General features: G+C 71.4%; 56 protein-coding genes and 1 tRNA gene (1 of these 57 cut by a window edge). 26 read left to right on the plus strand and 31 right to left on the minus strand.

Annotated elements, in window-relative coordinates:
• Positions 1–88: 88 nt before the first annotated feature.
• Genes D6B71_RS20835 through D6B71_RS20875 form a run of 9 tightly spaced genes read right to left on the minus strand, consistent with a single transcriptional unit; the run spans position 89 to position 8,759 of the window.
• Positions 89–886 carry an SDR family oxidoreductase gene (locus tag D6B71_RS20835; RefSeq protein WP_121258720.1) on the minus strand — a complete coding sequence of 266 codons (798 nt, stop codon included), beginning with the start codon at positions 884–886 and terminating at the stop codon, positions 89–91.
• Between the two features lie 4 nt (positions 887–890).
• Positions 891–1,661: an SDR family oxidoreductase gene (locus tag D6B71_RS20840; RefSeq protein ID WP_206051893.1), complete on the minus strand. Its 771-nt coding sequence runs from the start codon at positions 1,659–1,661 to the stop codon at positions 891–893.
• Positions 1,661–3,235 (minus strand): class I adenylate-forming enzyme family protein, encoded by a 1,575-nt coding sequence (locus tag D6B71_RS20845; RefSeq protein ID WP_206051894.1) that lies wholly within the window; start codon positions 3,233–3,235, stop codon positions 1,661–1,663. Before D6B71_RS20845 ends, D6B71_RS20840 begins: the two co-directional genes overlap by 1 nt.
• Positions 3,232–3,744 (minus strand): MaoC family dehydratase, encoded by a 513-nt coding sequence (locus tag D6B71_RS20850; protein WP_240641614.1) that lies wholly within the window; start codon positions 3,742–3,744, stop codon positions 3,232–3,234. Before D6B71_RS20850 ends, D6B71_RS20845 begins: the two co-directional genes overlap by 4 nt.
• 1 nt (position 3,745) lies before the next feature.
• Positions 3,746–4,936 (minus strand): thiolase family protein, encoded by a 1,191-nt coding sequence (locus D6B71_RS20855; RefSeq protein ID WP_121258726.1) that lies wholly within the window; start codon positions 4,934–4,936, stop codon positions 3,746–3,748.
• Complete coding sequence (locus tag D6B71_RS20860) at positions 4,933–5,373, minus strand: Zn-ribbon domain-containing OB-fold protein (protein ID WP_121258728.1); 441 nt, start codon at positions 5,371–5,373, stop codon at positions 4,933–4,935. Before D6B71_RS20860 ends, D6B71_RS20855 begins: the two co-directional genes overlap by 4 nt.
• Before the next feature lies 1 nt (position 5,374).
• Positions 5,375–6,535 carry a thiolase C-terminal domain-containing protein gene (locus D6B71_RS20865; RefSeq protein WP_121258730.1) on the minus strand — a complete coding sequence of 387 codons (1,161 nt, stop codon included), beginning with the start codon at positions 6,533–6,535 and terminating at the stop codon, positions 5,375–5,377.
• Complete coding sequence (locus D6B71_RS20870; protein ID WP_121258731.1) at positions 6,532–7,737, minus strand: OB-fold domain-containing protein; 1,206 nt, start codon at positions 7,735–7,737, stop codon at positions 6,532–6,534. The genes D6B71_RS20865 and D6B71_RS20870 overlap by 4 nt, the downstream gene beginning before the upstream one ends.
• Positions 7,734–8,759 carry an SDR family NAD(P)-dependent oxidoreductase gene (locus tag D6B71_RS20875; RefSeq protein ID WP_206051895.1) on the minus strand — a complete coding sequence of 342 codons (1,026 nt, stop codon included), beginning with the start codon at positions 8,757–8,759 and terminating at the stop codon, positions 7,734–7,736. Before D6B71_RS20875 ends, D6B71_RS20870 begins: the two co-directional genes overlap by 4 nt.
• On the opposite strand from D6B71_RS20875, the gene D6B71_RS20880 reads away from it, so the two are divergent.
• From D6B71_RS20880 to D6B71_RS20905, 6 genes are read left to right on the plus strand one after another with little or no spacing between them, the layout of a single operon-like run.
• Entirely contained in the window at positions 8,758–9,555 is a 798-nt protein-coding gene (locus D6B71_RS20880) for an enoyl-CoA hydratase/isomerase family protein (RefSeq protein WP_121258735.1), read from the plus strand. The genes D6B71_RS20875 and D6B71_RS20880 overlap by 2 nt on opposite strands.
• 4 nt (positions 9,556–9,559) lie before the next feature.
• The gene (locus D6B71_RS20885) at positions 9,560–10,741 is read left to right on the plus strand and encodes an acyl-CoA dehydrogenase family protein (RefSeq protein ID WP_121258737.1); all 1,182 of its coding nucleotides are present in this window, start codon (positions 9,560–9,562) and stop codon (positions 10,739–10,741) included.
• Complete coding sequence (locus tag D6B71_RS20890; protein WP_121258739.1) at positions 10,738–11,676, plus strand: acyl-CoA dehydrogenase family protein; 939 nt, start codon at positions 10,738–10,740, stop codon at positions 11,674–11,676. The genes D6B71_RS20885 and D6B71_RS20890 overlap by 4 nt, the downstream gene beginning before the upstream one ends.
• Positions 11,673–12,893 (plus strand): acyl-CoA dehydrogenase family protein, encoded by a 1,221-nt coding sequence (locus D6B71_RS20895; protein ID WP_121258741.1) that lies wholly within the window; start codon positions 11,673–11,675, stop codon positions 12,891–12,893. Before D6B71_RS20890 ends, D6B71_RS20895 begins: the two co-directional genes overlap by 4 nt.
• Positions 12,890–14,041 carry an acyl-CoA dehydrogenase family protein gene (locus tag D6B71_RS20900; protein WP_121258743.1) on the plus strand — a complete coding sequence of 384 codons (1,152 nt, stop codon included), beginning with the start codon at positions 12,890–12,892 and terminating at the stop codon, positions 14,039–14,041. The genes D6B71_RS20895 and D6B71_RS20900 overlap by 4 nt, the downstream gene beginning before the upstream one ends.
• Positions 14,038–15,027: a Rieske 2Fe-2S domain-containing protein gene (locus tag D6B71_RS20905; protein WP_206051896.1), complete on the plus strand. Its 990-nt coding sequence runs from the start codon at positions 14,038–14,040 to the stop codon at positions 15,025–15,027. The genes D6B71_RS20900 and D6B71_RS20905 overlap by 4 nt, the downstream gene beginning before the upstream one ends.
• Positions 15,028–15,076: 49 nt before the next feature.
• Here D6B71_RS20905 and D6B71_RS20910 read toward each other — a convergent pair whose 3' ends face one another.
• From D6B71_RS20910 to D6B71_RS20945, 8 genes are read right to left on the minus strand one after another with little or no spacing between them, the layout of a single operon-like run.
• Positions 15,077–15,487, minus strand: a complete 411-nt coding sequence (locus D6B71_RS20910; protein WP_121258745.1) for a nitroreductase family deazaflavin-dependent oxidoreductase — start codon at positions 15,485–15,487, stop codon at positions 15,077–15,079.
• Positions 15,488–15,493: 6 nt separating this feature from the next.
• Positions 15,494–16,666, minus strand: a complete 1,173-nt coding sequence (locus tag D6B71_RS20915) for an acetyl-CoA hydrolase/transferase C-terminal domain-containing protein (RefSeq protein WP_206051897.1) — start codon at positions 16,664–16,666, stop codon at positions 15,494–15,496.
• Positions 16,644–17,792 (minus strand): acyl-CoA dehydrogenase family protein, encoded by a 1,149-nt coding sequence (locus D6B71_RS20920; RefSeq protein WP_121258747.1) that lies wholly within the window; start codon positions 17,790–17,792, stop codon positions 16,644–16,646. Before D6B71_RS20920 ends, D6B71_RS20915 begins: the two co-directional genes overlap by 23 nt.
• 8 nt (positions 17,793–17,800) lie before the next feature.
• Positions 17,801–18,952 carry a thiolase family protein gene (locus D6B71_RS20925; protein WP_121258749.1) on the minus strand — a complete coding sequence of 384 codons (1,152 nt, stop codon included), beginning with the start codon at positions 18,950–18,952 and terminating at the stop codon, positions 17,801–17,803.
• Positions 18,949–19,443 carry a Zn-ribbon domain-containing OB-fold protein gene (locus D6B71_RS20930; protein WP_206051898.1) on the minus strand — a complete coding sequence of 165 codons (495 nt, stop codon included), beginning with the start codon at positions 19,441–19,443 and terminating at the stop codon, positions 18,949–18,951. The genes D6B71_RS20925 and D6B71_RS20930 overlap by 4 nt, the downstream gene beginning before the upstream one ends.
• The gene (locus D6B71_RS20935) at positions 19,440–20,558 is read right to left on the minus strand and encodes an acyl-CoA dehydrogenase family protein (RefSeq protein WP_121258750.1); all 1,119 of its coding nucleotides are present in this window, start codon (positions 20,556–20,558) and stop codon (positions 19,440–19,442) included. The genes D6B71_RS20930 and D6B71_RS20935 overlap by 4 nt, the downstream gene beginning before the upstream one ends.
• Positions 20,558–21,472 carry a VOC family protein gene (locus tag D6B71_RS20940; protein ID WP_121258751.1) on the minus strand — a complete coding sequence of 305 codons (915 nt, stop codon included), beginning with the start codon at positions 21,470–21,472 and terminating at the stop codon, positions 20,558–20,560. Before D6B71_RS20940 ends, D6B71_RS20935 begins: the two co-directional genes overlap by 1 nt.
• Complete coding sequence (locus D6B71_RS20945) at positions 21,469–22,698, minus strand: CaiB/BaiF CoA transferase family protein (protein ID WP_121258752.1); 1,230 nt, start codon at positions 22,696–22,698, stop codon at positions 21,469–21,471. Before D6B71_RS20945 ends, D6B71_RS20940 begins: the two co-directional genes overlap by 4 nt.
• 122 nt (positions 22,699–22,820) lie before the next feature.
• Between D6B71_RS20945 and D6B71_RS20950 the strand changes: the two genes are divergently transcribed.
• Genes D6B71_RS20950 through npdG form a run of 3 tightly spaced genes read left to right on the plus strand, consistent with a single transcriptional unit; the run spans position 22,821 to position 25,266 of the window.
• Positions 22,821–23,543, plus strand: coding sequence for a cysteine hydrolase family protein (locus D6B71_RS20950; protein WP_121258753.1), 723 nt, complete (start codon positions 22,821–22,823; stop codon positions 23,541–23,543).
• Positions 23,540–24,592 carry an LLM class F420-dependent oxidoreductase gene (locus D6B71_RS20955; protein WP_206051899.1) on the plus strand — a complete coding sequence of 351 codons (1,053 nt, stop codon included), beginning with the start codon at positions 23,540–23,542 and terminating at the stop codon, positions 24,590–24,592. Before D6B71_RS20950 ends, D6B71_RS20955 begins: the two co-directional genes overlap by 4 nt.
• A complete protein-coding gene (npdG, locus tag D6B71_RS20960) occupies positions 24,589–25,266 on the plus strand; it encodes an NADPH-dependent F420 reductase (protein WP_121258754.1) in 678 nt (225 codons plus the stop codon). The genes D6B71_RS20955 and npdG overlap by 4 nt, the downstream gene beginning before the upstream one ends.
• 39 nt (positions 25,267–25,305) lie before the next feature.
• On the opposite strand, the gene D6B71_RS20965 is transcribed toward npdG, so the two are convergent.
• The 5 genes from D6B71_RS20965 to D6B71_RS20985 form a co-directional block, all read right to left on the minus strand.
• Positions 25,306–26,193: an acyl-CoA thioesterase gene (locus D6B71_RS20965; protein WP_121258755.1), complete on the minus strand. Its 888-nt coding sequence runs from the start codon at positions 26,191–26,193 to the stop codon at positions 25,306–25,308.
• A 3-nt stretch (positions 26,194–26,196) separates the two neighbouring features.
• Positions 26,197–27,000 (minus strand): acyl-CoA thioesterase, encoded by an 804-nt coding sequence (locus D6B71_RS20970; RefSeq protein ID WP_240641615.1) that lies wholly within the window; start codon positions 26,998–27,000, stop codon positions 26,197–26,199.
• A 71-nt stretch (positions 27,001–27,071) separates the two neighbouring features.
• Positions 27,072–28,280 (minus strand): amidohydrolase family protein, encoded by a 1,209-nt coding sequence (locus D6B71_RS20975; protein ID WP_121258757.1) that lies wholly within the window; start codon positions 28,278–28,280, stop codon positions 27,072–27,074.
• Positions 28,277–29,386 (minus strand): CoA transferase, encoded by a 1,110-nt coding sequence (locus tag D6B71_RS20980; RefSeq protein ID WP_121258758.1) that lies wholly within the window; start codon positions 29,384–29,386, stop codon positions 28,277–28,279. Before D6B71_RS20980 ends, D6B71_RS20975 begins: the two co-directional genes overlap by 4 nt.
• The gene (locus tag D6B71_RS20985) at positions 29,373–30,104 is read right to left on the minus strand and encodes an enoyl-CoA hydratase/isomerase family protein (RefSeq protein WP_240641616.1); all 732 of its coding nucleotides are present in this window, start codon (positions 30,102–30,104) and stop codon (positions 29,373–29,375) included. Before D6B71_RS20985 ends, D6B71_RS20980 begins: the two co-directional genes overlap by 14 nt.
• A 77-nt stretch (positions 30,105–30,181) precedes the next feature.
• Here D6B71_RS20985 and D6B71_RS20990 point away from each other — a divergent pair, with 77 nt between their 5' ends.
• The 4 genes from D6B71_RS20990 to D6B71_RS21005 all read left to right on the plus strand — a co-directional run bounded on the left by D6B71_RS20990 (position 30,182) and on the right by D6B71_RS21005 (position 34,320).
• Positions 30,182–30,985, plus strand: coding sequence for an enoyl-CoA hydratase/isomerase family protein (locus D6B71_RS20990; protein ID WP_121258760.1), 804 nt, complete (start codon positions 30,182–30,184; stop codon positions 30,983–30,985).
• Between the two features lie 138 nt (positions 30,986–31,123).
• The gene (locus D6B71_RS20995; protein ID WP_121258761.1) at positions 31,124–31,639 is read left to right on the plus strand and encodes a DoxX family protein; all 516 of its coding nucleotides are present in this window, start codon (positions 31,124–31,126) and stop codon (positions 31,637–31,639) included.
• On the plus strand, positions 31,639–32,808 hold the full coding sequence (locus D6B71_RS21000) for a thiolase family protein (protein WP_121258762.1): 1,170 nt from the start codon (positions 31,639–31,641) through the stop codon (positions 32,806–32,808). Before D6B71_RS20995 ends, D6B71_RS21000 begins: the two co-directional genes overlap by 1 nt.
• A gap of 123 nt (positions 32,809–32,931) precedes the next feature.
• Positions 32,932–34,320 carry an MFS transporter gene (locus D6B71_RS21005; protein WP_240641621.1) on the plus strand — a complete coding sequence of 463 codons (1,389 nt, stop codon included), beginning with the start codon at positions 32,932–32,934 and terminating at the stop codon, positions 34,318–34,320.
• A gap of 115 nt (positions 34,321–34,435) precedes the next feature.
• On the opposite strand, the gene D6B71_RS21010 is transcribed toward D6B71_RS21005, so the two are convergent.
• Positions 34,436–35,629: an amidohydrolase family protein gene (locus D6B71_RS21010; protein ID WP_121258764.1), complete on the minus strand. Its 1,194-nt coding sequence runs from the start codon at positions 35,627–35,629 to the stop codon at positions 34,436–34,438.
• A 132-nt stretch (positions 35,630–35,761) separates the two neighbouring features.
• Between D6B71_RS21010 and D6B71_RS21015 the strand changes: the two genes are divergently transcribed.
• Both D6B71_RS21015 and D6B71_RS21020 read left to right on the plus strand, forming a co-directional pair.
• Positions 35,762–36,037 carry an acyl-CoA synthase gene (locus tag D6B71_RS21015; protein ID WP_121258765.1) on the plus strand — a complete coding sequence of 92 codons (276 nt, stop codon included), beginning with the start codon at positions 35,762–35,764 and terminating at the stop codon, positions 36,035–36,037.
• A gap of 71 nt (positions 36,038–36,108) precedes the next feature.
• On the plus strand, positions 36,109–37,908 hold the full coding sequence (locus D6B71_RS21020) for an acyl-CoA dehydrogenase family protein (protein ID WP_164519765.1): 1,800 nt from the start codon (positions 36,109–36,111) through the stop codon (positions 37,906–37,908).
• Positions 37,909–38,028: 120 nt separating this feature from the next.
• On the opposite strand, the gene D6B71_RS21025 is transcribed toward D6B71_RS21020, so the two are convergent.
• Positions 38,029–38,112, minus strand: a tRNA-Leu gene (locus tag D6B71_RS21025).
• Positions 38,113–38,140: 28 nt separating this feature from the next.
• Here D6B71_RS21025 and D6B71_RS21030 point away from each other — a divergent pair.
• The 7 genes from D6B71_RS21030 to pknB are packed head-to-tail and all read left to right on the plus strand — an operon-like array spanning position 38,141 to position 47,213.
• Positions 38,141–39,061, plus strand: a complete 921-nt coding sequence (locus tag D6B71_RS21030; protein WP_338036812.1) for an FhaA domain-containing protein — start codon at positions 38,141–38,143, stop codon at positions 39,059–39,061.
• A complete protein-coding gene (locus D6B71_RS21035) occupies positions 39,054–39,539 on the plus strand; it encodes an FHA domain-containing protein FhaB/FipA (protein ID WP_121258768.1) in 486 nt (161 codons plus the stop codon). The genes D6B71_RS21030 and D6B71_RS21035 overlap by 8 nt, the downstream gene beginning before the upstream one ends.
• Positions 39,536–40,867: a PP2C family protein-serine/threonine phosphatase gene (locus D6B71_RS21040; RefSeq protein ID WP_121258769.1), complete on the plus strand. Its 1,332-nt coding sequence runs from the start codon at positions 39,536–39,538 to the stop codon at positions 40,865–40,867. The genes D6B71_RS21035 and D6B71_RS21040 overlap by 4 nt, the downstream gene beginning before the upstream one ends.
• A gap of 1 nt (position 40,868) precedes the next feature.
• A complete protein-coding gene (locus D6B71_RS21045; protein WP_476739135.1) occupies positions 40,869–42,335 on the plus strand; it encodes an FtsW/RodA/SpoVE family cell cycle protein in 1,467 nt (488 codons plus the stop codon).
• Complete coding sequence (locus D6B71_RS21050; RefSeq protein ID WP_121258770.1) at positions 42,332–43,813, plus strand: peptidoglycan D,D-transpeptidase FtsI family protein; 1,482 nt, start codon at positions 42,332–42,334, stop codon at positions 43,811–43,813. Before D6B71_RS21045 ends, D6B71_RS21050 begins: the two co-directional genes overlap by 4 nt.
• The gene (locus D6B71_RS21055; RefSeq protein WP_206051901.1) at positions 43,810–45,408 is read left to right on the plus strand and encodes a serine/threonine-protein kinase; all 1,599 of its coding nucleotides are present in this window, start codon (positions 43,810–43,812) and stop codon (positions 45,406–45,408) included. The genes D6B71_RS21050 and D6B71_RS21055 overlap by 4 nt, the downstream gene beginning before the upstream one ends.
• Positions 45,405–47,213: a Stk1 family PASTA domain-containing Ser/Thr kinase gene (pknB, locus tag D6B71_RS21060; protein ID WP_121258771.1), complete on the plus strand. Its 1,809-nt coding sequence runs from the start codon at positions 45,405–45,407 to the stop codon at positions 47,211–47,213. Before D6B71_RS21055 ends, pknB begins: the two co-directional genes overlap by 4 nt.
• On the opposite strand, the gene D6B71_RS21065 is transcribed toward pknB, so the two are convergent.
• A complete protein-coding gene (locus D6B71_RS21065; protein ID WP_121258772.1) occupies positions 47,210–48,061 on the minus strand; it encodes a DUF881 domain-containing protein in 852 nt (283 codons plus the stop codon). The genes pknB and D6B71_RS21065 overlap by 4 nt on opposite strands.
• Before the next feature lie 71 nt (positions 48,062–48,132).
• Between D6B71_RS21065 and D6B71_RS21070 the strand changes: the two genes are divergently transcribed.
• Positions 48,133–48,606 carry a cell division protein CrgA gene (locus D6B71_RS21070; protein WP_240641618.1) on the plus strand — a complete coding sequence of 158 codons (474 nt, stop codon included), beginning with the start codon at positions 48,133–48,135 and terminating at the stop codon, positions 48,604–48,606.
• A 384-nt stretch (positions 48,607–48,990) separates the two neighbouring features.
• On the opposite strand, the gene D6B71_RS21075 is transcribed toward D6B71_RS21070, so the two are convergent.
• The gene (locus tag D6B71_RS21075; protein ID WP_121258773.1) at positions 48,991–49,935 is read right to left on the minus strand and encodes a rhomboid family intramembrane serine protease; all 945 of its coding nucleotides are present in this window, start codon (positions 49,933–49,935) and stop codon (positions 48,991–48,993) included.
• 22 nt (positions 49,936–49,957) lie between these two features.
• On the minus strand, positions 49,958–50,470 hold the full coding sequence (locus D6B71_RS21080; RefSeq protein ID WP_121258774.1) for a peptidylprolyl isomerase: 513 nt from the start codon (positions 50,468–50,470) through the stop codon (positions 49,958–49,960).
• 222 nt (positions 50,471–50,692) lie between these two features.
• Here D6B71_RS21080 and D6B71_RS22975 point away from each other — a divergent pair, with 222 nt between their 5' ends.
• Positions 50,693–51,382 (plus strand): hypothetical protein, encoded by a 690-nt coding sequence (locus D6B71_RS22975; protein ID WP_164519766.1) that lies wholly within the window; start codon positions 50,693–50,695, stop codon positions 51,380–51,382.
• Between the two features lie 21 nt (positions 51,383–51,403).
• Here D6B71_RS22975 and D6B71_RS21095 read toward each other — a convergent pair whose 3' ends face one another.
• The 4 genes from D6B71_RS21095 to D6B71_RS23655 are packed head-to-tail and all read right to left on the minus strand — an operon-like array spanning position 51,404 to position 54,564.
• Positions 51,404–52,432 carry a 1-acyl-sn-glycerol-3-phosphate acyltransferase gene (locus tag D6B71_RS21095; RefSeq protein WP_121258777.1) on the minus strand — a complete coding sequence of 343 codons (1,029 nt, stop codon included), beginning with the start codon at positions 52,430–52,432 and terminating at the stop codon, positions 51,404–51,406.
• Positions 52,429–53,307 carry a patatin-like phospholipase family protein gene (locus tag D6B71_RS21100; protein ID WP_121258778.1) on the minus strand — a complete coding sequence of 293 codons (879 nt, stop codon included), beginning with the start codon at positions 53,305–53,307 and terminating at the stop codon, positions 52,429–52,431. Before D6B71_RS21100 ends, D6B71_RS21095 begins: the two co-directional genes overlap by 4 nt.
• A gap of 10 nt (positions 53,308–53,317) precedes the next feature.
• Positions 53,318–53,737 carry a DUF3817 domain-containing protein gene (locus tag D6B71_RS21105; RefSeq protein WP_240641619.1) on the minus strand — a complete coding sequence of 140 codons (420 nt, stop codon included), beginning with the start codon at positions 53,735–53,737 and terminating at the stop codon, positions 53,318–53,320.
• A complete protein-coding gene (locus D6B71_RS23655; RefSeq protein WP_164519767.1) occupies positions 53,734–54,564 on the minus strand; it encodes an SURF1 family protein in 831 nt (276 codons plus the stop codon). Before D6B71_RS23655 ends, D6B71_RS21105 begins: the two co-directional genes overlap by 4 nt.
• A 96-nt stretch (positions 54,565–54,660) precedes the next feature.
• Here D6B71_RS23655 and D6B71_RS21115 point away from each other — a divergent pair, with 96 nt between their 5' ends.
• Entirely contained in the window at positions 54,661–55,383 is a 723-nt protein-coding gene (locus D6B71_RS21115; RefSeq protein ID WP_121258781.1) for a FadR/GntR family transcriptional regulator, read from the plus strand.
• On the plus strand, positions 55,380–55,939 hold the 5' portion of the coding sequence (locus tag D6B71_RS21120; RefSeq protein WP_206051902.1) for a sterol desaturase family protein. The gene runs 166 nt beyond the window's last position; only the first 560 of its 726 coding nucleotides appear in the window; the start codon lies at positions 55,380–55,382; its stop codon lies beyond the right edge, outside the window. Before D6B71_RS21115 ends, D6B71_RS21120 begins: the two co-directional genes overlap by 4 nt.

A 55,939-nucleotide genomic window follows, 5' to 3' on the forward strand; every position in this document is an offset into this window, starting at 1 on the left:
CAGCGAGACCGACATCATCAACGCCGCTGCCACCAGCATCCTGCACAACCTCACCGGCACCGTCAGCTGAGCGACGGGCCGCAGGCCGTCAGAACGCTGAGCGGTGGTGCCCGCCGTCGACGGCGATGTAGTGCCCCGTCAGGTAACCGGCCTGGTCCGAGCAGAGATAGGCGATCGTGGACGCGATCTCCGTGGGCTCACCCAGCCGTGCGGCCGGCACGCCCGCTGTCTCGATCATCCACGTTCGGCGGTCGTCGGGGTCGGTGAGCCCCTCGTGCGTCTCCAGGTACCAGTTCGTGGTCTTCGTGGCGATCCAGCCGGGCGCGACCGTGTTGATCGCGATCCCGAACCGGGCGTACTCGTCGGCGACGCTCTTGAGTAGCCCGACCGTCGAGGGACGCGTCGCGTTCGCCACCGTGTGCGGCGGCTTGCTCTGCGGCTCCTTCGCCGTGGCCGATCCGATGTGGACGTACCGACCCCACCCCTGCTCCTGCATCGCGGGCAGGACGGCGCGCAGCAGGTGAACCTGGCTCAACGTGTAGGCGCGGTAGGAGTCGACGTAGTCCTCGGCGCGCTCGATCTCCGCGAAGAATCCCCGGACGTGGAAATCTGCCTGCGTCACCACGATCTCCGGTGCGGCCAGCCGCTGGGTCACCTCGGCGACGGCTGCGTTGATGCCGGCCTCGGTGGTCATGTCGGCCGACACCCCGATGGCGTCGCCGCCGCTGCTCACGATGGCGTCGACGGCCGTGTCGATGTGCCGCTGCGTCCTCGCCACGATCGCGACACGCGCACCCTCGGCCGCAAGCATCCTGGCGACTTCGAGTCCGATGCCCTTGCTGCCGCCGACGACGAGGGCCGTCCTGCCGGCGATCCGGTAGTCCACGGGTCTACCGCGGACCGAAGCGCTGGCCGCCGTCGAGACGAACGACCTCGCCGTTGAGATAGGTGTTGGACAGCAGGTGTACGGCGAGATCGCCGAACTCCGACGGCTGACCGAGCCGCTTCGGGAACGGCACGGCCGAGCCGTACGCCTTGAGCGCCTCCTCGCCGACCGACTCCATGATGGGGGTCCGCATCGTGCCGGGTGCGATGCAGCAGACCCGGATGCCGACCGCGCTCAGGTCGCGGGCGGAGACCAGGGTGAGGCCGACGACGCCGGCCTTCGCGGCCGAGTAGGCGCTCTGCCCCATCTGTCCCTCGAACGCCGCGATGCTCGCGGTCGTCACGATCGCGCCCCGCGCGCCGTCCTCGCCGGGCTCCTGCCGGGCGATGGCCGCGGCGCCGAGCCGGAGCACGTTGTAGGTGCCGTTGAGGTAGAGGTCCACGGTCTTGCGGAAGGAGTCCATGCTCGCCGGCGACCCGTCCTTCTGGACGACCTTCTCGGCAACGCCCCAGCCTCCGTGGGCGGTGACGAGGTAGCGCAGCGGAGCAAGTGCCTCGGCGGCGGCGATGGCGGCGCCGACCATGTCGTCGTCGTTGACGTCGGTGCGGACATAGGTGCACCGGTCGCCGAGTTCGGCTGCCAGCTTCTCGCCCTTGTCGTCGGCGAGGTCGGCGATGACCACGGCGGTCCCCTGGTCGATCAGGGCACGGACGGTGGCTTCGCCGAGCCCCCCGGCACCGCCGGTGACGATCGCGGAGGCATTGTTGTCGGTCATCATCGAGACCCTTCTGTCGTGGTGGAGAGGAGCTGCTGGCGCAACTGCTGTTTGGCGACCTTCGCCAGGCCCGTGCGGGGGAGCTCGTCCATCAGCTCGAGCCGCTCGGGAACCTTCTGGGGCATCAGGCCTGCTTCGGCCATCCATGCCTTGAGCTCGACCAGCGTGGGCTGGGAGCCGGCCGCAGGTACGACGACGGCGCAGACCAGCTCGCCGCGCTCCTCGTCCGGCAGGCCGATGACGGCGCACTCGGCGACCTCCGGCCGCGCGATCAGGACGGTCTCGATCTCGAACGGCGCGATGTTCTCGCCCTTGCGGATGATCAGGTCCTTCAGGCGGCCGATCACCTCGAGGTGACCGCTCGGGCGAAGCTGTCCCAGGTCCCCGGTGCGGAACCAGCCGTCCTCGGTGAAGTTGGCGGCAGTGTCTGCGGGGTCGCAGTAGCCGCGGCACACACCGCGGCCGGACACCTGGATCTCGCCGGCCTCACCGGGGCCGACCTCGATACCGTCAGCGTCGACGAGGCGAACCTGGCTGCCCGGAATGACGCGGCCGTCCGTGACAGCGAGGATCTCGTCGGCATCGTCGGGGTTGGCAACCCCGATCATCGGCGCCTCTGTCATGCCGTAGTCGTGGGCGAGCCGGCAGCCGACCTCGGCGGTGACCTCGTGGAACAGGTGTGGCGGGCAGGGTGCACCGCCTCCCTTGAGGGTGCGCAGGGTCGCCAGGGGCGGGCCGCCGGCGGCACGAGCGAACCCGACGAATGCCTGGTAGAACGGCGGCGCGCCGCCGGTCGTCGTCACGCCGTGCTCCTTGAACAGCGCCAGCGTGGGCTGGGGCTCGAACGCCTCGACCAGCAGCACCGGATATCCGCCGGCGAGGGCGGCGATCAGGTACTCGATGCCCCCCACATGAGCGATGGGGAAGGCCATCGCGGCGACTTCCCCGGGCTCTCGTCCCAGGCCGCCGATCCCGCCGAACGCGAGCCCCGTCGTGAGCAGAGTGTCGTCGGTGTGCCGCGCGCCCTTGGGGGTGCCCGTGGAGCCCGAGGTGAAGTAGATCCAGCGGATGTCGTCAGCGTCGTAGGGCTCCCCGAGGCCGGCCACCGGGTCGGCTTCCGGCGCGACGGCGCCGATCTCCAGCACCAGAGGCGAGGTATGCCCCTCCAGCGGAAGCCTGGCGGCGAGCTCGAGGTAGTCGGTCCCCCGCCAGGTGCCCGGCACCAGCAGGGTCTCCGAACCGGAGGTCCGCACCGCGGCGCCCATCTCGCGCTCACGGTAGAGGGGAATGATCGGCGCCTGGATCGCGCCCAGTCGGCGCAGGGCTCCCATCACCAGCACGGTGGAGACACGGGTCGGCAGGGTCCACGCCACGCGGCTCCCCTGCCCGATCCCCTCGCGCGACAGCGCGGCGGCGACCCGGTCCACGCGGGCGTCGTACTCGCCGAAGGTGAGCCGTTCGCCGTCGTCGCCGATCAGGAAGGTCGCGTCCGGAGTCGCCGAGGCGCGGGCGCGGACGAGTCCGTCGAAGGTGGTGCTGGCGATCTGCCAGGGCCACGAAGGCGTCTGGGTCACGACGTCTCCCCGAAGTAGTAGCGGGCGACGAGGTCGGCGACACACGCAGGCTTGACGGAGCCCTCGAGCTCGATCGTCGTCCGGGTCACGACCTGGACGGCGCTCTCCCCGATCCTCTCCACGGAGGCCATCAGGCTCCGCGCCCGGATCCGGCTGCCTTCGCGAACAGCCGCGGGGAAGCGAACCCGGTCCAGTCCGTAGTTCACGCCCATCACGGCACCGTCGATCCGGCGCAGCTGGTTCACGAAGTACGGCACCAGCGAGAGGGTGAGGAATCCATGGGCCACCGTCGCTCCGAACGGGCCCGATGCGGCCCGCTCCGGGTCGACGTGGATCCACTGGTGGTCGAGGGTGTCGTCGGCGAACCCGTCGATCCGCTGCTGGTCGACCACGAGCCAGGGCGTCGGCCCGATCTCGTCGCCCACAGCGGCCTCCAAGTCGGCCATCCCGCGGTAGATGACCGCGTCGGTCGGCGCTTGGTCGGCGTCGGTCAGGTCGATCCGGGTCACGTCACGCCTCCCGGTTGCTCAGCAGGAGGCAGCCCGCGACGGGGCCACCACCGGCACCGACCACGGCGATCTCAGGCTGGCGGGCGACCTGACGCTCGCCGCCCTCACCCCAGAGCTGGACGCACGCCTCGTGCAGGTGGCCGAAGCCGTGCAGCCGGCCCGCGGAGAGCTGGCCGCCCGACGTGTTCAACGGAAGGTCGCCGTCGCGGGCGATCCGGTCACCGCCGTCGAGCAGGTCGCCTGCGCGGCCGTGCTCGACCAGGCCGAGCGCGTCGAGCCAGCTGACGGTGAGGAAGGTGAAGCCGTCGTAGAGCTGTGCCACGTCGACGTCGGCCGCAGTGAGGCTCGTGCGCTCCCACATCGACGCGGCGGCGTCGTAGGCAGCCATCGACGTGACGTCGGCCCGCTGGTCCCAGGTCGGTCGCTCGTACATGCCGGTGCCGACGGACTCGACGACCAGTGGTGTACGACGCAGACCGGCGGATCCGGCGCGGGAGACCACGATCGCGGTCGCGCCGTCACACGGCACGTCGCAGTCGTAGAGCCCGAACGGCGTCGAGATGACCCGCGCGGAGAGGTAGTCCTCCATCGTCATCGGGTCGCGGTAGATCGCCGCCGGGTTCAGGGCCGCGTTGCGGCGTCCGTTGAGCGCCACCTGGCCCAGCTGCTCCTTGGTGAGCCCGTGATCGTGCATGTAGCGCGTCGCCGGCAGCCCGAGCCAGTTCGCCGCCGACAGCGCACCGAACGGCGCGGAGTACTGCAGGTGCGGAGGCAGCTCGCCGCCGGGCACCAGCGCGGAGGCGCGGCCGCCCCCGGCCTGCGCCGTGCCCTCCCAGACCGAGCGGAACACCACGACGTGCTGCGCGAGCCCGAGGGCCACGGCCATGCAGGCCTCGATCACGGGACCCACCTGGGCCGCGGTCTCGATCGAGCCCATGTACCAGCGGCTCCGGATGCCCAGCGCCGTCTGGACCTGCGAGACGTCCGCTCCAGTGAAGCCAGGCGCGGGAACGCCCGGCCCGGGATAACTGGCGACACCGTCGATGTCGTCGAAGGACAGGCCGGCATCGGCCACTGCGCGCTCGATCGCCTCGATGGTGAGGTCGAGGCCGTCGCGCATGAGTCGGCGGCCGACCGCGGACTGGCCGATGCCGCTGATGGTCGCACGACCGTCGAAGGGTCCCCTGCTCATGCCACACCTCCTGCTGGACGGAACAGCGGCAGCCAGATGTCGCCGCGCTGCTCGTCGCTCCAATGCTCGAAGAACACCTCGACCTCCATGCCGATCGCCACCTCAGCGGGGTCGATGTCGACGAGCTGGCTCATGATCCGCACGTCGGGCTGCTCCTCCAGCTCCACCAGCACCACGACGTACGGCGGCGGGAGACTCGGCAGCCACGGCTGGGCGTTGACGGTGAAGGTGGCGACGCGGCCGCGGCCGGAGACCGGGGCGGGCGCGACATCGCGACTGCGGCAGCGCCAGCAGATCGGGCCGGGTGGGTGGAAGAACTGCTCGCAGCTCTCGCAGCGGTAGACGAGCAGGTGGCCGTCCCGACCGCCGGTCCAGAAGGCCTCCGTGTAACCGGATGCGGTGGGCAACAGCCGGAACTCCGGCCGGGTGTAGGGCATCTCAGTCCTTCCCGATCCCGAGCACGGTCACGGCCGAGACCGCGGTGGGACCACCGACGTTGTGGGCGAGCCCCATGCGGGCGTTGTCGACCTGGTTGGCTGCCTCGCCACGCAGCTGCTCGAACAGCTCGACGCACTGCGCGACACCGGTCGCCCCCGGCGGGTGGCCCTTGGCCTTGAGCCCGCCGCTGGGATTGACGGGCAGCCGACCGCCGATGCTCGTCTCCCCCGCCTCGAGGAGCTTGTGGGCACCGAACCGCTCGGCGAAGCCGAGGTCCTCGTACGAGATCATCTCGACGCCGCTGAAGCAGTCGTGCACCTCGGCCACGTCGATGTCCGAGGGCCCGATGCCCGCCATGGCGTAGGCGGCCCGGGCTGCCTTCACCGTCGGCGGGAACGACGTCATGTCGCGCTTGTGCTGGTGCATCACGCGGTCCAGTCCGAGGCCCACGCCACGCACCCAGACCGGGCGGTCGGTGTAGCGGTCGACCACGTCCTCGGCCACCAGGAGCAGCGCGGCCGCACCGTCGCTCTGCGGCGTGCAGTCGAGGAGGCCGAAGGGCTCGACGACCGTGGGGGCCGCAAGGACCTGCTCGATCGTGATCTCGAAGCGCAGCTGTGCCTTCGGGTTGGGCAGAGCGTGGCGGTGGTTCTTCACCGCCACCATGGCCATGTGCTCCCGCGTCGCGGGCGACTCGTGGAGGTACCTGGCGACGTGGAGCGCGAAGTTGGCGGGCGCGATCAGGCCGAGCGGGTAGTCCCAGGCCGAGTCGCGCGTCATCCCCGCCCACTCCCAGAAGGTCGTCCGTGTGGAGGACTCGCGCACCTTGTCGGCACCGACGACCAGGGCGACGTCGACCGCGCCGGATCCGACGGCGTAGGTCGCGTTGCGGACAGCGTCGTTGCCGGTGGCGCAGGCGTTCTCCACGCGGGTGACCGGGATGTCCAGCAGGCCACACGTGTCCGCGAGGATCCCCGACGGGAACCCGTCGGTCGTGCTGAGCTCGCCGAACCAGGCGGCCTCGATGTCGGAACGGTCCAGACCCTTGTCGACGTGGGCGGCCATCTCCGAGACGGCCATGGGGACGAGGTCCTTGATGCCCAGGCCGAAGTGCTCGCGGAACGGGGTCATCCCGGCTCCGACCACAGCGACTCGCCTCATGCCGATGCCTCCTCTCGGTGCTGTGCTGCCTCGACGTCCGCCTCCGGAAGGAAGGCGTACCCGTAGTCGGGGATGCCGGTTCGGGTGGAGATCCGGCGGAACACCAGCGTTCCCCGATCTCCGATCTGCATCGCGCCGGCCTCGACACCGGTGACCTTCACCAGCGCCCGCACGTCCACGTCGTCGAGCTGGACGATGACGAGGGAGTACGGCGTCGGCAGGCCCGGCACCGGCACGTGGACGGTCACACCGGTGTAGACCTCGCCGGTGCGGGGCAGCGGCACGAGGGACCAGCCCTCCTCCGACCCACACTCCAGGCAGCGCAGGCGCGGCGGCAGCGCGAGGGTTCCGCAGGCGTCACAGGAGCCGGCCTCCCATCGCAGCTTCGGCTCGAACGCCCGGTCGTAGGCCGCCAGCGAGATGGCGATGTCCGGGCCCGGCGTGGTCCGGGTGCGCGGGAGGGGCCGCACCTCCGGTGCCACGCTGGCGACCGTCGGCACGCCGTCGACGCGGGCAGCGGTGATGTTCGCCTGCTCGACGGCCAGGACCAGGGCTCCGCCCGGGTCGGCGATCGCGGCCAGCGCGAAGACCGCAGCTGCCCCGCCAATGACCGGCAGCTCGGGGGGCGTTCCGCTGCAGACCTGACGAGCCTGCTTCGCGGCGAGGCCGGCGACGACGGTCGGCCTTTCGGTCAGCTCCAGCTGCTCGATGGAGCGACGCACACCCTGCTCCCACAGCAGCCGCGGGTCGTCGTACTCCCGCACGATGCCGTCGGCCGCGCGCGACTGCGTCGGCATGCTCCGGACCACCCGGCCCTCGACCGACAGCTCAGGTCCCGTCTCGCCGACGAGCACGGCGCCGGCTCCAGCCGGGAGCAGGTCGGCGGCGATCACCAGGGTGCCGGGAAGGGCGCCGGCCACCGCGTCGAGGACAGCTGGCGCACCGCCGACCTGCTCGACGACGACGACGGACTCATCGAGGCCGATACCGGCCAGCAGGGGCGCTGCGTTCCCACCTTCCAGGAGCGGAAGGTCGTGCGAGACGAAGACGACGCGATCGACCGGGACGGTGCCCGCCTTCTCCAGCACGACCCGTGCTGCTGCCACACCCAGTGTCACGGCGTCCTCGTCCAGACCCACGACGCGTCGCTTGCCGTCCGACCATCCGGGAAGGACGGTCCCGATCGCAGTGAGCCGGCTCATCGGGCAACCCCGCCGAGGGCCGTGGGGGTGAGCCCCGGAATGCCTGCAGGCGCAATGCCGAAGACACCGCGCAGCCCGGCGTCGATCTCGCTGACGGAGAGCTTCTCGCCGCCCTGCGACCGATAGCCGGCACCGACCGACCACGGGCGGGTGGGTGCGAGCGTTGCGCCGTCGACACGAAGCACCGCACCGGTCAGCCAGCCGGACTGCTCCGAGCAGAGCCAGGCGACGACGGGTGAGGAGTTCTCCGGGTCCAGGCGGCTCCAGCCGCTCCCCTCCTCGGCCGCGATGCCGGCCGAGGCGGTCATCCGGGTCGCTGCCACCGGCGAGATGCAGTTGGCGGTGACGCCGTAGCGGGCACCCTCCATCGCGGTGGTCAGCGTGAGGTTGGCGATGCCGGCCTTGGCTGCGCCGTACGCCGCCTGCCCGACGTTGCCGGCGAGACCGGTGCCCGAGGTGGTGTTGACGATCCGCGCAGCGACGGGGCGACCTGCCTTGTGCTCGGCGCGCCAGTGGTCGCACGCGTGCTTGGTCATCGTGAAGGTGCCCTTGAGGTGGACGTCGACCACGTTGTCGAAGTCGGCCTCTGTCATCGAGGTGATGGTGCGATCGCGCAGAATCCCGGCGTTGTTGACAATTGCGTCGAGTCTGCCGAACCGGTCCACCGTGCGACCCACCAGGGCAGCGACACCGTCCCAGTCGGCGACGCTTCCGCCGTCCGCCACAGCAGTTCCGCCCGCAGCGGTGATCGTCTCCACGACCTCGTCGGCCGGGTGCTCTCCGCTCGCATCACCGCCCAGTCCCACGCCTAGATCCATGACCACCACGGTGGCGCCGGCGGAGGCGAGCTCCAGGCAGTGACTGCGCCCGATCCCGCGACCACCCCCGGTCACGATCACGACACGGCCATCGAGCAGGCCATCGGTTGACAGCAACGCGCACATCCCTTCAACGAACCTCCGGACAGGGCCGAGGTTAGGGATTCTTGACAGAATCGTCAACTCACGCTCGAATGGGCCCATGACTAACCCCTTCGAGCCCGAGCTCCTGATCGAGGAGCGGGGCGCGGTCCGCCTGGTGACGCTCAACCGACCCGAGCACCTCAATGCGACCAACGAGGCGCTCCACGACGCGCTCGTCTCCGTCTGGCGCCATCTCGCCGCCGACAAGGAGGCCCGCGCCGTGGTGATCACCGGCGCCGGCCGGGCGTTCAGCGCGGGTGGCGACTTCCAGCACTTCGTCGACCTCTGGACCGACCGCGACAAGCGCCGGACCGAGATCGACAGCGCCGGAGTCCTGTTGAAGGAGATGGTCGACTTCCGCCTGCCCCTCGTCGCCGCGGTGAACGGGCCGGCGGTCGGGCTGGGCTGCAGCATCGCGGCGTGCAGCGACATCGTGCTGATCGAGGAGTCGGCGTACTTCTCCGACCCGCACGTGGGCGTGGGGCTGACCGCTGCCGACGGCGGCGCCCCGACCTGGCCGCTGCTGATGGGCATGCTCCGCGCCAAGGAGTACCTCCTCACCAGCGAGCGGATCCCCGCCGCGAAGGCGGCGGAGCTCGGGCTGGCGACGCGCGTCGTGGCCGACGGCACCGTCGTAGAGGAGGCGATCGCGGTCGCCCAGAAGCTCGCCGCCCAGCCGCCCCAGGCGATCCAGAGCACGAAGCAGGCCCTCAACATCCACATCAAGAAGGCCATGGCGGGCGTGCTCGAGTACGCCCTCGCCGAGGAGTACGCGTCGTTCGACACCCCCGAGCACCAGGCGCTGGTCACGGGATTCCTCGAGCGCGCGAAGGCCCGCTCCGCACGGACGGCGTGAGTGCGTGGACGGATTCGCCCCCGAGCTCGGCGTCGACCTCCGCGCCTACGCCGTCGGAGTTCGGAGCTTCCTGACCTCCACGGCAGCGCTGGAGGAGTGGCGGTCGGTCCACTACGAGACCACCGCCGACCGGATCCGTCACGAGGCCGGCCTCATGGGCGTTCTCCACGACGCGGGCTGGAGCCGTTGGGGATGGCCTGAGTCCGTCGGGGGCCTCGGCGGCGGGCTGGTCCACCGCGCGACGCTCTACGACGAGCTCGCCGCCGCCGGGCTGCCGATCCCCCAGCCGACGCTCATGCTCGAGACGCTCGGCCCTGCCCTGGTTCGCTTCGCGCCGCACCTGGCGGCACGGCACCTGCCGGCCTACCTGCGCGGCGAGGAGTGGTGGGGCCAAGGCTTCTCCGAGCCCGACGCCGGGAGCGACCTCGCCGGGCTCCGGACGCGTGCGACCCGGGACGGCGAGGAGTGGGTCGTCTCCGGACAGAAGCTCTGGACGTCGCACGGCGAGACCGCGCACCGCTTCGTCTGCCTGGTCCGCACCGGCGCGCCGGAGTCCCGGCACAAGGGACTCTCCATGGTGCTGGTGGACCGGGATGCGCCCGGCGTCACCGTGCGTCCGATCGCGATCGCCGGCGGCCGCAGCGAGCTGGCCGAGGTGTTCTACGACGACGTCCGGATCCCCGGCGACCAGATCGTCGGCGCGGTCGACGGCGGCTGGAGCGTCGCCATGTACCTGCTGCAGTTCGAGCGATCGGTCTACGGCTGGCAGTGCGCCGCGGTGGCCCTCTCCCGGGTCCGCGAGCTGGTGATCGCCGCAGCGGACCTCGCTGCCGGATCCGGGATCCCCGACGGCCTCACCCGGCGACTCGGCGAGGTCTACACCGACGTGATGACGCTGCGTGCCAAGTCCGCCCAGACCGTACGACGCCTCGCGGCCGGTGAGCCCGTCGGTCCGGAGGCGAGCGTGGACAAGGTGCTGCTCGCGGCCGTCGAGATCGGTCTCTACGACCTCGCCCGCGAGCTGCTCGGTGCCGGTTTCCTCGCCGGCACCGATGTCGTCGACACCGCCTGGCGCGACGAGTGGTGGTACAGCCGCTCCGCCACGATCCTCGGCGGATCCAGCGAGATCCAGCGCACGATCCTCGCCGACCATGTTCTCCGCCTGCCGAAGGAAGGGGTCGCGTGACCGTGCTCGACACCGAAGCCCGCGCGGCCGTCGCCGAGTCACTCCGCGACGTCTTCGCCGACGACTCAGCCCGTGACCTCGCGGCCCGCCTGGACGAGCTCGGCTGGGACGAGGTCGTCAACGAGGACCCCGAGACCGCGACGACCATGCTCTTCATCGAGCAGGGGCGCGCGCTCGCATCGACGAGCCTGCTCGACGATGTCGTCGTCGGCGCCCTCGATCCCGCCCTGACGGGCCACGGCGTGCTGTATCCCTCCTTCACCTCGGTGGGTGCCGGCGTCCTGCTCGGCCCTGTCGACGACCTCGAGCGCGTCCTGGTCCCCGACGCCCGTGGCGTGCGCTCCGTTCCCGCCGCCGCTCTCGAGCTCCGCCCTCTCGGCGGCTTCGACCGGCACTCCGCATGGCAGGTCGTGGTGGGAGCACTCCCCGACGGCGAGCGCGTCGCGGGCGACTGGGTCGCAGCCGAGGCCGCGGGCAGGCGCGCCGTGTCCGCCGAGATCATCGGTGTCTGTCGCGCCGCCCTGGACCTCGCGGTCCAGTACACGAGGGACCGACGTCAGTACGGCCGGCCGCTCGGCTCGTTTCAGGCGGTCCGCCACCAGCTCGCCGAGTCCTACGCCGCGATCGAGGCGGCCGCATCGGCGCTCTCGGCAGCCTGGACCGTCTCGGCCGATCCTGCCCTGGCGCCGTGGGCGGCGCGCTCGGCCAAAGCGAAGGCGGGCTCGGCACAGGACGTCGTACTGCGACGCACGGTGCAGGTCCTCGGCGCGATGGGCCTGACCGAGGAGGGCCCGATGCACCGCTTCGTCGAGCGCGGCGCGACCCTCGACCAGCTGCTCGGGAGCCATGGGCAGCTCGTGGAGCAGACGGGCCGCGACCTGCTCACCGGCACGCCCGCACATCCGGTCGTACAGATCTGGGAGGACACCCCATGAGCACACCGTCACTGGCCGACTTCGCCGACGAGGCCCGGGCCTTCCTCGACGCCCATGCAACACCGCGTGCGTCCGATGGCGCGGTGGTCTGGGGCGAGGGCCCGGACCGGGTCACCTACTTCAGCGACGAGCCGTTCGAGGTCGAGCAGGCGAACGTCCAGGCTGCCCGCGACTGGCAGCGGACCCGCTTCGAGAACGGCTTCGGCTGGATCACCGGTCCGAAGCAGTACGGCGGCCGCGAGCTGAGCATCGCGCACGACCTGGTCTACGACGGTCTCGAGGCCGGGTACGACGTCCCCGACACCGGCGTCATCTCGCTGATCGGGCTCGGCATGATCGCGCCGACGATGCTGGCCCACGCGCGCCCGGAGATCAACGAGCAGTACCTGCCGGCGATGTTCCGCGGCGACGCCATCGCGTGTCAGCTCTTCAGCGAGCCCAACGCCGGCTCGGACCTCGCGAACGTGCAGACGAAGGCGGTGCGGGACGGGGACGACTGGGTGCTCAACGGCCAGAAGGTGTGGACCTCGGGCGCACAGCACGCGCAGCTCGGGATGGCGGTGTGCCGGACGAACACCTCGGTCCCCAAGCACAAGGGCATCACGACCTTCCTCATCGACATGTCGTGGGAGGGCGTCGACGTCCGGCCCCTGCGCCAGATGAGCGGGGGTGCGGAGTTCAACGAGGTCTACCTCGACGACGTCCGGGTGCCCGACACCCACCGGATGGGCGAGGTCGACGACGGCTGGCGGGTGACCATGACGACGCTCCTGAACGAGCGTGCCTCCGTCGGCGGCGAAGGTGCCGGCCCGGCGACGCGGCCGACGTCGCGTGCCAACCTCCTGGCGATGTTGAAGGCCACCGGCCGCGACACCGATGGCGGCGTACGCCGCGACTTCGCCCGGGTGATCGCCGACCAGGCCGCGACCGAGTACCTCACGAGTCAGATGATGCGCCGGGCGCGGGCCGGTGACCTGCCAGGCCCCGAGGCCTCGGTGGGCAAGCTCATGTTCGGCCAGAACCTCACCCGCATCGCCCACCTCGCCGCGGAGATGACCGGGCCCCGCATGCTCGCCGACACCGGCGACTGGGGCACGTTCTCGTGGAACGAGCTCCTGCTCGGCACTCCTGCGTTCCGGATCCTCGGCGGCACCGAGGAGATCATGAAGAACATCCTGGGCGAGCGCGTGCTCGGCCTTCCGAAGGAGCCGGCATGAGCGTCGTCCCCGAACAGATCAGTGCCAGCGACCTCGCTGACCTGCGCAGCTCCCTGCGGGGCCTGCTGACGTCGGCCTCCGACGAGGAGGCCGTGCGCGCGGTGGTCGAGAGCGAGACGGGGTACGACGAGAAGCTGTACGACCGTCTCGCCACCGAGCTCGGTCTCCACTCCCTCGCCCTGCCCACGCCGTACGGCGAGGGATACGGCATGGAGGTCCTCTCGGTCGTCCTCGGCGAGCTCGGTCGGTTCGTCGTACCGGGACCGTTCTTCTCGACCGTGGTGCTCGCCGCAGGTGCCCTCGTCGCCTCGGGAGACCAGGCCGCCATGGAGAAGCACCTCCCCGGCATCGCAGCTGGCAGCACCGTCGCGACGCTCGCGGTCATCGAGCCCGACGGCCACTGGCGCCACGAGGGCTTCACCGTCACCGCTGAGCGCAGCGGGGACGGCTGGTCCCTGTCCGGCACCAAGGCGATCGTGCCCGATCTGCTGTCGGCAGGCGTCGTGCTCGTCGCCGCCAGCACTCCCGAGGGTGACGCCCTGTTCGCCGTCGACACCGCGACCGCCGGCGTCGAGCGGACCGCGCTGCGCACGCTCGACATCACCCGCCGGATCGGCCGACTCGATCTCGATGACGCGTCCGGCACCCTGGTCGGTGCGCCAGGCACGCTGACGGACCTCCTGGACGCGGTGCTGGACCGGGCGACGACCGCCCTCGCTGCCGAGCAGGTCGGCGGCGCGGAGGCGTGCCTGGAGATGGCGGTCGGCTACGCCAAGGTCCGCGAGCAGTTCGGACGCCGAATCGGCTCCTTCCAGGCGGTCAAGCACAAGTGCGCCGACATGTTCGCCCGCATCGAGCTCGCCCGCGCCGCCGCCACCGAGGCCGCCCGCGCCATCGACGGTCGTGACGACGCTCCCCCGGCTGGCGAGGCGGCGGCGGTCGCCCACTCGGTCTGCTCGGAGGCGTTCATGTTCGTCGCCATGGAGACCATCCAGGTCCACGGGGGCATCGGATTCACCTGGGAGCACCCCGCCCACCTGTACTTCCGCCGCGCGAAGGCCGACCAGCTGATGTTCGGCGGCCCGGCGACGTACTACGAGCGCCTGTTGGAGAGGCTCGGCGTCACCAACGAGACGAGCACGAAGTGAGCGACCAAAGGGGACTGCCGCCGATGCGGCCCACCGGCTGGTTCCAGGTGGCATGGTCCGCCGACATCACGATCGGCGAGGTGAAGTCCCTCCACTACCTCGGCACCGACCTGGTCGCCTTCCGGCGCGAGGACGGCACGGTCGCGGTGCTGGACGCGCACTGCCAGCACCTCGGCGCACATCTGGGTGGGGGCTGCGTCGTCGGCAACGACATCCAGTGCCCCTTCCACGGGTGGGTCTGGAGCGGTGAGGGCCGCAACGTGTCGATCCCCTACCAGGACCGGCCCAACAAAGCCCGTCGCATCCGCTCCTGGCCGGTGGCCGAGCAGGACGAGGGCATCTTCGTCTGGCACGACCCCAACGGCGGCCCTCCTCGGTGGGAGCTCCCGAACGTGCGCGAGCAGCTCGGCGCCCACATCGCCGAGCGGAAGTTCGCACCCGTCGGCCCAGACGAGCGCTCGCTCAAGGCCGGCATCCGCGTGCACCCCCAGGTGATCGCCGAGAACGCCGTCGACCCGCACCACTTCCGGTTCGTCCACCAGACCCCGATCTCCCCCACTGTCCTCCACGAGGAGACCGACGGAGCTCGCTGGCAGGCCAAGGTGGGCTTCGGGCGCCGGTGGAGCGACGGGGTCGACCGGCCCGACGACCACGACAACACGATCCAGATCATGTGGTCCGGCATCGGCACGTCCTGGAACGGCGAGCTGCTCGGCCGGGGCGACGACGCCGCGGCCCGGATCATCGCGATCTGCACGACTCCCGTGGACGACCAGTACTCCGACATCTTCGCGACCTACTGGATCGAGGACGGCGCCGAGGACCACGCCGAGCGTCTCGTCCAGGCGAAGGCGGCGCTGGACCAGGACATCTCGATCTGGCACACCCAGATCTACCTCGAGCCGCCCGGCCTCGCGACCTCGGAGGCCGCGGGCTTCCGCCGGCTCCGGCGCTGGGCGAACTCGTTCTACGACGTCGCCGGCTGACGCAGCCGACCCGACACCGCAGCTGACGCAGTCGGCGCTTTCCCGCAGGTCAGCGGACGAGCTCGACGACGGGGATCTCGCGCGGAGCAGCGCGCCGCTCGTGCTGGGCGAAGAAGGGGTACGTCGCCAGCAGCTCGGACCAGATCGCAGCCCGGTCGGCGCCGGTCAGCACGCGTCCCTCGGCGGTGAAGTCCTCCTCGCCCACCTCGACACGCACCGACGGGCTCGCGTCGAGGTTGTGGAACCAGGCCGGGTGTTTGCTGGCCCCGCCGGCGGAGGCGATCACGAAGATCCGGCCTCCGCTGCGGTGGAACATCATCGGGCTGGTGCGCGGCTCACCGCTCTGCCGGCCGACGGTCGTCAGCAGCAGGAGCTGGTCGCGCGTCATGCCCTGCACGGTGAACTCCTCACCAGCGCGGAACTGCTCGATGACCTTGCGGTTCATCTCCTGGATGTCCATCGGTGATCACCTTTCCCAGAGGGCCCGGAGGGTCCGGGCTCGTTCGTCTCGACCCAGGCCCCGCAGGTGGGCGATGCCGTTCTCCGTCACGACGACGTCGACGTCGTACCCCGGCGTGGAGACCGGCCCGGAGAGCTGGTCGACGAGCGTCGGGCGGCCACGGTGGGTCGACGGAACAGCGATCACCGATAGTCCCTGCGGGGAGCGCGCTGCTGCGGCGGCGTAGTCCGGATGCCCGCCCGGACTGGCGATCGGCCGGTCCCGCGGTCCCTCCACGTTGACCTGCCCCTGGTCGTCGATCTCCAGAGCGGTGTTGACCGCGACGAACGGCCCCGAGGACACCAGCCTCGTTCCGTCGTGGGTGAAATCGATGGGGTGCAGCAGCGGCCGGTCGTGTGCCCAGGCGAGGAGCTCGGCGTCGCCGGCGAGATAGGTGCCCATGGGGTTCCCGAGGAGCAGACCGCGGCGCTCGAGGTCCACCACGGCACCGGGGAGCAGCCCCGAATCGATGCTGACCGGAGCCCGGACAGCATCGAGGACAGCGGTGCCAAGCGCACCCGGACCGACCTGGAGCCGGGCACCCTCGGGGATCAGCGACGCCACCTGCTCACCGAGACGGCGGTGAACGTCCTCCGGCTCCGGGAACTCCAGGGTCGCGGGCAGCGCCTCGTCCTCACCGACGATGGTGACGGCGGAGGCGGCCAGTCCGGCCACGCTTGCCCGGGGCAGCTCGGGGGTCACCACCGCAGCGAGGGTCGCTCCGGCGCGCAGCGCGGCCGGCACCCAGCCGACCGCGGCACCGAGCGTCCAGCCGCCTCGGCGGGCCTCGACCACGGACGCGATCACGACGTCGGGGCGGAGCGAGGACTCCATCAGGACAGGGGCCTGCGACCAGCGACACGGGACCTGGGTCACCGTGCCGTCCTTGATCGGACCGCGCATCCCCCATCCGCCCATCAGCACCCGCACATCGGCGAACGCGGTGACGTCGAGAGCATCGTCGGGTGTGGGGAGCCAGCCGAGCACGAGCCGGACGTCCCCCACCTCCCGGGCGATCGCGGACAACTCCGCGGAGACCGTGCGCGGCGCCCCCATGCCATCTGCGATGGCCACGGTGGCGCCGGGCCGGATCAGCTCGGCGAGTGACATCGACCGGTCACGGCTGCCGGGCCGGCTCACGGGGAAGCCCCAGGAGCCGTTCGGCGAGGATGTTCCGCTGGATCTCGGAGGTGCCGCCGAGGATCGTCTGCGCGTGCGCGACCAGCATCCGGCGCACCAGCGGCTCGTCGTCCTCCGACCAGGCCGCGTCGGCTCCGAGCGCCTCGGTGCCGAGGTCGCCGATCTCTCGATAGGTCTCCGAGGTGAGCAGCTTGAGCACGGAGAAGGCGGGGGCGCCGGGCTCCGCGCCCTCCTCGATCGCTCGCTCCCACGTCGTCCGCAGCAGCCAGGTCCGCACCCAGAGGGAGGCGACCCCGTCGGCGATGAGGTCGCGTCGGCCCCGCTGGTCAGCGGCCTCGAGGATCTCCGCGAGCGCTCGGAACATGCCGACCGCGTTGGCCCCCAGCGAGAGGCGCTCGCGACCGAGTGTGGCCGTGGCGACCTTCCAGCCGCCGCCCTCCTCGCCGACGATCGCATCGGCTGGCAGCCGCGCACCGGTGAAGTAGACCTCGTTGAACTTCGCCTCGCCGTCCATCTGACGCAGCGGACGGATCTCGATGCCGTCGGTCGCCATCGGTACGACGAAGACGGAGAGGCCGCCGTGCCCGGATCCACCGGTCCGGGCCAGCAGCAGGCCGAAGTCTGCGCCGACGCCGCCGGAGGTCCACACCTTCTGCCCGTCGACGATCCAGGTGCCGTCGGCCTGTCGTGCGGCCCGGGTGCGGACCGCAGCGAGGTCCGAGCCCGCATCGGGCTCGGAGAACAGCTGGCACCACATGTCGGCACCGGTCAGGATCTGCGGCAGGAACTGCTCCTTCTGCGCCTCGGTGCCGAAGCGCATCAGGATCGGACCGACAAGGTCCGGACCCACGATGTTGAGCTGCCGGGGGACGTCGGCCTCCGCGCACTCTTCGGCGAAGGCAGCCTGGTCCGCGACACTCGCGTCGCGACCGCCGTGCTCGGCGGGCCAGTGCAGGCAGGCGTAGCCCGCGTCGTGCAGCTGGCGCTGCCAGACCCGACCGGTGGGGACGTCCTCCGGGCTCGGCGTCGGCCCGTAGTCGTGCAGGCCCTCCGGGCGGGGCGCCTCGGCGAGCCATCGGCGTACCTCCGCCCGGAAGCCCGTGAGGACCTCCTGGTCCGTGCCCATCGCGGCCCTCAGACCGAGAGGATCGTGACGGCCGCCGTGCCGGGGGCGCCGTACAGGTGCGCGTAGCCCACCTTCGGGTCGTCGAGCTGACGCTCGCCGCAGCGGCCCCGCAGCTGGTTGGCGATCTCGTAGATCTGGCGCAGGCCGGACGCGCCGACCGGCTCACCGTTGGCGAGCAGGCCGCCGTCGGTGTTGACCGGCATGGAGCCGCCGATCTCGGTCGCGCCCTCCGCGATGAGCTTCTCCTGGTCGCCATCGGCACAGAACCCGTTCTCGGCCATGTGGATGACCTCCGAGCCGGCGTCGGTGTCCTGCAGCTGGATGACGTCGACGTCCTCCGGACCGATGCCGGCCTGCTCGTAGGCAGCCTTCGACGCGTAGACCGTCGGGCTCTGCTCGCCGGTGCTCGGCAGCGACGGCGACAGGAGCTCGAAGGCGCCGTCGCGCCGGGAGAACAGGGTCGAGGCCCGGAGGTAGATCGGGGTGTCGGTGTACTTGTTGGCATCCTCGGCCCGCACGAGTACGGCGGCGGCTGCGCCCTCGTCGGGCCCGCAGTACATGTACTGGCGCAGCGGCCAGTTCAGCACCGGCGAGGCGAGCACCTCCTCCACGCTGAGCGGCTTGTTGCGCCAGGCGTGCGGGTTGCGCGAGCCGTTGCCGAAGGCCTTGGAGGCCACCCGGGCGAGGGTCTCGTGGCTGATCCCGAAGTCGTGTATGTAGCGGGTGATCTTCATGCCGAAGAAGTGCGTCGTGAGGAAGAGGCCGAGGTCTCCGTACCAGTCGGGCAGCCCGGAGACCGACGGGTGGTCGGAGAAGGCACCACGCGGGTGCTTGTCGAGCCCGACCGCGACGGCGACGTTCGCGTCACCGAGGCGCAGGGAGTTGGCCGCCTGCGCGAGGGTGTTGCCGCCGGAGGCGCAGCCGGTGAAGGTCGAGCGGGCCGGGATGCCGGTCAGGCCGAGCAGGCCGGTGATGGCCTCGGGGTTCTTGACCTCCATCGAGGAGGCCCACAGGGTGTCGACCTTGTCCCACGAAACGCCGGCATCACCGAGGGCCTCGATGACGGCGTCCTCACCCATCTGCAGCGCGGACTTGCCGTCGTAGCGGCCGAACGGGTGCAGCCCGACGCCGATGATCGCGATGTCGCCTGACGTGCTCATCGAGCCTGCTCCTTGGTCTGCTTGGGGGCGGGTGTGCCGTCCACGGGGCGGAAGGCGTAGGTCACGGTCTGCTTGCCCTCGGCGTCATGGGCGAACGGCAGCACCACGACCTCCATCTCCTGACCGATGGTGAGCTTCTCCGGGTCCGGCTCGGTGAGCCGGCCCTCGATCCGCAGGCCACCCGGCAGCTCGACGTAGCCCACGGTGTAGGGCTGGAACGACTTCGCGTCGTCCTCGCCGGCGTAGGGCGGGGAGGTGGGCCGGAAGACCTGGCTGGTGAAGGTCCACAGCGCGCCGCGGCGCGGCAGCTCGATCTTCTCCAGCTCCTCACGCTTGCCCGCCACCAGGCGGCTGGCCCGATAGGGGAAGACGACGCTGCCGTCCGAGGCCTTGCCACCGATCAGCGCCGGCTCCTCGGCCGGCCAGGTGAACAGGTCCTCGGCGATCGGGACCGCCTCGGGGTCGATCGCGGTTGCGTTGGCGGCAGTCACTTCGGGTCTCCTGTCAGCAGGGGTACTTGTTGGGTCAGGGCGCGCAGGTGCTCGGCGGACGATCCGAGGAGCACCGCCGAGCCGCGGGAGCGCTTGACGTGCAGGTGGGCCGGGTGCTCCCAGGTGAACCCGATCCCGCCGTGGACCTGGACGTTGTCGGAGGCGTTGGTGACGTAGGCGTCGCCACACACGAGCCGGGCGATGGTCGCCACGAGCGGGAGGTCGTCGCTCTGCGAGGTGACAGCGCGGGTCGCTGCCCAGGCAGCCGATCGAGCACCCTCGAGCCGGACGAGCATGTCGGCGCAGCGGTGCTTCACCGCCTGGAACGACCCGATCGGGCGGCCGAACTGGTGCCGCGTGCGGGCGTAGTCGACCGCCATGTCGAGGGCGGCCGCGGCTCCTCCCACCTGCTCGTGGGCGAGCGCTGCACTGGCCTCGTCGATGAGGCGACCGAGCACCGCCGGACCGTCCTCGGCGAGGAGCCGGGCGGGCGCTGCGTCGAACGAGACCGACGCGAGCCGCCGCGTCTGATCAGAGGTACGACGCTCGTTCGCCCGGACGCCGGCGTGCTCCGTCTCCACCAGGAAGAGGCTCACCCCGTCGCCGTGGCGAGCCGCGGTGATCACTGCCTGGGCGGCGGCGCCGTCGAGGACGTGGGACGCGACGCCGGACACCGTCCAGCCGCTACCCGTCTCAATGGCGGTCAGCGAGACCTCCGCCGAAGGGCGGCGCTCGTCGGCCAGCACCACGGCGATGCGCGCGGTGCCGTCCGCGACGCCCGGCAACCAGCGTGCACAGATCTCAGCCTCCTGGGAGAGGACGAGCGCGCGGACACCGAGGACCGACGTGGACAGGTAGGGGACGCAGGCGAGCGAGCGGCCGAGCTCCACCATCACGACAGCCAGCTCCGCAGGCCCGGCACCGGCTCCGCCGTACTCCTCGGGGACGATCAGGCCCGGCAGCCCGACCTCGTCCGAGAGCAGCCGCCACAGGTCGTCGTCGTAACCGGCGGGCGACTCCATCGCCCGCCGGAGGTCGGCGTCGGTCGCGTGCTTCTCGAACAGACCGCGGAGGAGGGCGGCCAGCTCCGCGCGCTCGGAGGTGTCGGTCGCCATCAGCCGTCCCCGCGCGGCAGCAGGGGCCGGCGGACCTCGGCGCGAGGCCGCTCGACGAGCTCCACCACAGCGCCGTCCGGATCGGAGAGCACCACGATGGTGAAGCCGCCCGTGGGGGTGTCCGCCATCGGGATCCACACCGGGTCGGGAACAGCGAGCCCTTGGTCGACGAGCGAGCGATGGGCGTCGTGGACGTCCTCGACGGCGAGCGCGATGCGGTACAAGCCCTGGGTGTTGGCCTGCCAGGGGTGGCGCATTGCAGTGCGGTCCTCGGTGAACTCGAGGGAGAACGTCGGGTCCTCGGGCAGCCGCAGGCTGAGGGTGCCGGCCGGACCGGGCACGACCTCGAACCCCAGGCACGCGTACCAGGCCGCGGTCGCGGCGAGGTCGGTGCTGACGAGCCGGACGTGGGAGAACTTGCCTCCCGCCGGCTCGTCGACCGTCCCCAGATCCACCTGGACGACCTCGACGGGATCTCCGTCGGGGTCGGTGAGGAGCAGCGCCGGCACGCGCCGGCCCTGGACGACCACCTCCTCACGAAGGCCAGCCTCCGGAACGAGGTCCGCGGGCTCCGCCGCGCGGATCCCGACCGCATGGAAGCCGGTCACCCGGCCGTCATGGTCGGACGGTACGACGCGCGCCTGCGTGATCGGCTCGTACCACGCCACCAGTTCGACCGCCGGCGCTGCCCGGGGGCCACGCTCGTCCCAGTGGAAGACGGTGTCACTGACGGTGTGGTCCACCAGGCCGAGCGGACGCGCATCCGTGTCGTCGGAGTGCGAGCGCATCCGCTCCCGCAGACCGAGCGCCGTCCAAAACGCGCCCGCCTCGGCCAGGTGCAGGGTGTTGACGTTGCAGTGCAGCACCGCGTGCACCAGGGCGAGATCCGGTCGTGCGGCGGACTGGATCGTCACAGGATGGCTCCGGACTCCTTCAGTGCCGGCAGGTCATCCCAGGAGTAGCCGGCCTCGGTCAGGACGAGCTCGGTGTGCTCGCCGTGCTCAGGGGCGCGCAGCTTGGCGTTGGGGCGCTCGTCGAACTGCACCGGGCTGTCGACGACCGCGAACTCGTTGCCGGCGTTGTCCGTCAGTCGGGGCAGGTAGCCGTTGGCCAGGACGGCGGGGTCCTGGTGAAGCTCGGCAGAGTTCTGCACGACGTCCCAGACGCCGTCGAAGTCGGCGAAGGCCTTCTTCCAGTGCTCGAGGTCGTGCGACTCGAAGGTCGCCCGCAGCTCCGCGATACACGCGGCACGGTTCTGGAAGCGCACCGGCGCGGTGGCGTACCGCTCGTCGGTCACCAGGTCGCTCCGGTCGATCCGCGCGCAGAAGTCTCCCCAGAACCGGTCCGCCTGGAGGAGCGAGAACGCCAGGAAGCGGCCGTCCTGGGTGCGGTAGAAGTTCGTGACCGGGTTCGGCATCTCGCTGAGGTCGAACTTCGGCATCGGCTGGCCGGTGACACCGGCGGCGACCACGTCGGTCGCGGTCTGCCACATCCCCAGCGCGAGCAGCGACACGTCCACCGTGCTGGGCTCCCCGGTGCGCTCGCGCTTGAACAGAGCGGCGGCGACACCCGAGGCGATGGCAAAGCCCCCGAAGAGGTCGCCGAAGGCGGGGCGCTGCGGCGGCGGGTAGCCGCCGTCCAGCGGCGAGTAGGCGTCGCCGACACCGCCGCGCGACCAGTAGGCGGCGAGGTCGAAGGCACCGCGCTCGGCCTCGTCGCCCTTCGAGCCGTAGCCGTGACCGCGTGCGTAGATGAGCTTGGGGTTCACGGCGCGGAGGTCCTCCGGCTCGATTCCGAGCCTGCGGCGCGAGTCCGGGAGCAGGTTGGTGATGAAGACGTCGGCGTTCTCCAGGAGCTTGAGGAGGATCTCCTTGCCCTTGGGGTTGGCGACGTCCAGGCCGACGCTGCGCTTGCCGCGGTTGGGCTGCTCGACGAAGTGGTTGATCTGGCCGGCGCCCGGAACCATGCCCGAGTTGATCAGCGCCCGCTGCGGGTCGCCGGTCTGCGGGTGCTCCAGCTTGATCACGTCGGCACCCCAGTCGGCCAGGACGGCGCCTGCGGTGGGGACGAAGGTCCAGGCGGCCAGCTCGACCACCTTGATGCCGTCGAGGACGGGAGTGGGCACGGCTTCCTCTGTCATGGCGGGCTCAGCTCTCTGGTTCGGGGACGTGAGTTCGGACACTAATGTATCTTGACGAAAGTGCCAAGTAGTAGCCGGAAAGCCGTGTTTCCACACGTGAATCGCGGGTTGACGGTTGCGTCATGCCGTCGGTACGTTCCGCAGGCGACGCCGCTCTGAGTCGCATGGCAGGCGCGGGCCAACGACATCGAGAAGAGGTGGGCATGACGCTGCCCCGACCACGAACGCCGATTCCGGGCCTCGGCTCCGATCACCGGGCCGCGATCATCGTCTCGGAGATGCAGCGCGGGATCGTCGACCCGACCATGAGCCAGCTGCCCGGCCTGGCCGAGCAGGTCGCCTCCCGGTCCGTCACGGACCGGATCGACCGGCTGGTGCGGACCGCAAGAGAGCTCGACGTACTGGTCATCTGGTCGTTGATCGTGCCGCGAGCCGACCGGATCGGGACGGGCCGCAACAGCCCGCTCATGTCCCTCCTGCACCGCTGGTCGTTCACCACGGGCACGGAAGAGGTGGCACTCACCCCGGGCCTGACCGTCGATGACCGGGACGTCGTCATCACGCGCGTGCACGGACTGACGCCGTTCCACGGAACCGACCTCGACCCGATCCTTCGTGCGGAAGGGATCGAGACCGTGATCCTCACGGGGGTCTCGACCGATGTCGCGCTCACCGGCGGCGCACTGGAGGCGGTCAACCGCGGCTACCGCGTGGTCCTGCCGACCGACTGCACAGCCGGCTCCTCCGCCGAATCCCACGCCCGACGGATCGAGGAGTTCTTTCCCCTGATGGGCGCCGTGACCATCAGCGACGAGGTCCTGCGCGCCCTGCGGGGGCAGCTGTGAAGATCGGCATGCCGCTGTCCTACGCCGGCGGGTTCATCGAGACGGTCGAGGGGCTGCGGACCTACGAGGACGTCGGGCTGGACGTCGTACTCCTTCCTGAGGCCTACTCCTTCGACGCGGTGAGCCAGCTCGGCTACATCGCGGCGAAGACCGAGCGCCTCGAGCTCTGCACCAGCATCCTCAACATCTACTCGCGCACCCCCACGCTCCTCGCCATGACCGCCGCCGGTCTCGATTACGTCTCCGGGGGCCGCTTCATCCTCGGCATCGGAGCGTCCGGCCCCCAGGTGGTGGAGGGGTTCCACGGCCTTCCGTACGACGCCCCGCTCGGCCGCACCCGTGAGATCGCCGAGATCTGCCGGAAGGTCTGGCGGCGCGAGCCCGTCGCGTTCAACGGCAAGTACTACGACGTGCCGCTGTCGCCCGAGCGCGGCGGCAGCGGGCTGGGCAAGCCGCTCAAGCTCATCAACCACCCGGTCCGGCAGCAGATCCCCCTGATGCTGGCGGCGCTCGGTCCGAAGAACGTGGAGCTCGCAGCCGAGTTGTTCGATGCGTGGGAGCCCATCTTCTTCCTGCCCGAGCGGGCTGACGCCGCGTTCGGCGACGCCCTGGCCGCGGGCCGCGCGAAGCGATCGGGAGACCTGGCACCGCTCGACATCACGGTCGACACCAAGGTCCTCATCACCGACGACCCGGCCGAGAAGGCCGCAGGCGAGCAGCAGGTCCGTGAGCACCTGGCGCTCTACATCGGCGGCATGGGTGCACGGGGCAAGAACTTCTACAACGACCTCGCTGGTCGCTTCGGGTTCTCCGACGCTGCCCGCGAGATCCAGGACCTGTTCCTCGCGGGAAAGCGGACCGAGGCGGCTGCAGCAGTGCCGGCAGGTCTGGTCGAGGGCGTCGCCCTGGTCGGCTCCCCCGGCTGGGTCGCCGAACGCGTCACCGCCTTCGCGGCTGCCGGCGTGACCACGATCAACGCCACCCCCCTCGCCACCACGCACGAGCACCGCGTGAAGGACATCGCATCCCTGAAGGAGTACGCCTCATGACCGACCTGCCGACGTCACTGAACGGGAAGACGATCGCCGTCCTCGGCGGCACGGGGCCGCAGGGACGCGGCCTCGCCGGTCGATTCGCCGCAGCCGGACTGCGGGTGGTGATCGGAAGTCGCAGCGCCGAGCGGGCCGCCACGACGGCGACGGCGCTGCGCGATGCGGTGGGAGGCGACCTGACCGGGAGCGACAACGTCGGCGCGGCCGAGGCCGGCGACATCGTCGTCATCGCCGTGCCCTGGGACGGCCACGGCGAGCTCCTCAAGGAGCTCGCGCCATCGCTCCGCGGCAAGGTCGTCGTCGACTGCGTCAACCCGCTCGGCTTCGACAAGCAGGGCGCCTACGTGCTTCACGTCGAGGAAGGATCCGCGGCACAGCAGGCCCAGTCGATCCTGACGGAGTCCACCGTCGTGGGCGCCTTCCACAACGTCAGTGCCGTCACGCTCGAGGATCCCGAGGTCGCCTCCGTCGACACCGACGTCCTCGTCGTCGGCGACGTCCGCGAGGCGACGGACGTGATCCAGGAGCTCGCGGCGACCATCCCCGGCGTCCGCGGTGTCTACGGCGGCAGGTTGCGCAACGCGCGTCAGGTCGAGGCCCTCACCGCCAACCTGATCAGCGTCAACCGACGCTACAAGGCGCACGCCGGCATCCGGGTCACCGACATCTGAGTCACCGACATCTGAGCAGGGCCGCTGTGCTGAGGGCCGTCACCGACGAACCCGCAGGAGGCCCTCCTGCATCGTCGTCGCACAGAGCCGCCCGCGCCGGTCGAAGATCTCGCCCCGACTGAGGGCCCGGCCGCCGGCAGCCCACCGGGACTCCTGCTCGTAGAGGAACCAGTCGTCGACCCGCAGCGGCGAGTGGAACCAGACGGTGTGGTCGATGGTGGCGAACTGCACGTTGTGGTCGTGGTAGGAGAGCCCGTGCGGCCCGAGGGCCGTCGACAGGAGCATCACGTCCGAGACATAGGCCAGCGACGCGGCCTGCTCGGCCCGGGATGTGCCCACAGCGCGCCGCGCCCGCAGCCACATCCGCTGTCGGGGCGGCACCCGCAGTCCGCGCCCCGCTGATGCGCGGACCGGCATCTCGGGGAACCTGACCTCGAGGTCCAATGATGCGGAGAAGGCCTGGATCCAGGCGAGGTCCTCCGGGTCGTCAGCGAACATCACCTCGGGCGGCAGCGTCTGCGACGGACCGGGAGCGTCGACGTCGGGGACCTGGTGCTCGAGGCCGACCTCGGCGCCCTGGAACGAGGCGGTCATCGTGAAGATGACCTGACCGCCCTGGACGACCTGGACGCGCCGGGCACTGAACGACCCTCCGTCGCGGGTCTCCTCGACCAGGAGATCGACCGGCCGCGACGCGTCGCCCGGTCGCAGGAAGTGCATGTGGGCGGAGTGGATGTCACGGTCCTGCACCGTGCGGGACGCGGCCAGGACCGCCTGCCCGGCGACCTCCCCACCAAAGGTCCGTCTCGGCGCCCGCCCGGCGATCCCGCCGCGGAATCGGAATTCGCCGGTCTGCTCGACCGCGACGATCTCGGAGATCGAGGGCGCTGTGGCGTCGCCGCGCTGCGGTGACTGCTGCTGGGTCACGGCTCACTCCCCCGTTCCAGGCGCGGCAGGCTGCACGCGGAGCAGGCTCTCCTGCGCGAGGCTCGCCAGGAGACCTCCCGCGTCGTCGAAGACGGAGCCGACATACCAGCCGCGACCGCCGCCGGCCGCCCGGGGATGACAGTCGACCAGGGTCCAGCGGGCCATGTCCGCTGCAGCGTGGAACCAGACCGCGTGGTCGATGCTGGGGCCGGGGCGCGCCCCGTCGGCGGAGGGCAGGTTGCCGGTGGTCATGTCGGAGAGATAGGCCAGCAGGCAGGCGTGGAGCAGGGGGTCCTCCGGCAGGTCGACGGTGAACCGGACCCACGCCCGGGTCGGCCACAGGGCCGACGGATGGGGCTGCTCCGGCACGCGGACCTCGGTGGAGACCAGGAAGAGGAAGTCGTCGTACACCGGACCCTCGGGACCGCTGAGGACGGGCGCTGGCTCGACCTGACTGACGGCTGACTCCTCGTCCGCGTCCTGGAACGACGCTGCCATGCTGAAGATGACCTCGCCGTCCTGCAGGGCGACCACGCGGCGGGCCTGGAAGGATCGGCCGTCACGATCCCGGTGGACCTGGAACACGGTGGGTGCCGCCGAGTCCCCCTTCCGCAGGAAGTAGCCGTGCAACGAGTGCGGGCGACAACGCGGATCGACGGTGAGCCCTGCCGCTCGAAGGGCCTGCGCCGCGACCTGCCCGCCGTACAGCGACACCGACTCCCCGGTCGTGGCGCACGCCCGGAACAGGTCGCGATCGATCCGCTCGAGCTCGAGCAGGTCAAGGATGGTCTGGGCTCGCGCGCTCACGGGAGGCACCTCTCTCGGGTCCTGCCGGATGGCGTCCGGCGATAGGCCCAGCATCTTAGTTGACGTTATTGTCAACTTGTCCAGGTGTGCCGGACAAACCCGCTATCCGGGGCAGCGAGCGCCTCCTCGAGCGAACACTCCAGCAGTACGACGTCCGCCGGTGCACCCACCGCGATCCGACGCGGACGGAAGCGGGCATCGGTCAGGTAGCCGGCCAGGGCCACCCGGGGTGTCACTCGCTCCGTCGGGCCGAGGTCCCGCGACGCGGCGGCCACGATGACCTCCCAGGGATCCAGCGGGCCGTACGGCGCGTCGCTGCTGGGGTAGGTGGCGACACCCGCCTCGAGCAGGCTTGCGTACCGGTAGAGGTGCGGGAGGTCATCGGGGTCAACGTCGCGGCGGTAGGAGTCGCCCCGCGTAGTGACGAACGCCGGCTGGGTGACGACGTGCAGGTCCTGGAGCAGGCCAGGATCCGGCACCACGGACGCGTGCTCGATGCGGTCCCCCGGCAGGCGACCGACCTCGTCCAGGACCGCGAGCGTGAGCAGCAAGGACTCCCGCGTGACGCAGTGGACCGCGACGGGCAGGCCCTCCGCGTGCGTCTCCGAGATCGTCGTGGCGAAGTCGTCGAAGGAGGGCAGGTCGTGGTCGCGCAGCAGGAGCTTGCGTCGCCCGAGAAACGTGACGCCGACAGGCAGCGGCCCGGGAAGCGCGGTGAGCCCTGGAGTCGCCTCGGTGACGCTGGTGATGCCGTAGCCCAGGAGTTCCTCGCCGAGCTCCGTCAGATCCGGTACGGCGTCGGGTAGTGCCGGACGGAGGCGCTCGTCGTAGCGCCAGAGTCGACCGGTGGGCTCGCCGTCGGGGCCTCGCTCCACGTCGGCCGAGTCGTCGAGGACGTGGGCGACGGCCCGGAGCGCTGCGGAATTGAGCATCCACAACGCCCCGCTGCGGTGCTGGACCCGCGCCGGACGCTCGGGAACCAGGCCGTCGAGGACGTGGCGGTCCACCGACTCGGCGGCACCCGTTCCACGGATCCACCCCTCGCCGACGAGGTCTCGCAGGGGTTCCAGGGTTGCGCTGCAGTCCACGGAGGCGCGGGCCGCCGCGGTGGCGAGGAGATGGACGTGGTGGTCGTGGAGACCAGGCAGGAGAGCCCCGCCGTACCCGTCGACGTCGTCCACGCCGTCGTCCGCCAGGCGGTCCGCGATCTCGGCGATCCGGCCGCCGCTGATCCGGACGTCGACGCGCCGGCCCTCGACCTCGACGTCGTGCAGGATCATCGCGTCAGCCCCGGGGGTGTCACCGGAAATGTCCCGTGGGCGCAGGTGACCTGCCATCCGTCGCCGGTCCGCTCCATCTCGTGGGACTCGGTCGGGCCGAGCGTGGAGGCGCTGGCATCGAGCATCGAGACATCGACCAGGGTGGCCGTCGGTCCGGTGAGAGCGGCGCCGGCCAGGGTGGTCGCGAGCACGCCCGTCAGGGGGTCGGCGAGGGCGTCCCCGACGGGGACCAGGGCACCGTCCGAGCGGCCGACGAGGCCGGCGCACGCCGCGACGTCGTCCCCGAACCCGATCGTGTCGGACGCGCGTCCGCGGGCGGTGATCGACAGCCAGCTCGTCCCTGACGCCACCACCTCCTCCGCATCGAGGCCGAGGTGTCGTAGTGCTCGCGGACGCGAGGACTCCAGCACCAGGTCGGCGGATGCGACGAGTGAGCGCAGCTCGTGGAGCTCCGTGCGCAGGTCGATCTGAACCTGTCGCTTGGCCCCGTTGAGGCTCTGGAAGAACGCAGGCGGGCCGCTGCGGGCGCCGTCGGGACGCTGGCGCGACTCGACCTTGATGACCTGCGCACCGAGCTCGCCCAGGAGCGCGCCGCACAGGGGTCCCGCCCACAGGGCGGTGAGGTCCACCACGAGCGCCCCGCGCAGATCCGGTCTCGTCGTCATCGCAGGGATCGGTGGCGCCGGCCGGTGCCTCACGAGGCCACCGGCCAGACCCAGCAAGTGCACCCGGGCCTCGGCATCCTCCCCGCTCGTCCTGGCGAGCCAGTCCGCCACCGCCGTCCACTCCTCGATGACGTCATCCTCGACGAGCGCCGGGATGAGCGACCGGTCCTCGGGCCGTGGCAACGAGAGCGCAAGGCTCTCTCCATCGCTGGCGGGAAGGATCCGCATCGCGCCGCCGCACGACCACGGCGCGTTGGGGCCGAGGCCCGCGTGCGCTGCCCGTTCCGCTAGCACCCCCGGCCGATCGATGCCCAGGGCAGCCAGGTGGGCGGCGACCGTCGACGCCGGCTGACCCGGCGCGACCAACGGAGGTCCCGTCGGCGTGCCGGAGAGGGCCATCGCGCCGGAGGTGGCCCAGGCGGCCACCTCACACGAGCTCATCCACCAGCCCCCACGCGTATGCCGTCGTCGCGTCGATGCGTTCGCCGCTGAGCGCCAGCCAGGCCGTCCGGTCAGGCCCGATGCGCCGCGGGATGCTCACGGTTCCACCTGCGCCGGGGATCAGCCCCATCCGCAGCTCCGGCAGCTGGAACCAGGCGTCCCGCCGGGCCCGCACGTGGGTGGCGAAGGAGGGCATCTCCATCCCCGCGCCGATGCATGCGCCGTGGAGGAGCGGGCGGACGCGATCGCGCAGCTCGTGGACCAGCAGCCCCGGGTGCCGCTGCATCCGGAGGAGGTACGCCGTGACGACGTCCGGCGTGGTGCCGAACTCGTCGAGGTCACCGCCGGAGCAGAACGATCGACCCGACCCCACCAGCTCGACCGAGCCGATGGTGGGGTCGAGCCGGACGAGCTCCAGGGCATCGACGAGGGCGTCACGCATCGCGTGACCGAACGCGTTGTGCCGGTCGGGGCGGTGCAACTCGATGCGCAGCTCGTCGCCGGTGCGCTCGAGCACCACCGGATCCGGGCCGACCTCCGGCTTTCCCCGTACGGGGGTGCGCCCCCGCCACGCGGCGAAGTCGGGACCCGCGAGCAGGGTCGAGTAGGCGAGGGCCTCGACCATCAGGGCCTGGCGCACCGTCAGGTCCGCCGTCGTCTCCAAGACGTCGAGCAGCACCCGGGCCGGACCGGGTGGGACGTCGTCGGGAATCTCCATCTCGCAGAGCATGGCGCATTGCGCGGGGACCCGACGGATTCCGGCAAGATTTGACCACTGTGTCAAGGTGCGGGGTCATGACCTCCGTGACCTACGAATTCGACCGCGGCTGCGCGCGGATCACGCTCGCCGAGCACGATCGCGGCAACCCCTTGAACGAACCGACCGTGGCGGCCCTGTTCGGCGCGGTCCGACGTGCCCACGCCGACGGCGCGTGCGTGATCGTGCTCAGCGCCGGGGGCCGCTTCTTCTCGGTGGGCGGGGATCTCGCGGCCTTCGGGGCCGCTGACGACATGCCCGGCTACATCGATGACCTGGCCGACGGACTGCACCGCCTCATCAGCGAGCTGATGCGGTCGCCGGCTGTCGTGATCAGTGCCGTCCAGGGCCCGGCAGCCGGCGCGGGCTTCCCGTTGGCCGCTGCCGCAGACATCGTGGTCGCGGCGGAGTCGGCCTCCTTCACTCTCGCCTACACGAAGGTAGGACTCAGCCCCGACGGGGGCACCAGCCTGCTCGTCCACACCCTCGGCCTGCACACGCTGCTGCGCCTGGCTCTGCTCAACGATTCGCTCACCGCCGCCGAAGCCCGGGAGGTCGGACTCGTCGCGCGCGTCGTACCCGATGGCGAGCTGGCCGGGACGGTCGACGCCCTGGTCGCATCGTTGCTCGCCGGCTCGGGGCCCGCACTGGCCGCCGCCAAACAACTCATCCGGGACGCCGCCGAGCCCGCGCCCGAGACGCTCCTGCGTCACGAGGCGCTCTCCATCCGCCGTCAAGCCGGGCTGGACGGGCCTGAGGGGGTGCACGCCTTCCTCGGGAAGCGGACGCCGTCGTACGACGACCGCCGGTCGACAGCGAAGGAGCCCGGCGATCAGACTTGACGAAAGTGTCAGATTAGGCCAAGGTTGCCCTTCCGAGCGGTCAAGCAGGACACAAGGAGGCGCCATGCGAGCACCAGCAGATCATGCAGCCGGATCGCTGCGCCGACCGCCGACCCCTGGCGACCGAACGGCCGCAGCATGACTGGGCATGACCTGGATGTCGCGGCACTCGTCCTCAGGCTCGCCCTCGGCCCGATGCTCGTGGCCCACGGCTGGAACAAGGTGTTCGGCGCGGGCGGTCTGGCCGGCACGACGCGATGGTTCGAAGGACTCGGGCTCCGGCCGGCCGCCGTGCATGCGCGCGTCGCCGCCTTCAGTGAGATGGCCGCCGGCGCTCTCATGGTGCTCGGCCTGTTCAGCGGACTGACCGCGGCGGCGTTCGTCGGCCTCATGCTCGTGGCCACCCTGACCGACCACCGGGGCAAGGGCTACTTCGTCTTCAAGGGCGGCGCTGAATACACCGTCCTGGTCGCGATGGTCGCGCTGGGCTATGCCTGCCTCGGCCCTGGCGCCTGGTCACTGGACGAGGTCCTCGGGCTCGACCTGGCCGGCGTGGGCTGGGCCCTGAGCGCCCTCGCGCTCGGCGTCGTCGCCTCCGCCGGACTCCTTCTCTCCTCCTACCGCCCCGTCACTCCACTGACAAAGGAATCCTGATGCCCCAGGCCGTCATCGTCTCCGCCGTCCGCACACCGATCGGCACCGCCTTCAAGGGCACCCTTCGCGACACTCCCGCCGAGCAGCTCGCGGAGATCGTGGTGCGCGAGGCCGTCGCGCGGTCCGGCTTCGCGCCGGAGTCCGTCGACGACGTACTGCTCGCCGAGTCCATGTACGGCGGCGGCGACCTCGCGCGCTACGCGGCGGTCGCAGCCGGCCTGACGCACGTGCCGGGGGTGGCACTGAACCGCCACTGCGCCGGAAGTCTCGCTGCCGTCTCCATGGCCGCCGGATCGGTGCGCGCGGGCATGGACGAGGTCCTGGTGGCGGGCGGCGCGATGTCGACCTCGCTGTCGCCGCAACTGACCTGGCGCGTGCCGGGCACGCAGGAGACGAGGACGTCGGCCATGCCGCCGACCTTCCCCCACTACGAGGGCGCCGACGACGACGTCACGATCTCGACCGGGTGGAACACCGCCGTCGAGGCCGGGCTGACGCGGGCAGAGGTGGACGCCTGGGCGCTGCGCTCGCACGAGCGGGCGATCGCAGCGATCGACGCCGGAGTGTTTGAGGGCGAGATCGTCCCCGTGCCCGTGGCCGGACCGGACGGACCGACCGACTTCACGGTCGACGAGCACCCGAAGCGGGGCACCAACGCCGAGAAGCTCGCCTCGTTGAAGCCGCTCCACCCGGAGATCGCTGACTTCAGCGTCACCGCAGGGAACGCCGCCGGCGTCAACGACGCGGCGGCCGCCCTGGTCGTCGCCTCCGACCGGATCGCGCACGAGCAGGGCGCCGAGGCCCTGGCGACGGTGGAGGCCTGGGCGAGCGTCGGCGTCGCGCCGCACCGCACGGGCATGGCTGCGACCGAGGTGATCCCCGTCGTACTCAAGCGCGCCGGCCTCGAGATCACCGACATCGACCTGTGGGAGATCAACGAGGCCTTCGCCTCGGTCCCGCTGGCTGCGTGCCGGGCCCACGGGATCGACGAGGACCGCGTCAACATCTTCGGCAGCGGCTGCAGCCTCGGGCACCCCGTGGCGGCCACCGGGGCGAGGATGCTGACCACGCTCGTCCACGAACTCCGTCGCCGTGGCGGCGGTACGGCCGTCGCCGCGATGTGCGCCGGTGGCGGACAGGGCAGCGCGGTCGTCATCCGGGTCGACTGACCAGCGGTGCGGTCCAGCGACCCCGACCTGGCCGAGAAGGGCGGCGTCCGGACCGCAGATCCTGCCGTGCCGGCGGAGAGCCGGGTCCGCAGCGTCGTGACCTTCGGCGTGCTCGCGGTCTCGGTGTCCTCCTTCGCGCTGCTGCAGTCGTTGGTCGTACCGGTCCTCTCGCAGCTGGAGCGCGAGTTCGACACCGACCAGGCGACGGTCACGTGGCTGCTGACCGGCTACCTGCTCTCTGCGTCGATCGCGACGCCGTTGCTCGGCCGGATCGGCGACGTCGTCGGCAAGACGCGCATGCTCGCGGTGACCCTCACCGCCCTCTCGCTCGGTTCGCTGATGGCAGCCCTGGCGCCCGACATCGGTTGGCTGATCGTCGCGCGCGTCGTGCAGGGCGCTGGAGGAGGCGTCCTCCCCCTCGCGTTCGGCATCGCCCACGACGAGTTCCGGGACCGGATGACCACCGCCGTCAGCATCCTGGCGTCGCTCACGGCCGTCGGGTTCGGGTTCGGGATCGTCGCGGCCGGACCCATCGTCGACCACCTCGGCTACGACGGTCTCTTCTGGCTGCCGATGATCGCGACTGTCGCAGCTGCCGTGGCGACCGGCCTGTTCGTTCCGCCGTCGCCGGTCACGACGCCCGCACGCCTGCCGCTGGTTCCCGCACTGCTCCTCGCGGGCTGGCTCGCATCGCTCCTCCTCGCCCTCAGCAAGGGTAACCAGTGGGGGTGGGCAACGCCGATCACGATCGGACTGCTCGCAGCCGCTCTCGTCATCGCGGCGGCGTGGGTCGTCACTGAACGACGGGTCCCGGTACCGATGATCGACATGCGCATGATGCGGATCCGAGGCGTCTGGGCCGCCAACCTGGTTGCCGCCTTCGTGGGGTTCGGGATGTTCGCCTCGTTCGGATTCCTGCCGCAACTTCTCCAGACGCCGCCTGAAGCCGGGTACGGGTTCGACGCCACCATCAGCGAGTCCGGAAACCTCCTGTTGCCCTCGGCAGTGACCAGCTTCCTGATCGGCTTCTGGACAGCGCCCCTGGTGAGAAGGTTCGGCGCCCGTCAGGTGATCATGACCGGCGCCCTCGTCATGGCGGGCGCCTTCGCGATCATCGCGTTCCGCCACGACGAGACCTGGCAGCTCTACCTCGGTACGACGCTTCAGGGCATCGGCTCCGGTCTGGTCTTCTCCAGCCTCGCCGGCGTGGTGCTCTCGTCCGTCCCCGGACACCAGACCGGCGTCGCGAGCGGGATGAACGCCAACATCAGGACCATCGGCGGGGCCCTCGGGTCGGCGGTGATGGCGGGGATCATCACGGCGCGCATCAACCCGGACGGCTTCCCGGCCGAGGTCGGCTACACCGCCGGGTTTGCCGTTCTGGCGGTCGCGATGGTCGGCGCGGCGGTCGCCGCCCTGGCCATCCCCGACCTTCACGAGCAGGGCACGCACTCGCGGTGGGGCGATGCAGACACCGCTGTCACCGAGGCTGCCGAGCACGGAGTGCGCTGACGGCCCTGATTCCGAGGCGCCCCTGTCCACTGCCCAGGCCTCGAAAAGCGCGTCGGGGCCCGGCCGCTGAATGCGGCCGGGCCCCGTGCGTGCGATCCCTATCCGGGACGGCCGGTCACTGCCCCGGCGTCGTGCCGTCGATCCGCGGGAAGTTGAACAGCTCGCGGGCGTTGGTCTCGGTGACCTTCGTGACGACGTCGTCCGGCAGGTCCTCGAGCACCTCAGCCGCACGCTTGCGGCTGTTGGGCCACAGCGAGTCCGAGTGGGGGTAATCGATCTCCAGCATCGCCTTGTTGTGCCCGATCAGGTCGAGGTTCTTGACACCGAAGACGTCGTCGATGAAGCAGCCCCAGATGTGCTCCCTGAAGAGGTCCGACGGGCGGGTGTGGAAGTCGATGTTCTTCATGTAGTGACGGTGACGCTCCCACACGAAGTCGCTGCGCTCGAGGATGTAGGGGATCCAGCCAATGCCGCCCTCAGCCAGTGAGAACCTGAGCTTGGGGTGCCGCTGGAGCACACCGGAGAACAGCAGGTCGACCGTGCTCCACATCAGGTTGGTCGAGAACAGCGTGATGGCGACCGCGAACGGGGCGTCCGGCATCGACATCTGGCCGGGCACGGCCTGCATCGCCGAGTAGGAGAAGCCGGGGACGTAGGCCGAGGATCCGAAGTGGAGCGAGATGACCATGCCGGTCTCCTCGCACGCGTTCCACAGCGGCTCCCAGTGCGCGTTGTGGAAGCTCGGGAGCCCCATCGGCACGGGGCTGTCCGGGAACGAGATCGTCCGGGCGCCCATCGCAGCGCAGCGGTGGACCTCCCTGACCGTCTCCTCGATGTCCCAGAACGGCACGATGCACAGCGGGATGAAGCGGTCAGGGTACGGCTTGCACCACTCCTCGGAGTAGTAGTCGTTCCACGCCTTCACGCCCGCGAGGGCGAGCTCCTTGTCCTTGGCGCGGAAGAAGACGCCGCCACCGAAGCCGGGGAACGACGGGAAGAGCATGGCAGCCTGGATGCCGTCGAGATCCATGTCCTTGATCCGCGCCGCCGGGTCGTAGCAGCCGGGGATCATGTCCTCGTAGCGGACCGGGTCCAGGCCCCACTCCTCCGGCGGCTTGCCGACGACGGCGTTCAGGCCGACCGTGGGGTAGACGTCACCGTCGTACACCCAGATGTGCTTGTTGTCCTTCTCGATGATCCGCGGCCCGCGCTCCTTGAACTTCTCCGGCAGTCGGTCCTGCCAGACGCGGGGGTGCTCGATGAGGTGGTCGTCGACCGAGACGATCTGGTGGTGGTCCCGCAGCGGCATGGAGGTCTCCTCGTTGATCCAGGGGGTGCACTTTGGTCAGGCGCCTTTGAAATGTGGCCCCGCTCACAGCAGAGGGTATACCTTGTTGACACATTCGTCATCCACCGTTTTCACGACACCCTAGGAGGAGCCATGACCGACCCTGCACCCGTCGAGCGCGAGGACGAGGACGACCACGATCTCCTCACTTACGGCGAGGCCGGCTTCCGCCTCGACGAGGCTGTGCGCGAGCAACGCGAGCTCGTTCGCCGCCTCGAGCAGGCGGGCGATGCTGCGGCCGCCGCCGCTGCCCGCGCCCGGCTCGATGACCTCGAGGAGGCCGTGGCGCGCAACCAACGGCAGCCGATCAACGACGAGAACTTCGAGAAGTTCTTCGGCTATCCGGGAAGCGCCAAGCGGAACACGTGACCCTCGCCCAGCATGCGAGCACGCGCACTCGATGCGTTAACTTGACTATGACGTCAACTAAGGAGGTTCGAGTGCTCGAGGCTGAAGCGATCCGCGACGCGGTGCGTGCACTGCTGGCTGGACGGAACGACCGTCCGATGCTCGACAGCTGGATGAGGGGTCTCGACCGAGACCTCTCGCGGTCGCTGGGCTCGGCGGGGTGGATCGGCATGACGTGGCCCGCTCCCTTCGGCGAGGGCGCCTCCCAGCTCGCCCGGCTCGCCCTCACCGAGGAGCTACTCCGGGTGGGCGCGCCGGTCTGCGCGCACTGGACGGCCGACCGCCAGATCGGCCCGTCCCTCATCCGCTATGGCAGCGTGAAACTCCAGGAGGAGTTCCTCCCACGTATCCGCCAAGGGTCCTTGATCTGCGGCATCGGTTTGTCCGAGCCCGACGCCGGCTCGGACCTGGCAGCGATCCGAACCCGGGCAAGACGCGTCGAGGGCGGTTGGACGATCGACGGCACCAAGGTCTGGACGACCTCGGCCCACGCGGCCGACGTCACCTACCTCCTGGCCCGCACGGGCGAAGCCGGCGGCCGCAAGGAGGGCCTGACCGAGTTCCTGGTCGATATGACGTCCCCCGGTCTCAGCGTGCGTCCGATCACCGAACTCAGCGGCGAGTGCCACTTCAACGAGATGATCTTCGAGTCGGTCTTCGTGCCCGACGACCGCGTGATCGGTGAGGTGGGCAACGGCTGGCAGCAGGTGGCCGACACCCTCGCCTTCGAGCGCGGCGGTGCCGAGCGCTACCTGAGTTCCTACCCCCTACTCGTCGCCGCGCTGGATCGCGCCCGGTCCTTCTCGGACCGAGGCCTGTCCGTCCGTCTCGGCGCGATCGCGGCCCGGATGGTGGCACTGCGCCGACTCAACGTCGACCTGGCCCACTCCCTCGACCAAGGCCAAGTGTCGGCCCTCCTGGCGGCGGAGCTCAAGCTGCTGGGGACGCTCCTCGAGCAGGACGTCGTCGAGGCTGCCAGGGAGATCGCCGGCGTGTGCGGCTCGGACGAGGAGCTCGATCGCCTGTTGGCGCAGGGCATCACCGCGATGCCTGCCGCGACGATCCGCGGCGGCACCAGTGAGGTCATGCGGTCGATCATCGGTCGGTCCGAAGGCCCAGCCAGGCCCCTGCGCTCCTTCTCCCCGGAGCTGCGACCCGTGGTTGACGACGTTCTGGATGAGGCCTGGTCCGCAGACGCCGAGGTCCTCCGCAGGACCCTGACCGATCTCGGCTGGTTCGAGGTGGGCAGCACCGACGAGGAGGACGGCGGAACGCTGGCCGACCTGGCCGAGATCTCTGCCGGTGTCGGACGGCACGCCTCCCCGGTCGAGGTGTGGCCGGAGGCCCTGGACGCGGCCGGCCTCGAGCCGCAGGAGGACACCCGGCGCCGACTGGTCCTGCGAGCAGCAGCGCTCTTCGGTGCCATCGACCGCGCCACCTCAATGACCGTCGAGCACGTGGCGACCCGGCATCAGTTCGGTAAGCCGCTGATCGCCTTCCAGGCAGTCGCCCACGCCGTCGCCGAGATGGCCACCGAACGCGACCTCGCCTACGCCGCGATCCGTGAGGCTCTCGATCGGCCGACGACCGGGACCGCCCTGGCGGCCCGATCGGTGGCGGCCGGCGCGGCGACGCGGGTCGCTGCGCTGGCTCACCAGCTGCACGGCGCCATGGGGCTGACCCAGGAGCACACCCTGCACCACTTCACCGGCCGCCTCTGGGCGTGGCGGGACGCGGAGGAGGCCGCCGTACGCGTGGACCAGCAGGTCGGCGACCTCGTGCTCGGAGGTACGAGCGACGCCCAGTTGTGGTCGCTGATCACGGGCAGCTAGTCACTCGCATCGTTCGCCGCTCCGATCGAAGAAGAAGGGCCCCTGGTCTGCGTCTCCGCAGGCCAGGGGCCCTTCTTTTACCTAAACCGCTCGGCCGGTATTACCTAAACCGACCTCACGTGCGCGAGGGGGGAGTTGAACCCCCACGCCCTTTCGGGCACACGGACCTGAACCGTGCGCGTCTGCCTATTCCGCCACTCGCGCGTGAAGCAACGGCAGGCTATCCCAGGGCTTGCCGCATCCCCAAACCGGGCACCTGCTGCCGGGCGAGGTGCTCCAGGGCTCCCGGGACCGTGCGCCGGACGGCTCTCACCCCGGCCTGGATACGATCGTCGAGGCCTGCCTGCGCGCCGGGCTGGTCACGCCTGCCTGGTCCCGGCAGGATCGAGCCGACGATCCCCAGTCCGACGACGAGCGAGAAGGAGGCGATGTGGGCGGCCTGCAGCGGTTCGAGCAGCGGTTGGAGCAGCTGGTCTCCGGCGCGTTCGCGCGCGCCTTCCGCTCGGCGGTCCAGCCTGTCGAGATCGCCGCCGCGCTCCAGCGCGAGTGCGACAACAACGCCCAGATCCTCTCGCGCGAGCGACGGCTGGTCCCCAACGCGTTCCACGTCGAGCTGTCCGCCTCCGACCTCGACCGGCTCTCGCCCTACGACTCGGCGCTCGAGACCGAGCTGGTGCGCCAGCTCGAGGACCACGCCCGCCAGCAGGGCTACTCCTTCCCCGGCCCGATCACGATCGGGTTCGAGGAGGCCCACGACCTCACCACCGGCCGGTTCCGGGTCCGCGGCCGGGCCCAGGCGAAGGTCACCGGCCACGCGACGCACACCCAGGTACGCCGCGCCCGGGCGCTGCTCGAGGTCAACGGCACCCAACAGCCGCTGCACCCGCCCGGGCTGGTCGTGGGCCGCGGCACCGATGCCGACGTGCGCATCAACGACCCCGGCGTGAGCCGGCGCCACGTGGAGTTCGCGGTCTCGGGCCATGCGGCCGACGGCTCCGACCTGGTCGTCGAGGCGCGCGACCTCGGCTCCACCAACGGTGTGCTCGTCGACGGGCACAAGACGCAGCGCGCCCGGCTGCACGACGGGTCGGTGGTGCGGGTCGGCAACACGACCATGACCCTGCGCGTCGTCGAGGAGGACGTCGTTGTCTGAGCTGACGCTCTTCCTCATCCGGCTCGCCTACCTGGCGATCCTGTGGATCTTCGTGCTCTCGGCGATCTCGGTGATCCGCTCCGACATGTTCGGCGCCCGGGTGCCCGCCGCGGCCCGCGAGGGCGGCCGGCGCGGCGCCACGCCCAAGGCGCCGAAGACCGGCAGACAGCCGTCCAAGCGGCGCGGCGCCCCCACCCACGTGCTCGTCACCGAGGGCGCCAACGCCGGCGAGCGCGCCGAGCTCGACCAGGCACCGATCCTGATCGGACGCGGCAGCGACGCCGCGATCCGGCTCGACGACGACTACGTCTCGACCCGGCACGCGCGCATCGCCGCCTCCGGCGACCAGTGGTTCGTCGAGGACCTCGGCTCCACCAACGGCACCTACATCGGGACCGCCCGGATCACCCAGCCCACCACGATCACCCCCGGCACGCAGGTCCGCATCGGCAAGACGATCCTGGAGCTGCGCAAGTGACCACTCCCCCCACCGGGTCCGCGGGAGCGACGGGCGCGCCCCCGCTGCGGCTGGACTTCTCCGCGCTCTCCGACGTCGGCCGGGTCCGCAAGGACAACCAGGACTCCGGCTACGCCGGCCCGTGGCTGCTCACCGTCTGCGACGGCGTCGGCGGCGCGGCCCGCGGCGACGTCGCCTCCGGCACCGCGGTCCAGCAGCTGCGTCGGCTCGACCAGCGACCCGCCGACGACCTCCTCGGGCTGATCGCCGGGGCCCTGCACCGCGCCCACGACCGCATCGCCGAGCTGGTCGACGAGGACCCCGCGCTGAACGGCACCAGCACCACCGCCACCGTCGCGGTCTTCGACGGGTCGAAGATCGGCATCGGCCACGTCGGCGACAGCCGCGCCTACCTGATGCGCGAGGGCGAGCTCTCCCAGCTCACCCAGGACCACACGTTCGTGCAGACGCTGATCGACGAGGGCCGGATCACCGAGGACGAGGCCCGGGTGCACCCGCACCGCAACCTGATCCTGCGCGCGCTCGACGGCGTCCACGAGGTCGAGCCCGACCTCTTCGTGCTCGAGCTGCAGGCCGGCGACCGGCTGCTGCTGTGCAGCGACGGCGCGAGCGGGGTGCTGCGCGACGAGCGCCTCGCCGACATCCTCGGCTCCGGCACCCCCGACTACGCAGCCGTCGAGCTCGTGCGCGCCAGCCTCGAGGCGGGCAGCACCGACAACGTCACCTGCGTGGTGGCGCACGTCGTCCCCGCCGACGCCGAGACCACCGAGCCCGACCCCGAGCCGCTGCTCGTGGGCGCGGCCGCCGAACTGCGCCGCCGGCTGCCTCGCGGCACCGGCCGCGGCCTCTTCCGCGGGCACCGCGCCGGCGACACCGGCGAGCTCGAGCCGATCGCCGACGAGATCCCCGACGACCTGCCCGCCGGTGTCGAGTTCGCGGTGGCCGCCGACCCGCTGGACCCCGAGGCCGCCCGCTACGCGCCGCGCCCACCGCGCCGCTTCGCCTGGTTGCGCCGGCTCCTGGCCCTGGTCGTCATCGTCGGGCTGCTCTGGATCGCGGTCGCGGCCGCCTGGTCGTGGAGCCAGCGGCAGTACTACGTGGGCGAGGAGGGCGGCCAGGTCGTCATCTTCCGGGGCGTCAACCTCGACCTGCCGGGCGTGTCGCTGTCGGAGCCCTACGAGACCACCGACGTCGACCTCGACCGGCTCTCCGACTTCGACGCCGGCAAGGTCCGCGAGGGCATCGACGCCGCCGACCTCGACGCCGCGCGGCACACCGTCGACAACCTCGCCGCCAAGCAGGAGCCCGAGCCCGAGGGTGGCTCCTGAGGTGGCCGGCTCCTACCCCTCCCCCCAGGCCGTCGGCAACGCCCCCGGCCCCGGGTTCATCGGGTTCGTGCACCGGCGCCGCCGCGGCGCCGAGCTGTTCCTGCTGGTGCTCGCGCTGGCCGTCGGCGTCGGTGGCTACGCCGCGGTCGGCCTCGGCGTCGACCAGGAGGTCCCGGCCGACCTGGTCGGCTACGGCGGCTGGCTCGCGGCGCTGGTGGTGCTGGCCCACGTCGTGGTGCGCTTCTTCGCCCCCTACGCCGACCCGGTGCTGCTGCCGATCGTGGCGGCGCTCAACGGGCTCGGGCTCGCGGTCATCCACCGCCTCGACCTGGCCTACGAGGCTGCCGGCAAGTCCCAGCACGACTTCGCCCAGCAGCAACTGACCTGGATGACGCTCGGCGTGGTGCTGTTCGTGCTCACGATCGCCCTGCTGCGCGACCATCGGGTGCTGCAGCGCTTCACCTACACCTCCGGCCTGGGCGCCCTGGCGCTGCTGCTGCTCCCGATGCTGCCCGGCATCGGCAACACCGTGAACGGCGCCCGCATCTGGATCAACGTCGGACCCTTCAGCTTCCAGCCCGGCGAGGTCGCCAAGGTGCTGCTGGTGGTGATGTTCGCCGGCTACCTCGTGCTGCACCGCGACGCACTCGCCCTGGCCGGACGCCGGGTGCTCTTCATCGACCTGCCCCGTGGGCGCGACCTCGGCCCGATCCTGGCGATGTGGGCGGTCAGCCTCAGCATCCTCGTGGTGCAGCGCGACCTCGGCTCGAGCCTGCTGTTCTTCGGCCTGTTCCTGGTGATGCTCTACGTCGCCACCGAGCGTCCCGGCTGGCTGATCGTCGGCGGTCTGATGTTCTTCGGCGGCGCCGGCTTCCTCTACTGGTTCTCCGCCACGACCGGCCGGCTCTCCCACATCCAGAACCGGGTGAACATCTGGCTCGACCCGATGGCCTACTACGACAAGTCACCGGGCAGCGGCCAGCTCGTCGAGTCGATGTTCGGCATGTCGTGGGGCGGGTTGATCGGTCGCGGCTTCGGCGAGGGCCAGCCCGACCGGGTGCCGTACGCCGAGTCCGACTTCATCGTGGGCGCGATCGGCGAGGAGCTCGGGCTCACCGCGGTGATGGCGGTGATCCTGCTGTACGGCCTGATCGTCGAGCGTGCCCTGCGGGCGGCGCTGATCTCCCGTGACGGCTTCGGCAAGCTCGTGGCCACCGGCCTCGCCGCCGTCCTGGCGCTCCAGGTCTTCGTGGTGATCGGCGGCGTCACCCGGCTGATCCCGCTCACCGGCCTGACCACGCCGTTCCTGTCCTACGGTGGCTCCTCGCTGGTCGCCAACTGGGTGATCATCGCGCTGCTGCTGCGCATCTCCGACCAGGCCCGGCGCCCGGTGCCCGACCTCTCCGGCAACGACGACTCCGACGGGTTCGGCGACGACGCCACCCAGGTGGTGAAGCTCTCGACGTGAACAAGCCGATCCGCACCATCGCGACCTTCTGCCTGCTGCTGTTCGTGGCGCTGCTCGCCAACGCCACCTACCTGCAGTACGTCGCCGCCGACGAGCTGGCCGATGACCCCCGCAACCGTCGGGTGATCGAGGCCGCCTACTCCCGGGAGCGCGGCGCGATCCTGGTGGGCCGCACCCCGGTGGCCGAGAGCGTCGAGAGCGACGACAAGTACGAGTTCCAGCGGGTCTACGACCAGCCGCTGCGCTACGCCCACGTCACCGGCTTCTTCTCGTTCTTCAGCCAGACCGGCGTCGAGCAGTCGCAGAACGCGGTGCTCTCCGGCGACGACGAGCGGCTGTTCGTGACCAAGCTGGTCGACCTGCTGCGCAACGACTCCCAGGCCGGCGGCAGCGTGCAGCTGACCTTGGACGCCGCGGCCCAGGACGCGGCGTACGAAGGCATCCAGGGGCTCGCGGAGAGCTCCGGAGGCCCGGTCCAGGCCTCGGTGGTGGCGCTCGAGCCGAGCACCGGCAAGGTGCTGGCGATGGTCTCCTCGCCGACCTTCGACCCGAACGAGCTGGCCTCGCACGACCTGTCGGCCGTGGACGACACCTACAAGTCGCTCGACCGCGACGAGTCGCAGCCGCTGCTGAACCGGGCGATCCAGACGACGCTCCCCCCCGGTTCGACCTTCAAGGTGCTCACCGCGGCGGCAGCGATCGAGAAGGGGCTCTACGACGCCGGCGACCAGGTGCCCGGCGGAGCGACCTTCCAGCTGCCGCAGACCTCCGGAGACAGCGGGCTGATCGACAACGAGGGCCGTGACTGCGGCACCACCCGGATCCCGTTCACCCAGGCCCTGGCGCAGTCGTGCAACACCACCTTCGCCCGGCTCGCCATCGAGGTGGGGGCCGACGACATGCTCGAGATCGCCGAGAAGTTCGGGTTCAACGACGGCGACTACCTGCGCGACCTCGGGCCGCAGGCCGCCTCGAACTTCCCCGACGACATGAACGAGCCCAACACCGGGCAGGCCGGCATCGGCCAGTTCGAGGTGCAGGCCAGCCCGCTGCAGATGGCGATGGTGGTGGCCGGGATCGCCAACCAGGGCACGGTGATGCGCCCCTACGTCGTCGACGAGGTCCAGTCGCCCGACTACGACGTGATCGACAAGATCGACCCCGAGGAGTACTCCGACGCCGTGTCGGCCACCACTGCCAGCGAGGTCACCAAGCTGATGGTCGAGACGGTCGACAACGGCACCGCGAGCCCGGCCGCGATCGAGGGCATCTCGGTGGCCGGCAAGACCGGCACCGCGCAGAGCGGCATCGACGACGTGCCGCCGTACGCCTGGTTCGTCTCGTTCGCCCCGGCCGAGGACCCCGAGGTCGCCGTCGCGGTGATGATCCAGAAGGCCAACATCGACCGCGGCGAGATCGCCGGCGGTGTGCTCGGCGGACCGATCGCGAAGGCGATCATGGAGGCGGTGATCCAGTGAACGGCTCTGAGGCAGGCCTCGGCTACGTCGACGACGCCCGTCGCTACCGGCTCGACTCCCGAATCGCGACCGGCGGCATGGGCGAGGTGTGGCGCGGCACCGACACGGTGCTCGGACGCGAGGTGGCCGTGAAGGTCCTCAAGCGCGAGTACGCCGACGACTCGCTGTTCCGCTCCCGGTTCGAGACCGAGGCTCGGCACGCCGCGTCGCTGTCCCATCCGGGGGTGGCCGGTGTGTACGACTTCGGCGAGGCCGCCGCGACCGATGGATCCGGGGTTCCCCGGCCCTACCTGGTGATGGAGCTGGTCGACGGTCAGCCGCTGTCCGCGCTGCTCCAGGGCGGTCGTCCGCTCGACCCGGCGGCGGTCCGCGACCTGCTGGCCCAGGTCGGCGACGCGCTGGGTGCCGCGCACGCGGCGGGCATCGTGCACCGCGACGTCAAGCCGGCGAACCTGCTGGTCACTCCCCGGCGCGAGGTCAAGGTCACCGACTTCGGCATCGCCCGGGCCGCGGAGGGCATCGGCCTGACCCAGACCGGCCAGGTGATGGGGACCCCGCAGTACCTCTCCCCCGAGCAGGCGCGCGGCAACCCGGCGACGCCGGCCTCCGACGTCTACTCGCTCGGCGTCGTGGCCTTCGAGTGCCTCGCCGGCCACCGCCCGTTCCAGGCCGACTCCCCGGTGGCGACCGCCCTGGCCCACCTGCACGACCCGGTCCCCGAGCTGCCGGCCTCGGTGCCGGCCGACCTGGCCGCGGTGGTGCGGCGCGCGATGGCCAAGGAGCCCGGCGAGCGGTTCGCCGACGGTGCGGCGTTCGCGGCGGCGCTGCGCGACCCGGCGACCGCCGTCGTGGCGATGCCGCCGACCGCGGCGGCCATGGTCGCCCCCCCTCCCGCCGAGCACACCCAGGTGCTCACCGGTGTGGGCGCGCCGGTCGACCCGACGCCCACGCCGGCGCAGGGCGCCGCACCGGCCGCGCCGGAGCGCGGCCGCAACTGGTGGCCGGTGCTGCTGGTGGTCCTGCTGCTGATCGCGATCGCCGTCGGTGCCTTCGCCGTCTCCCGTGGCGGTGACGACGACGAGCCCACCGACCGGCCCACCCCCACCCAGGGCGCCGAGACCGTGCGCGTCGACGCCTCCGCCTACGAAGGCCGCCCGCTCGACGAGGTGGTCGAGGAGCTGAAGGACCTCGGGTTGAAGGTCAGCACCGACGAGGTCGCCAACCCCGGCGACGAGATTCCCGGCCTGGTCAGCGCGGTCAACCCGACCGGGCGGCTGCAGGAGGGCGACCAGGTGACGGTGAGCTACTGGGGCGAGGTGCCCGAGGAGGAGCCCACCGAGACGCCCACCGAGCCCACCGAGGAGCCGACCGAGCCGGAGCCCTCCGAGACGCCGAGCGAGACCCCGTCGGAGTCCCCGACACCCACCGGTGAGCCGACCGAGACCCCGACCGAGGCGCCGAGCACCCCCGCGGCGACCGACGGGGCGGGCACGGACGGCGAAGGCGTCGTACCCTCCGGCGAAGCCGCCGCCGACGGGTCGGCGACGTCCCTCGACACCGGTGAGCGCAGCGAGCGAGAGGACGTCCGGCGATGAGCGATCCGCAGCAGCCGAGCGTCGGCGGCCGCTACCAGCTCGGCGAGCTGCTGGGCAGGGGCGGCATGGCCGAGGTGCGCAAGGGCACCGATGCCCGGCTGGGCCGGGTGGTCGCGGTCAAGCGGCTGCGCACCGACCTCGCCAGCGATGCCACGTTCCAGGCCCGGTTCCGCCGCGAGGCACAGTCCTCGGCCTCGCTGAACCACCCGTCGATCGTGTCGGTCTACGACACCGGCGAGGAGCCCGCGACCGACGGCTCGGGCGTGGCCCAGCCCTACATCGTGATGGAGTACGTCGCCGGGCGGACGCTGCGCGACATCCTGCGCGAGGGCCGCAAGATCCTGCCCGAGCGCGCGCTCGAGATCACCAGCGGCGTGCTGGCGGCCCTCGACTACAGCCACCGCGCCGGCATCATCCACCGCGACATCAAGCCCGGCAACGTGATGCTGACCCCGAGCGGCGACGTGAAGGTCATGGACTTCGGCATCGCCCGGGCGATCAGCGACGCCTCGTCGACGATGACCCAGACCGCGGCGGTCGTCGGCACCGCCCAGTACCTCTCCCCCGAGCAGGCCCGGGGAGAGACCGTCGACTCCCGCTCCGACGTCTACTCGGCCGGCTGCCTGCTCTACGAGCTGCTCACCGGACGGCCGCCGTTCGTGGGCGACAGCCCCGTGGCCGTCGCCTACCAGCACGTCCGCGAGCCCGCAGAGCCGCCGTCGACCCACGACCCCGAGTTGTCCCCCGAGATCGACGCGATCGTGATGAAGGCGCTCGCCAAGCGGGTCGAGGACCGCTACCAGTCCGCCGCCGCGATGCGCAGCGACATCGAGCGCTACCTCGCGGGCCGACCGGTGCAGGTCTCCCTGGCCCCGCCGCGGCCGACCGCGGTCACCGCGCCGGTCCCGCCGCCGGCCGAGCCGACGGCGGTGCGTCCGCCGCTGCCGCCGGCCCAGGACGACGACCCGCGACGCCACGTCGGCCGGTGGGTGCTGGCCGGCCTGCTGGTGCTGCTGCTGATCGGTGCGGCGGCGTACTTCCTGCCCCGCATGTTCGAGTCGGAGCCCGACGACGTGCAGGTGCCCGACCTGATCGGGATGACCGAGGCCGAGGCCCGCGCGGCGATCGGCGAGGCGGGCCTGCGGGTCGAGGTCGACTACTCCCCCGACGAGGAGGCCGAGGTCGACGAGGTGATCAGCCAGGACCCCGACCGCGACCTCTACGTCGACCCGGGCTCGCTGGTCACCGTTGTGGTCTCCACCGGCCAGCCGATGGTGATCGTGCCCGACGTCGTCGGCCAGTCCCGCAAGACCGCCGGTGCCGAGCTGCGCAACGCCGGGCTGAAACCGCAGATGCGCGAGGTCGAGGCCGACCTGCCCGCCGGGCAGGTTGTCTCCATCGAGCCGACGGCCGGCACCGAGATCCCCCACGGCGCCACGGTGACCGTCTCCTACTCCGACGGTCAGGAGGAGGTGCCCGACGTCGTGGGCATGCGCCGGGCCGAGGCCGAGCGCGCGATCACCGACGCGGGGTTCACCCCGTTCGTGGTGGAGGACCCGAACGCGGAGGCGCCCAAGGGCGAGGTGGTCCAGCAGAGCCCGCAGCCGGGCCAGATCCTCGCCGAGAAGTCGGAGGTGACGATCGTGGTCTCGGCGTTCGAGGAGCCCACCGAGGAGCCGAGCCCGACCGAGCCCACCGACACCCCGACCGACGTGCCGACCGACACCCCGACCGAGTCCGAGTCCCCGCTGATCGGCCAGCGGTCAGCGACGGCGGAGAGGCGGCCTGGCCGAGCTAGCAGCTAGCGGAGCGGCTCGGCGTAGCTGAGGTCGAGCAGTCCTTCGTACGCCGGCGCCTCCACCTCGGCGAGCGTCTCCAGGCCCCAGCCCACGGCGACGTCGGGGACCTCGGACTGTTCGCGATAGGTCGCGACGAACTCGTCGGTGACCAGGGCGCTCACCATCGTCGCCGGGTCGCCGACCGCCTCGATGACGTAGGGCTGCGGGTAGGGGCGCCCCTGCAGCAGGATCGCGTTGCCCTCGCACTTGATGCCGGTGGTGGTGATGACCCGCTGCCCCTGGATCGTGATGGCCGTGGCGCCGCCCTCCCACAGGGCGTTGACCACGGCCTGGATGTCCTGCTGGTGCACGACGAGGAGTCTGGGGTCCTGGGTGGAGGAGTCCTGGACCTCCTCGGGCGCGTCCGACAGCGTCACCCGCACGCCGGTGCCGCTGCGCGGCTCGAGCCCCGCGGGGTCGCTGAGCCGCGCCGCCTGGGCCCGGAGGCGGTTGACGTCGCGCTCGTTGACCTCGGCGGAGAGCTCGTCGACCTCCTCGTTGAGGTCGCGCACCCGCTCCTCGAGCCGGTCGTACTGCTCGGCCTCGCTGCTGACCAGCGAGGCGAGGTCGGTGTAGCGGCCGGGTCGCAGGTCGGTGCCGTCGCTGTTGGCGGCGCTGACCGCGAACAGCGCGCCGCTGCCGATGGCCACCAGGGGCGTGCCGACCCGCCACAGTCCGCGGCGCCGACCGGAGTCGCGTTGCTCACTGCCCTGTGGGTCGTGCTGCGCGCGGCGTGGCAGCCGGGCGCGCCAGCCCGCGCGCGGGGAGGGGGTCTCCTCCTCGTGTGCGGGTCTCGCGTGGGAACCGGTGGCCATGCCCACTAAGGTAGCCGGGGGCCCCGAGCGTGTACCCGGGCCCGCACCGCGCGACCCGACGAGGAGCACCCGTGTCAAAGCCCAAGGCCAGGCAGTCGAAGCTCAAGGCCAAGCAGGACACCTTCGCCGTGGAGCGCGCTCCGATGTTCTCGCCCCGCTTCATCGTCTCGCTGGTGCTGATGGTCGGCGGCATCGCGTGGATGGCCTACTACTACGCGGTCCCCCGGGTCGGCGACGACGGCGTGGCCGGCAACCCCGCGTTCATGGCCGACCTCGGCGACTGGAACTACCTGATCGGTTTCGGTGCCCTCTTCCTGGGCCTGATGATCAGCGCCCATCCGAGCACCCCCCTGGGCCGCGGCCGCGGCGTGGTGGTCGGCATGCTCGGCTGCTTCCTGATCGGCCTGGTCTGGATCTGCACGTTCTACATCTTCAGCAACGACCTGAGCAGCATCCCGGTCTTCGACGACCTGGGCCAGAAGAACCTCTTCGTCGGCATCGGGTTCATGGCAGTGGGCTTCGCCTTCGCCACCCGCTGGGAGTAGCCCGCGATCGAGTCCGTCGCGCACGGGCCGGTGCCGGTCGCCTTCGGGCGCCGCGCCGGCCCGTGGGCATTTCGGGAGTGCCCCGGTCTGCCCGCGGCATGTAACGCGGCGTCCGGGTAGCTACCGCGGTGTCGCGGCGCCGCGGTAGCTACCGGAACACCGCGTTACATCGCGCCTCACGACCGCTCGTGACCCGGATCACCCGTAGCCGCAGACCCCGCGGCCGGTTCTCCACATTGGGGATAACTCCTGTGGAGAACTACATCGAGGTAATTCTCCACATGTGATTCCACAGCTGTGGACAACCGGGGCGGGCTCCCGCGGACGAGCGCACGCCGAAGAGCCCGGCGCCGCACGGGCGGCACCGGGCTGCGACGGGAGAGCTCAGGCCAGCCCGGCCGTTCGCACGACGATCGCGACGGCGAGGAGCACGGCGAGCACCGCGAGCCCAGCGATCTGCACCGGCGTGCGCACCCGGCGCGGCGGGAGCACCAGGATCGCGGCGATCGTCAGGCCGCCGAGGAAGCCGCCGAGGTGGCCCTGCCAGGAGATGTTCGGCACCGCGAACGTGATGAAGAGGTTGACCGCGATCAGCGCCCAGAACTGGCGCATGTCGGCGCCGACCTTGCGGGCGACCACGATCAACGCGGCGAACAGCCCGTAGATGGCACCGGACGCCCCGAGGGTCAGTTGCAGCTCGGGCGCGGCCCACAGCACCACCGCCGAGCCGCTGAGCAGCGAGAGCAGGTAGAGCGCCAGGAACCGGACCCGGCCCAGCACCATCTCCAGCTGCGGGCCGATCACCCACAGCGCCAGCATGTTGAAGCCGATGTGCATCACCGTGACGTGGGTGAACCCCGAGGTCAGCACCTGCCAGTAGGCGCCGTCGGCGAAGCCGGGCAGCCACAGGCCGCCGCCCTGGGAGCACACCGCCTCGCCGACCGAGACGTTGACGTAGCCGTTCTGCAGGTCGCACACCCCGCTGGGCCGCAGGCCGAGCAGGTCGACGAGGCGGCTGCCGGAGCGACCGGTGGCGAGGATCGCCAGCCAGACGGCCACGTTCAGCGCGACCAGGACACCGGAGGTGATCGAGGCGTTCGTCGGCCGCAGCCCGCCGTACGCCGTGCGGCCGGTGCGGGTGGCCTTGCGGCCCTCCGCGACGCACTGCGGACACTGGAAGCCGACCGCCGCGTCGTGCATGCAGTCGGGGCAGATCGGGCGCTCGCAGCGCTGACAGCGGATGTGCGACTCGCGGTCGGGGTGTCGATAGCAGGTCGGCACCCCGACCCCGGAGTCCGGCGGGCCGGTGGGGCCCGGAGGGGTGGTCATCGGCGGCGGGGGTCGAACAGGGTCAGCCGCCGAGGATCTCGACCGACTCGATGACCACCGGGTCGACCGGTCGGTCGCCGGGGCCGGTGGCGGTCGTCGCGATCGCGTCGACCACGTCGCGCGAGGCCTGGTCGGCCACCTCGCCGAAGATGGTGTGGCGACGGTTCAGGTGAGGCGTGGGGCCGACGGTGATGAAGAACTGCGAGCCGTTGGTGCCGGGGCCAGCGTTGGCCATCGCGAGCAGGTAGGGCTTGTCGAAGACGAGCTCGGGGTGGAACTCGTCCTTGAAGGTGTAGCCCGGACCGCCGGTGCCCGTGCCGAGCGGGCAGCCGCCCTGGATCATGAAGCCGTCGATGACGCGGTGGAAGCCGAGCCCGTCGTAGAACGGGCCCGTCTTGCCGTTGCCGGCGTCGTACTGCTTGGTGCCCTGCGCGAGGCCGACGAAGTTCTCGACCGTCTGCGGCGCGTGGTTCGGGAACAGGTTCAGGGTGATGTCGCCCCGGTTGGTCTTCAGGACGGCCTGCTGGTCAGCCATGACTGCCTTTCGCTGCAAGTGGGTACGTGTGGGGTACGCCGCGCGGCCGGGAGCCCGGGCGCGCACGACCCCGTGTCGCACGCCGCAAACCGGCGTGCCGATGCGGGTTGATCCTCCCACGACGGCCCAAGCCCCCCTGTGCTGGTCGGGGGGTGGTCGCGACACTGGTCGCCCCGTGCCTGGCGTGGTCGAATGTGGAGAACCGACGAGAGGAAGACACGGATGCGTCTGCGCAAGAAGAAGACCCTCATCGAGCAGGCCAGGGAGCAGGCCGCCGAGTACGTCGAGACGGTCAAGCCGCAGGTCGAGCACGCGGTCGCGTCCGCTCGGGCCGCCGCGCTCCCCCTGATCGCGGAGGCCCGCGAGAAGGCGACCCCGGTGATCCACGAGGCGCGCGAGCGTGCCGTGGCCGGGCTGCACGACGCCCGGGAGAAGGCCGGACCCGCCCTCGCGGACGCCCGGGAGAAGGCCGGGCCCGCCCTCGCGGACGCCCGCGCCAAGGCCGCGCCGCTGATCGCGACCGGCGCCGCGGTGGCCGGCGAGAAGGCGGCTGCCGGCAAGGAGCTGGCTGCGGCGAAGGTGGCCGAGCTCAAGGGCGAGCCGGCCCCGAAGAAGGGCGGCAAGGTCAAGAAGCTGGCCCTGTTCGCCGTGGTGGCGGGCGTGGTCGCGTTCGTGGCCAAGAAGCTCCAGGGCGGCGGCGCCAGCGACAACTGGCAGTCCTCCTACACCCCCACGCCGGCTCCGGCCCCGGCTCCGGCGGCCCCGATGCCGGTCGCCGAGGAGGCCACCGACACCGGCGGCTCCGCGCCCGACGAGGCGATCGCCGACAGCGCCGAGGAGCCGCACCCCGTCACCACGCCGGACGACCCGGCCGAGGTGGTCTCGATCGACGACGAGCCCAAGGCTCCCTGACCCAGGAGCCCAGGCTCCTCGTCATCGCGCACCGGACCGGCCGGAGGAGAGATCCTCCGGCCGGTTCTCCGCTATCCAGGCGTCGATCTGCTCCCACCAGCCGTAGAGCCAGTCGATGCGCCCGTCGCGGTCCTCGGGGATCTCCGCCCTCGGCACCTGCCACCAGCGCATCACGATCTGCTTGTCCATCGGCAGTTCGCGCCACAGGTCCCGCACGGTGAGCAGGTGGTCGAGCCCGGTGTGGGCGACGAGCACGACGTCGGCGTCCGGGGCTGCGTCCAGGGCGGCGATGAGGCCGCCGGGCTTCGGCGCCAGCACGTGCATCATGCCCTCGGCACGACGCGCCATCGCGTGCATGCCGAGCCGCTCCAGCCGGTCGATCGCGCGCTGCCGCCGGGCGGGGGTGAAGTTGCCGCCCTCGGGGAAGATCACGAACGCGTCGTCGGCGTCCAGGCCGGTGGCGAGCTCGGCGATCTGCGACTCCAGGTCCGCCCCCTCGCCCGGCGCCGGGCTGATGAACCGGGCCGGCACCCGGCGCAGGACGACGTCGATCATGGGATCCCAGGCCATGGTGTCCTTGAGCACCACCCGCGGCTCCCGCGAGTACCAGTGCATCAGCGCATAGATCAGCGTGAACGAGTCGCCCGGGCCCGCGTGCCGGCAGCAGACCAGCAGCGGCCGGCCGGGGTGGCTGGCCGGCGACGGGCCGTCGGTGGCGATGCGCAGCCGTAGCACGCGTCGCGCTTCGCGGAAGAACACCCAGGTCACGCCCTGCACCAGGTCGTAGTGAATGCCCTCGAAGTACGGCGTGCGCAGCCGCCGGCCGAAGCCCGCGGCCAGCCACAGACCGAGCATCACCGCCAGCGCCACCGCCTCGATGGTCAGGTAGAGGACCACGATCCACAGCAGCCGCAGCGCCCGCCAGCGGCCGGGCAACAGCGGGGACAGCGCGGCAGCGGCCAGCGCCCACAACGGCAGTAGCACCCAGGCGGCCACGGCGAGCACGATGACCAGCGGCGCCACCACGAAGCGACGCAGCAGCCAGGTCACGGCCGGTCCGGAGGCTCGCCGGCCGGCTCGGACTGCTCGCCGGGCCCGCGGCCGAGCTGCTGCTCGAGATAGTCGCGCGAGGCCTGGTAGGACAGGTCGATCCGCGTCTGGACCGTGCCGAAGTCACGGGTGCCGAGCAGGGTGTCGTCCTTGCCGCTGGTCCCCCGCGCGGGGAGCACGTGGGCGGTGACGTGGTCCGGCAGGTCGGCGAGCTCGCGCACGAACCGGTGTCGCCGGGCGATCTCGAAGGAGACCCGGGCCACCTCCCAGGGGCGCCGCGGCACGGCCAGCGGCCGGTCGACCCGGCCCACCTGCAGCACGAAGAGCCGGTCGGCGCCGAGCTGGACGGCCTTCGCGACCGGGATCGAGTTGACGATGCCCCCGTCGAGGTAGTGCTCCTCGCCCACCCGGGCCGGCGGCAGCAGTCCGGGCACGGCGGCGCTGGCCACCACCGCGTCCACGACCGGGCCGCTGCTGAACCAGTGCTCGGCGGCCCGCTCGATGCTGGCCGCGCACACGTGCAACGGCACGGCGAGGTCCTCGAACCGGAGGTCGCCGAGCTCGTCGACGAGGCGCTGCTTGATCGGTTTGGAGGAGTAGAGGTGCGTCCCCGTCGCCATCGCGCGGCGGACGGTGCGCAGCGGCCGGTCGCCGTACACCTGGCGCGGGCTCTCGGCGGCGTCGCGCCACAGGTCGGTGAGCCGCTCGATCACCGCGGGGCTGGGGTCGCGGGCGACGAGCGCCCCGTTGAGGGCGCCGATGCTGGTGCCCAGCACGAGGTCGGGACGGATGTCGCGCTCGAAGAGGGCCCGCAACATGCCGACCTCGACGGCGCCGAGCACGCCCCCGCCGCCGAGCACGAACGCGGTGGTCATGGGGCGCCCGTCAGCCGGCGGGGACCGGCTGATCCTCCTCCGCGGCGACGAGGGGGCGGACCCGCTGGGTGGCGCGGTGCTCGGCCCAGAAGCTGAGCAGCGGGATCGTGCCGCAGATCAGCGTGACGACGGTGAAGCCGGTCTCCCACCGAGCCTTGCGAGCGAGCAGGAAGGCGGCCAGCAGGAAGATCATGTAGAGCCAGCCGTGGGCGACGCCGAGGTAGGCGGAGATGTTCGTGCCGAGGCGGTAGCCCCACCCCGCGGTGGCCAGGTCGCCCTCGTCGCCGTCGCTGTAGGCGGGCGGTTCGAGGAAGGCGGCGTCGACGAGGTGGTAGCCGTAGTGCAGCGGCAGCCCGACCAGGCAGAGCACGACGAGCAGGACGCCCACGATGGTGGCCATCACGCGGTAGCGGAGCAGGGCAGCCTTCACGAGCCCGACGGTACCGGGTGGTCGTCGGTGGACCGGGCGACCGCCTGGGCCGCGGCCCGCTGCTCGGTGACGTCGCGCACATAGCGCCACCAGATGTAGCCGGCGAAGACGCCGAAGACCCACCATTCGATGGCGTAGAGGAGGTTGCGCAGGCCGGTGGAGCCGGGGACCTCGGGCAGCTGCTCGAGCGCGGCGGGTTCGAGGCCGGCGCTGCCGGGGTTCACCGCGTCCGGGCCCACCGGCCAGTCGCCGGGGGCCACCCGGTCGGCGACCACGGCGTAGGCACCGTAGAGGTCCTGGTCGACGTGTTGGACCAGGTCGGCGGTGCGCAGCTGCGGGAGCACGTCGTCGCTGCGGTCGGCGTCCATCTCGCCCGTGCCCTCGGTGGGCTGCAGCCACCCGACCAGCTCGACCTCGCCGGTGGGCGCGGGCGGCGCGGCGTCCGGGTCCTCGGTCCAGCCGCGGACGACGTACAGCGCCGGTGCGTCCTCGGCCGCGGCCGCGGGCTGGTCGACCGCGACCGGGGTGGCGACCCAGAAGCCGTCGCGGCCGGCGTCCTCGCGTCCGGAGACGAACACCGTGCCGTCGGGGACCCACGACCCGGCGACGACCACGGGCTGACCGACCGACCGGGCCGGGAACGGGTCGTCGGGGCCCATCACCTCGGTCAGCGGCCGGGGCTCACCGAGGGTGAGGTCGCGGGCCTCCTCGGCCCGATGCGCCTGGAACGCGTCGTACTGCCACAGCCCCAGCGAGACCGCCACCGCGAGGGCGGCGAGAGCCAGCAGGTGCACGCCCCAGTACCGCGGGGCGAGCAAGGGGGACACCCCCTCAGGGTACGTCGCGCTCCCCAGGACGACCGGACCGGGGACAACTGGTCTGACCTCTTGACCTCTGTCCACCGGCCGCCTAAGTTCGTGGCCATGCCCCTTCACCCTGTGCACCGCCGTTCGGTGCCCGACGAAGTGTTCGACCAGGTGCTCAGTGGCGTCGTCGACGGCGAGCTGGCCCCCGGTGAGGCGCTGCCGAGCGAGCGGCGCCTGGCCGAGGTGCTCGGCGTCTCGCGCCCCGCGGTCCGTGAGGCCCTGCAGCGGATGGCCCAGACCCGGCTGCTCGACGTCCGGCACGGCGGTGCCACCACGGTTCGCGACTTCCGGCGCCACGCCGGGCTCGACCTGTTGCCTCGTCTCCTGGTCCGCGGCGGCACGCTCGTCCCCGACGTGGCGCGCAGCATCCTCGAGGCCAGGCTCGCGGTCGGCCCCGCCGTCGCGGCGCTCGCCGCGGAGCGCGGGGGCCCCACGCTGGCCGCCGCGCTCACCGAGACGCTCGACGCGCTGGCCGCCACCGACGACGACGTCGAGCGCCAGCTGCACGCCCTGGCGTTCTGGGACCAGGTGGTCGACGCGGCCGACTCGATGGTCTTCCGGCTGATGTTCAACAGCCTCCGCGCCGCCTACGAGCCCGCGCTCGACGCGCTGGCCCCGCTGATGGCCGCCGAGGTGGGGCAGGTCGACGCCTACCGGCTGCTCACCTCCGCCCTCGGCTCCGGCGACCCGGAGACGGCGCGGGCGGCGGCCGACCGGGTGCTGCGCCCGGCGACCACCCAGCTGCTGTCCGCCCTGGAGCGACTGGAGGAGGCCCCGTGACCAAGGTCGACCCGCGCGTCGAGGAGCTCGCCGCCCGGCGGGTGGCCGCCGACGAGCAGCGGATCACCGGCCCGCGCCGCACCCCGGTGTCGCTGCGGCAGGCGTGGCGCTCGTTCTGGCGACACCCCTCGCCGTGGCTGCTCACCACCGGGCTGGTCGGCTCGGTGGCCGCGCGGTTCTCTGTCGGCGGTGGTGCCTGGTGGGAGCTGGCGGTGCCGGCCGGGCTGGTCGCCCTGCTGCCGGTGGTGGAGTGGGTGGTCCACGTCTGCATCCTGCACTGGCGGCCGCGGCGGGTCGGGCCGGTCACCGTCGACCCGCTGCTCTCGCGCAAGCACCGGGCCCACCACGCCGACCCGCGCGCGATCCCGCTGGTCTTCGTGCCCTGGCAGGTCGAGCTGTGGCTGTTCCCGGCCTACGTCGGCGTCGCCTGGCTGGTGATGCCGACGACCCCGAGCATGCTCACGCTGCTCGTCTCGGTCTTCGCGATCATGTCCGGCTACGAGTGGACCCACTACCTGCTGCACAGCGACTACCGGCCGCGCTCTCGGTGGTACCG

Origin of the sequence: Nocardioides ferulae (assembly GCF_003660455.1) — a bacterium.
Taxonomy (GTDB): domain Bacteria; phylum Actinomycetota; class Actinomycetes; order Propionibacteriales; family Nocardioidaceae; genus Nocardioides; species Nocardioides ferulae.

Excerpts from the sequence above, each read along its gene's own strand:
- npdG (WP_121258754.1), top strand. The coding sequence starts at position 24,589 with ATGACCGACCTGCCGACGTCACTGAACGGGAAGACGATCGCCGTCCTC.
- D6B71_RS21075 (WP_121258773.1), bottom strand. The coding sequence starts at position 49,935 with ATGACCACCCCTCCGGGCCCCACCGGCCCGCCGGACTCCGGGGTCGGG.
- pknB (WP_121258771.1), top strand. The coding sequence starts at position 45,405 with ATGAGCGATCCGCAGCAGCCGAGCGTCGGCGGCCGCTACCAGCTCGGC.
- D6B71_RS20980 (WP_121258758.1), bottom strand. The coding sequence starts at position 29,386 with ATGAGCTCGTGTGAGGTGGCCGCCTGGGCCACCTCCGGCGCGATGGCC.
- D6B71_RS20895 (WP_121258741.1), top strand. The coding sequence starts at position 11,673 with ATGAGCACACCGTCACTGGCCGACTTCGCCGACGAGGCCCGGGCCTTC.
- D6B71_RS21010 (WP_121258764.1), bottom strand. The coding sequence starts at position 35,629 with ATGCCGCTGCGGGACCACCACCAGATCGTCTCGGTCGACGACCACCTC.
- D6B71_RS20840 (WP_206051893.1), bottom strand. The coding sequence starts at position 1,661 with ATGACCGACAACAATGCCTCCGCGATCGTCACCGGCGGTGCCGGGGGG.
- D6B71_RS20925 (WP_121258749.1), bottom strand. The coding sequence starts at position 18,952 with ATGAGCACGTCAGGCGACATCGCGATCATCGGCGTCGGGCTGCACCCG.
- D6B71_RS20910 (WP_121258745.1), bottom strand. The coding sequence starts at position 15,487 with ATGGACATCCAGGAGATGAACCGCAAGGTCATCGAGCAGTTCCGCGCT.
- D6B71_RS20875 (WP_206051895.1), bottom strand. The coding sequence starts at position 8,759 with ATGGGCCCATTCGAGCGTGAGTTGACGATTCTGTCAAGAATCCCTAAC.
- D6B71_RS20975 (WP_121258757.1), bottom strand. The coding sequence starts at position 28,280 with ATGATCCTGCACGACGTCGAGGTCGAGGGCCGGCGCGTCGACGTCCGG.
- D6B71_RS20985 (WP_240641616.1), bottom strand. The coding sequence starts at position 30,104 with ATGGAGATTCCCGACGACGTCCCACCCGGTCCGGCCCGGGTGCTGCTC.
- D6B71_RS21100 (WP_121258778.1), bottom strand. The coding sequence starts at position 53,307 with ATGACCACCGCGTTCGTGCTCGGCGGCGGGGGCGTGCTCGGCGCCGTC.
- D6B71_RS20990 (WP_121258760.1), top strand. The coding sequence starts at position 30,182 with ATGACCTCCGTGACCTACGAATTCGACCGCGGCTGCGCGCGGATCACG.
- D6B71_RS20855 (WP_121258726.1), bottom strand. The coding sequence starts at position 4,936 with ATGAGCAGGGGACCCTTCGACGGTCGTGCGACCATCAGCGGCATCGGC.
- D6B71_RS21115 (WP_121258781.1), top strand. The coding sequence starts at position 54,661 with ATGCCCCTTCACCCTGTGCACCGCCGTTCGGTGCCCGACGAAGTGTTC.
- D6B71_RS21015 (WP_121258765.1), top strand. The coding sequence starts at position 35,762 with ATGACCGACCCTGCACCCGTCGAGCGCGAGGACGAGGACGACCACGAT.
- D6B71_RS20995 (WP_121258761.1), top strand. The coding sequence starts at position 31,124 with ATGACTGGGCATGACCTGGATGTCGCGGCACTCGTCCTCAGGCTCGCC.
- D6B71_RS21065 (WP_121258772.1), bottom strand. The coding sequence starts at position 48,061 with ATGGCCACCGGTTCCCACGCGAGACCCGCACACGAGGAGGAGACCCCC.
- D6B71_RS20935 (WP_121258750.1), bottom strand. The coding sequence starts at position 20,558 with ATGGCGACCGACACCTCCGAGCGCGCGGAGCTGGCCGCCCTCCTCCGC.
- D6B71_RS20860 (WP_121258728.1), bottom strand. The coding sequence starts at position 5,373 with ATGCCCTACACCCGGCCGGAGTTCCGGCTGTTGCCCACCGCATCCGGT.
- D6B71_RS20900 (WP_121258743.1), top strand. The coding sequence starts at position 12,890 with ATGAGCGTCGTCCCCGAACAGATCAGTGCCAGCGACCTCGCTGACCTG.
- D6B71_RS20920 (WP_121258747.1), bottom strand. The coding sequence starts at position 17,792 with ATGGGCACGGACCAGGAGGTCCTCACGGGCTTCCGGGCGGAGGTACGC.
- D6B71_RS20870 (WP_121258731.1), bottom strand. The coding sequence starts at position 7,737 with ATGAGCCGGCTCACTGCGATCGGGACCGTCCTTCCCGGATGGTCGGAC.
- D6B71_RS20880 (WP_121258735.1), top strand. The coding sequence starts at position 8,758 with ATGACTAACCCCTTCGAGCCCGAGCTCCTGATCGAGGAGCGGGGCGCG.
- D6B71_RS20950 (WP_121258753.1), top strand. The coding sequence starts at position 22,821 with ATGCCGTCGGTACGTTCCGCAGGCGACGCCGCTCTGAGTCGCATGGCA.
- D6B71_RS21080 (WP_121258774.1), bottom strand. The coding sequence starts at position 50,470 with ATGGCTGACCAGCAGGCCGTCCTGAAGACCAACCGGGGCGACATCACC.
- D6B71_RS20865 (WP_121258730.1), bottom strand. The coding sequence starts at position 6,535 with ATGAGGCGAGTCGCTGTGGTCGGAGCCGGGATGACCCCGTTCCGCGAG.
- D6B71_RS20945 (WP_121258752.1), bottom strand. The coding sequence starts at position 22,698 with ATGACAGAGGAAGCCGTGCCCACTCCCGTCCTCGACGGCATCAAGGTG.
- D6B71_RS21000 (WP_121258762.1), top strand. The coding sequence starts at position 31,639 with ATGCCCCAGGCCGTCATCGTCTCCGCCGTCCGCACACCGATCGGCACC.
- D6B71_RS22975 (WP_164519766.1), top strand. The coding sequence starts at position 50,693 with ATGCGTCTGCGCAAGAAGAAGACCCTCATCGAGCAGGCCAGGGAGCAG.